Origin of the sequence: Streptosporangium sp. NPDC023825 (genome assembly GCF_040639575.1) — a bacterium.
Lineage (GTDB): Bacteria > Actinomycetota > Actinomycetes > Streptosporangiales > Streptosporangiaceae > Streptosporangium.
In genome coordinates, this window is sequence record NZ_JBFAAE010000025.1 from 1 (window position 1) to 57,671 (window position 57,671).

Annotated in this window: 46 protein-coding genes (1 of these 46 running past the window's edge); 16 read left to right on the forward strand and 30 right to left on the reverse strand. The window is 72.1% G+C overall.

Annotated elements, in window-relative coordinates; genetic code table 11:
* The 3 genes from AB0G15_RS22115 to AB0G15_RS22125 all read left to right on the forward strand — a co-directional run.
* Positions 1–1,286 (forward strand): thioesterase domain-containing protein (locus AB0G15_RS22115; RefSeq protein ID WP_362842669.1); only part of this gene is annotated, 1,286 nt, incomplete at its 5' end.
* Positions 1,267–2,838: an MFS transporter gene (locus AB0G15_RS22120; protein ID WP_362842672.1), complete on the forward strand. Its 1,572-nt coding sequence runs from the start codon at positions 1,267–1,269 to the stop codon at positions 2,836–2,838. The genes AB0G15_RS22115 and AB0G15_RS22120, both read left to right, overlap by 20 nt.
* 182 nt (positions 2,839–3,020) lie before the next feature.
* A complete protein-coding gene (locus tag AB0G15_RS22125; RefSeq protein ID WP_362842675.1) occupies positions 3,021–3,830 on the forward strand; it encodes a maleylpyruvate isomerase family mycothiol-dependent enzyme in 810 nt (269 codons plus the stop codon).
* A 70-nt stretch (positions 3,831–3,900) separates the two neighbouring features.
* Here AB0G15_RS22125 and AB0G15_RS22130 read toward each other — a convergent pair whose 3' ends face one another.
* From AB0G15_RS22130 to sigJ, 3 genes are all read right to left on the reverse strand, one after another.
* Positions 3,901–8,358 carry a molybdopterin-dependent oxidoreductase gene (locus tag AB0G15_RS22130; RefSeq protein ID WP_362842678.1) on the reverse strand — a complete coding sequence of 1,486 codons (4,458 nt, stop codon included), beginning with the start codon at positions 8,356–8,358 and terminating at the stop codon, positions 3,901–3,903.
* 251 nt (positions 8,359–8,609) lie between these two features.
* Complete coding sequence (locus AB0G15_RS22135; protein WP_362842681.1) at positions 8,610–8,834, reverse strand: hypothetical protein; 225 nt, start codon at positions 8,832–8,834, stop codon at positions 8,610–8,612.
* A gap of 30 nt (positions 8,835–8,864) precedes the next feature.
* The gene (sigJ, locus tag AB0G15_RS22140; protein ID WP_362842684.1) at positions 8,865–9,749 is read right to left on the reverse strand and encodes an RNA polymerase sigma factor SigJ; all 885 of its coding nucleotides are present in this window, start codon (positions 9,747–9,749) and stop codon (positions 8,865–8,867) included.
* Between the two features lie 143 nt (positions 9,750–9,892).
* On the opposite strand from sigJ, the gene AB0G15_RS22145 reads away from it, so the two are divergent.
* From AB0G15_RS22145 to AB0G15_RS22155, 3 genes are all read left to right on the forward strand, one after another.
* Positions 9,893–11,050, forward strand: a complete 1,158-nt coding sequence (locus AB0G15_RS22145; protein WP_362842687.1) for a serine hydrolase domain-containing protein — start codon at positions 9,893–9,895, stop codon at positions 11,048–11,050.
* A gap of 1 nt (position 11,051) precedes the next feature.
* Positions 11,052–12,497, forward strand: coding sequence for an MFS transporter (locus tag AB0G15_RS22150; protein WP_362842689.1), 1,446 nt, complete (start codon positions 11,052–11,054; stop codon positions 12,495–12,497).
* 89 nt (positions 12,498–12,586) lie between these two features.
* Complete coding sequence (locus tag AB0G15_RS22155; RefSeq protein WP_362842692.1) at positions 12,587–13,069, forward strand: carboxymuconolactone decarboxylase family protein; 483 nt, start codon at positions 12,587–12,589, stop codon at positions 13,067–13,069.
* A gap of 81 nt (positions 13,070–13,150) precedes the next feature.
* Here the strand turns inward: AB0G15_RS22155 and AB0G15_RS22160 are convergent, their stop codons facing one another.
* Positions 13,151–13,774 (reverse strand): TetR/AcrR family transcriptional regulator, encoded by a 624-nt coding sequence (locus tag AB0G15_RS22160; protein WP_362842695.1) that lies wholly within the window; start codon positions 13,772–13,774, stop codon positions 13,151–13,153.
* 117 nt (positions 13,775–13,891) lie between these two features.
* Here AB0G15_RS22160 and AB0G15_RS22165 point away from each other — a divergent pair, with 117 nt between their 5' ends.
* Complete coding sequence (locus AB0G15_RS22165) at positions 13,892–14,713, forward strand: SDR family NAD(P)-dependent oxidoreductase (protein ID WP_362842697.1); 822 nt, start codon at positions 13,892–13,894, stop codon at positions 14,711–14,713.
* A gap of 28 nt (positions 14,714–14,741) precedes the next feature.
* On the opposite strand, the gene AB0G15_RS22170 is transcribed toward AB0G15_RS22165, so the two are convergent.
* The 9 genes from AB0G15_RS22170 to gltB all read right to left on the reverse strand — a co-directional run bounded on the left by AB0G15_RS22170 (position 14,742) and on the right by gltB (position 32,902).
* Positions 14,742–15,779 carry an LLM class F420-dependent oxidoreductase gene (locus AB0G15_RS22170; protein ID WP_362842700.1) on the reverse strand — a complete coding sequence of 346 codons (1,038 nt, stop codon included), beginning with the start codon at positions 15,777–15,779 and terminating at the stop codon, positions 14,742–14,744.
* Entirely contained in the window at positions 15,758–16,582 is an 825-nt protein-coding gene (locus AB0G15_RS22175) for a thioesterase domain-containing protein (RefSeq protein WP_362842703.1), read from the reverse strand. Before AB0G15_RS22175 ends, AB0G15_RS22170 begins: the two co-directional genes overlap by 22 nt.
* Positions 16,583–16,637: 55 nt before the next feature.
* Complete coding sequence (locus AB0G15_RS22180) at positions 16,638–21,527, reverse strand: amino acid adenylation domain-containing protein (RefSeq protein WP_362842705.1); 4,890 nt, start codon at positions 21,525–21,527, stop codon at positions 16,638–16,640.
* On the reverse strand, positions 21,524–21,922 hold the full coding sequence (locus AB0G15_RS22185; protein WP_362842708.1) for an acyl carrier protein: 399 nt from the start codon (positions 21,920–21,922) through the stop codon (positions 21,524–21,526). The genes AB0G15_RS22180 and AB0G15_RS22185 overlap by 4 nt, the downstream gene beginning before the upstream one ends.
* A 193-nt stretch (positions 21,923–22,115) precedes the next feature.
* A complete protein-coding gene (gene pyk / locus AB0G15_RS22190) occupies positions 22,116–23,546 on the reverse strand; it encodes a pyruvate kinase (protein ID WP_362842710.1) in 1,431 nt (476 codons plus the stop codon).
* 291 nt (positions 23,547–23,837) lie between these two features.
* Positions 23,838–24,305 carry a hypothetical protein gene (locus tag AB0G15_RS22195; protein WP_362842713.1) on the reverse strand — a complete coding sequence of 156 codons (468 nt, stop codon included), beginning with the start codon at positions 24,303–24,305 and terminating at the stop codon, positions 23,838–23,840.
* A gap of 197 nt (positions 24,306–24,502) precedes the next feature.
* Positions 24,503–26,290 carry a S8 family serine peptidase gene (locus AB0G15_RS22200; protein WP_362842717.1) on the reverse strand — a complete coding sequence of 596 codons (1,788 nt, stop codon included), beginning with the start codon at positions 26,288–26,290 and terminating at the stop codon, positions 24,503–24,505.
* 536 nt (positions 26,291–26,826) lie between these two features.
* Positions 26,827–28,305, reverse strand: coding sequence for a glutamate synthase subunit beta (locus AB0G15_RS22205; RefSeq protein WP_362842720.1), 1,479 nt, complete (start codon positions 28,303–28,305; stop codon positions 26,827–26,829).
* A gap of 91 nt (positions 28,306–28,396) precedes the next feature.
* Complete coding sequence (gene gltB / locus AB0G15_RS22210) at positions 28,397–32,902, reverse strand: glutamate synthase large subunit (protein WP_362842723.1); 4,506 nt, start codon at positions 32,900–32,902, stop codon at positions 28,397–28,399.
* 199 nt (positions 32,903–33,101) lie between these two features.
* Here gltB and AB0G15_RS22215 point away from each other — a divergent pair, with 199 nt between their 5' ends.
* Positions 33,102–35,006, forward strand: coding sequence for a bis-aminopropyl spermidine synthase family protein (locus tag AB0G15_RS22215; protein WP_362842726.1), 1,905 nt, complete (start codon positions 33,102–33,104; stop codon positions 35,004–35,006).
* Here the strand turns inward: AB0G15_RS22215 and AB0G15_RS22220 are convergent.
* The 14 genes from AB0G15_RS22220 to ppk2 all read right to left on the reverse strand — a co-directional run bounded on the left by AB0G15_RS22220 (position 34,981) and on the right by ppk2 (position 46,824).
* Positions 34,981–35,595, reverse strand: a complete 615-nt coding sequence (locus AB0G15_RS22220) for a hypothetical protein (RefSeq protein ID WP_362842729.1) — start codon at positions 35,593–35,595, stop codon at positions 34,981–34,983. The genes AB0G15_RS22215 and AB0G15_RS22220 overlap by 26 nt on opposite strands.
* Before the next feature lie 270 nt (positions 35,596–35,865).
* Positions 35,866–36,708, reverse strand: a complete 843-nt coding sequence (locus AB0G15_RS22225) for a hypothetical protein (RefSeq protein ID WP_362842731.1) — start codon at positions 36,706–36,708, stop codon at positions 35,866–35,868.
* The gene (locus AB0G15_RS22230) at positions 36,705–37,424 is read right to left on the reverse strand and encodes a VIT1/CCC1 transporter family protein (protein WP_362842733.1); all 720 of its coding nucleotides are present in this window, start codon (positions 37,422–37,424) and stop codon (positions 36,705–36,707) included. The genes AB0G15_RS22225 and AB0G15_RS22230 overlap by 4 nt, the downstream gene beginning before the upstream one ends.
* A gap of 148 nt (positions 37,425–37,572) precedes the next feature.
* Entirely contained in the window at positions 37,573–38,919 is a 1,347-nt protein-coding gene (lgt, locus tag AB0G15_RS22235; protein ID WP_362842736.1) for a prolipoprotein diacylglyceryl transferase, read from the reverse strand.
* A 26-nt stretch (positions 38,920–38,945) separates the two neighbouring features.
* Positions 38,946–39,623 carry a thioredoxin domain-containing protein gene (locus AB0G15_RS22240; protein WP_362842738.1) on the reverse strand — a complete coding sequence of 226 codons (678 nt, stop codon included), beginning with the start codon at positions 39,621–39,623 and terminating at the stop codon, positions 38,946–38,948.
* 86 nt (positions 39,624–39,709) lie between these two features.
* Positions 39,710–40,243 carry a MauE/DoxX family redox-associated membrane protein gene (locus AB0G15_RS22245; protein ID WP_362842740.1) on the reverse strand — a complete coding sequence of 178 codons (534 nt, stop codon included), beginning with the start codon at positions 40,241–40,243 and terminating at the stop codon, positions 39,710–39,712.
* Between the two features lie 204 nt (positions 40,244–40,447).
* Entirely contained in the window at positions 40,448–41,242 is a 795-nt protein-coding gene (gene trpA, locus AB0G15_RS22250) for a tryptophan synthase subunit alpha (protein ID WP_362676232.1), read from the reverse strand.
* Positions 41,243–41,307: 65 nt separating this feature from the next.
* Positions 41,308–42,528 carry a tryptophan synthase subunit beta gene (gene trpB, locus AB0G15_RS22255; protein ID WP_362842907.1) on the reverse strand — a complete coding sequence of 407 codons (1,221 nt, stop codon included), beginning with the start codon at positions 42,526–42,528 and terminating at the stop codon, positions 41,308–41,310.
* 27 nt (positions 42,529–42,555) lie between these two features.
* Entirely contained in the window at positions 42,556–43,365 is an 810-nt protein-coding gene (gene trpC, locus AB0G15_RS22260; RefSeq protein ID WP_362842743.1) for an indole-3-glycerol phosphate synthase TrpC, read from the reverse strand.
* Between the two features lie 170 nt (positions 43,366–43,535).
* Positions 43,536–43,979, reverse strand: coding sequence for a DUF2752 domain-containing protein (locus AB0G15_RS22265; RefSeq protein WP_362842746.1), 444 nt, complete (start codon positions 43,977–43,979; stop codon positions 43,536–43,538).
* A gap of 127 nt (positions 43,980–44,106) precedes the next feature.
* Positions 44,107–44,598: a DUF4190 domain-containing protein gene (locus AB0G15_RS22270; protein ID WP_362842748.1), complete on the reverse strand. Its 492-nt coding sequence runs from the start codon at positions 44,596–44,598 to the stop codon at positions 44,107–44,109.
* 167 nt (positions 44,599–44,765) lie between these two features.
* The gene (locus tag AB0G15_RS22275; protein WP_362842751.1) at positions 44,766–45,368 is read right to left on the reverse strand and encodes a Trp biosynthesis-associated membrane protein; all 603 of its coding nucleotides are present in this window, start codon (positions 45,366–45,368) and stop codon (positions 44,766–44,768) included.
* The gene (hisI, locus tag AB0G15_RS22280) at positions 45,365–45,712 is read right to left on the reverse strand and encodes a phosphoribosyl-AMP cyclohydrolase (RefSeq protein WP_362676242.1); all 348 of its coding nucleotides are present in this window, start codon (positions 45,710–45,712) and stop codon (positions 45,365–45,367) included. The genes AB0G15_RS22275 and hisI overlap by 4 nt, the downstream gene beginning before the upstream one ends.
* A 155-nt stretch (positions 45,713–45,867) precedes the next feature.
* On the reverse strand, positions 45,868–46,824 hold the full coding sequence (ppk2, locus tag AB0G15_RS22285; RefSeq protein ID WP_362842754.1) for a polyphosphate kinase 2: 957 nt from the start codon (positions 46,822–46,824) through the stop codon (positions 45,868–45,870).
* 364 nt (positions 46,825–47,188) lie between these two features.
* Here ppk2 and AB0G15_RS22290 point away from each other — a divergent pair, with 364 nt between their 5' ends.
* From AB0G15_RS22290 to AB0G15_RS22305, 4 genes are read left to right on the forward strand one after another with little or no spacing between them, the layout of a single operon-like run.
* Positions 47,189–48,268, forward strand: coding sequence for an amino acid ABC transporter permease (locus AB0G15_RS22290; RefSeq protein ID WP_362842756.1), 1,080 nt, complete (start codon positions 47,189–47,191; stop codon positions 48,266–48,268).
* On the forward strand, positions 48,265–49,077 hold the full coding sequence (locus AB0G15_RS22295; protein ID WP_362842759.1) for an amino acid ABC transporter ATP-binding protein: 813 nt from the start codon (positions 48,265–48,267) through the stop codon (positions 49,075–49,077). The genes AB0G15_RS22290 and AB0G15_RS22295 overlap by 4 nt, the downstream gene beginning before the upstream one ends.
* Positions 49,053–49,556 carry a transporter substrate-binding domain-containing protein gene (locus AB0G15_RS22300; protein WP_362842762.1) on the forward strand — a complete coding sequence of 168 codons (504 nt, stop codon included), beginning with the start codon at positions 49,053–49,055 and terminating at the stop codon, positions 49,554–49,556. The genes AB0G15_RS22295 and AB0G15_RS22300 overlap by 25 nt, the downstream gene beginning before the upstream one ends.
* Positions 49,553–50,158 (forward strand): GNAT family N-acetyltransferase, encoded by a 606-nt coding sequence (locus tag AB0G15_RS22305; RefSeq protein ID WP_362842765.1) that lies wholly within the window; start codon positions 49,553–49,555, stop codon positions 50,156–50,158. Before AB0G15_RS22300 ends, AB0G15_RS22305 begins: the two co-directional genes overlap by 4 nt.
* Before the next feature lie 4 nt (positions 50,159–50,162).
* On the opposite strand, the gene AB0G15_RS22310 is transcribed toward AB0G15_RS22305, so the two are convergent.
* Together AB0G15_RS22310 and AB0G15_RS22315 are read right to left on the reverse strand one after the other, a co-directional pair.
* Complete coding sequence (locus AB0G15_RS22310; RefSeq protein WP_362842768.1) at positions 50,163–51,935, reverse strand: ABC transporter ATP-binding protein; 1,773 nt, start codon at positions 51,933–51,935, stop codon at positions 50,163–50,165.
* 118 nt (positions 51,936–52,053) lie between these two features.
* Entirely contained in the window at positions 52,054–53,856 is a 1,803-nt protein-coding gene (locus AB0G15_RS22315) for an ABC transporter ATP-binding protein (protein WP_362842910.1), read from the reverse strand.
* A gap of 152 nt (positions 53,857–54,008) precedes the next feature.
* Between AB0G15_RS22315 and AB0G15_RS22320 the strand changes: the two genes are divergently transcribed.
* The gene (locus AB0G15_RS22320; RefSeq protein WP_362676256.1) at positions 54,009–54,638 is read left to right on the forward strand and encodes a TIGR03085 family metal-binding protein; all 630 of its coding nucleotides are present in this window, start codon (positions 54,009–54,011) and stop codon (positions 54,636–54,638) included.
* 174 nt (positions 54,639–54,812) lie between these two features.
* On the opposite strand, the gene AB0G15_RS22325 is transcribed toward AB0G15_RS22320, so the two are convergent.
* The gene (locus tag AB0G15_RS22325; protein ID WP_362842771.1) at positions 54,813–55,106 is read right to left on the reverse strand and encodes a hypothetical protein; all 294 of its coding nucleotides are present in this window, start codon (positions 55,104–55,106) and stop codon (positions 54,813–54,815) included.
* A 674-nt stretch (positions 55,107–55,780) separates the two neighbouring features.
* Between AB0G15_RS22325 and AB0G15_RS22330 the strand changes: the two genes are divergently transcribed.
* The 3 genes from AB0G15_RS22330 to AB0G15_RS22340 form a co-directional block, all read left to right on the forward strand.
* Positions 55,781–55,942, forward strand: a complete 162-nt coding sequence (locus AB0G15_RS22330; protein ID WP_362676260.1) for a hypothetical protein — start codon at positions 55,781–55,783, stop codon at positions 55,940–55,942.
* A gap of 418 nt (positions 55,943–56,360) precedes the next feature.
* Positions 56,361–57,062, forward strand: coding sequence for a putative Ig domain-containing protein (locus tag AB0G15_RS22335; RefSeq protein WP_362842774.1), 702 nt, complete (start codon positions 56,361–56,363; stop codon positions 57,060–57,062).
* Positions 57,063–57,154: 92 nt separating this feature from the next.
* Positions 57,155–57,671 carry the beginning of a glutamine synthetase family protein gene (locus AB0G15_RS22340; RefSeq protein ID WP_362842777.1) on the forward strand. It continues 881 nt past the right edge of the window, so the window shows 517 of its 1,398 coding nt (coding positions 1–517); it begins with the start codon at positions 57,155–57,157; its stop codon lies beyond the right edge, outside the window.

The following is a 57,671-nucleotide window of genomic DNA, read 5'->3' on the forward strand; positions in this document are numbered from 1 at the left end:
CTGTTCCACGGGCCCGTCGCTACGTCCGCGACCTGCTGAAAGGGACCGACCACCCACACATCGACGGCGCCGCCGACGATGTCACCGGTGACGCCTCGGTCGACTGGCGGGCGCGGTTGCGCGTCCGGGTTCCCGAGCACATGATCCCGTCGGCGTGGGTGGTGCTGGACGCCCTGCCGACCACCCCCAACGGCAAGCTCGACCGCGCCGCCCTGCCCGCCCCCGGCCGCACGGGCGCGGACGAGTTCAGGGTGCCGCCGAGAGACCCGGTCGAGGGGCGGGTCGCGGCGATCTGGGAGGAGCTGTTCGACGTCCCCATGGTCGGGGTGTTCGACGACTTCTTCGACCTGGGCGGGCACTCGCTGCTGGCGCTCCGGCTGGCCGTGCGGGTCAGGCAGGAGTTCGGCAGGGAACTGCCCGTGGCGACCGTGCTGGCCTCGCCGACCGTGGCGGGCCTGGCGGACGTGCTGCGCCGCCCGGAGGACCTGGGCGAGCAGCGGGTGGTGACGCTCAACGCGGACGGCGACCGCGTCCCGATCGTCCTGGTGCACGCCCTGGGCGGGCAGGTCTTCCGCTACCACCCGATGGCCCGCAGGCTCGGCCCCGACCAGCCCGTCTACGCGATCGCGGCCAGCGGCCTGGCGCCCGGCGAGGACCCGCACACCACCATGGCCGACATGGTCGAGGACTACGTCGACCGGCTGCGCGCCGTCCGTCCCAGCGGGCCGTACGTGCTGGGCGGGTTCTGCATCGGCGGGAACATCGCGCTGGAGATGGCCAGGCGGCTGCGCGACCTCGGCGAGGAGGTACCGCTGCTGGTGCTGTTCTACTCCGACGCGGACGAGCCCGTGATCACCAGCTCGCTGGAGGACGACGCCTCGCTCATGACCCACGCGCTGGCGGGAGGGCCGCTGGAGACGGACACCGCGGAGTTCGCCTGCCTCGACCCCGAGGAGATGCTGATGGCGGTCATCGCCGCCGCCGGGCGGGAGCGGCGGCTGGCGCCCGACACCGCCGACGTCGAGCAGGCCCGGCGTTTCCTGCGGGTGTTCCGGGCCAACGCCCACGCGGTCGGCCGCTACCGGCACGAGCCGTACGACGGTGACGTGGCGCTGTTCGCCCCCGCCGGTGACCGGCCCGATCTGGGCTGGAGCGGCGTGGTGAAGGGGAACCTCGCGATCGAGGCGATTCCCGGCGAGCGCGTGGTCATCCTGTTCGAACCCCTGGTCGCCGAGGCGGCCGCCAAGCTGAGGAGTTGGATCGACCATGGCGTCACCGGACACTGAGAGCCCCAAGAGCGCGGGGCCGCCACAGGGCACCGGGAGCACCGGGAGCACCGCGACGGCCGGGGCGCCCGGAACGGCCGGCGGTACCCGGAGCACCGGGAACGGCGAGCCCGCCGCGGGCCCCGAGGTCCTCGACGTCCCCCAGGACGCCCCGGTCGCCGGAGTCCCGAAAACTCCCGCAGCCCCGGAAACCCCCGCAGCCTCCGGCGGTCCCGAGACCTCCGAGGGCTCGGGAGGCCCCGGAGGGCCCGGGGAGTCCGGGGATCCCGGCGCCCCCGGAGGCGAGAAGCGGCCCGAGGGGACCGGCGGCGACGACGGCCTCTGGCGCAACCAGGACTTCCTGCGGCTGTGGACCGGCCAGACCCTCTCCCAGTTCGGCTCGCAGATCTCGTACGTGGCGATCCCGCTGATCGCCGTCGTCACCCTGGGCGCGAGCGCGACCGAGATGGGCGTCCTCGGGGCGCTGATCCGGCTGCCGATGCTCGGGTTCCTGCTGTTCGGCGTCTACATCGACCGGATGCGCAAGCGGCCCGTGCTGATCTGGTCGGACCTGGGCCGGGCCGCGGTGCTCGCCCTGGTGCCGCTGCTGTACGTGATGGACAGCCTCACGCTCGGGGTGCTGTACGCGGTCGTGTTCGTCCTGAGCCTGCTGTCGGTGCTGTTCCAGGTCGCCTACCGCTCCTACTTCCCGTCGCTGGTCCCGCTGCGGCACCTGGGCGACGGCAACGGCAAGCTGCAGCTGAGCGAGTCGCTGGCGCAGACCGCCGGGCCCGGCGCGGCGGCGGCGCTGATCAAGGTGGTGGCCGCGCCACTGCTGATCATGATCGACGTGCTCTCCTACCTGTTCTCCGCGATCGCCGTCCTCCTCATCCGCAAGCGCGAGGAGGTGCCCACCCCGGACGACGAGACGGCCGTGAGCGTGCACCGGGCGATCTGGGCGGGCTTCCGGTGGGTGATGGACCAGCCGATGATCCGGCCGCTGGCCATCGCCAGCGGGCTGTACTCGTTCTTCGTCATGGGCGCGATGCAGTCGATCTACGTGTTGTTCCTGCTGCGGGGCGGCCCCGACCTGCCGGTGGAGTGGGTGGGCATCGTCATGGCGACCGGCGGCGTCGGCGCCATCCTCGGCGCGACCCTGTCGGTGCGGACCATGCGCCGCATGGGGATCGGCCCGACGCTGCTGTGGAGCACGGTCGTCGGCAACTGCGCGCTGCTGCTGGTGCCGTTCGCGTCGGGGCCGGTCTGGCTGGCCGCCGGGATGCTCGGCCTCTCCCAGTTCGTCGTCTGGGCGAGCAACCAGGTCTTCTTCGTCAGCAACATGACGCTGGTGCAGTCGATCACCCCGCCGCACCTCCAGGCCAGGGTGATCGGCACGATCTACTCCCTCGGGCTGATCCCTGCCCCGCTCGGCGCCCTGGGCGCGGGCCTGCTCGGCGAGACCCTCGGCCTGCGCCCGGCCATCCTGTTCGCGGTGATCGCCGGAGCCATCCTGCCGATCCTGCTGCTGGTCTCCTCCCCGATCCCGAAGGTGAAGGAGATTCCCGGCACCTGACCGCCCGTGCGACGGCACCCGTCCCCGGACCCCACCGGGGACGGGTGCCGGTACGGGAGAGGATGATGGTGGGCAAGGGGGCGGGCACGGCCGAGGGAATGCCCTGGGCGGCCGCCCGGCTCGATCGCGCGACCTACGGTGCCATCGTCCTTCACATCCCGCTTCCACCCGGTAGGAGAACCATGACCACACTCGCCGACAGGACCATCGCGGCTCTGCGTACCACCCACGACGAGCTGGCGGCCTTCGTCCGGGGGCTGGACGCCGCCGACCTCACCCGGCCCTCCGGCTGCTCGGAGTGGAGCGTCGCCCAGGTGCTCAGCCACCTCGGCAGCGGCGCCGAGATCGCCTTGGCGACGCTGCGCGCGGCGCAGGACGGCGAGGAGGCCCCGGGCCAGGACTTCAACCACCCGGTGTGGGACCGCTGGAACGCGAAGGAGCCCGAGGAGCAGGCCGAGGACTTCCTCGCCGCCGACGCCGACATCGTCTCGGCGTTCGAGAGCCTCGACGCCGGCGCCCGCGAGCGGCTGCAGATCAAGCTGGGATTCCTCCCCATGCCGGGCAGCGTCGCGCTGGTGGCCGGGATGCGCCTGAACGAGGCCGCCCTGCACGCCTGGGACGTCATGGTCGCCTTCGACCCCAAGGCCACCGTCGGGCGGGACGCCGCCGGGGTGCTGACCGACCTGTACGCGGGACCGCTCGATTTCCTGATCGGTTTCATCGGCAGGCCGGACGGCCTGGACCCGCGCCTGGCCACCACCCTCCGGGTCGAGACGACCGACCCCGAGAACCTCCAGGGACTCACCCTCGGGGAGACCGTCGGCTTCAGCGATGCCCCGGAGCCGGCCGACGTCACCCTGGCGCTTCCCAGCGAGGCCTGGGCGCGCCTGCTCAGCGGCAGGCTGGCCCCCGAGCACACCCCGCCGTCGGCGACCGTCACCGGCGACGGCGTCACCCTGGACGACCTCCGCCGGGTGTTCCCCGGCTTCTGACGACCGCCCGGACCGGGCCCGGCCGCACCGCTCGCGGGCAGTCTCGGCCCGGCCGCGCGAACGGCGAGGATCAGTACACGTCGCGCACGTAGCGCCTGCTGGTGGCCAGGTGCTTGACGTACACGGCGGCCTCGTCGTCGCCGAGGCCGCCGTGGACGGTGGCGATCTCGCGCAGGGTCCGGTCGACGTCCTTGGCCATCCGGCTGGCGTCACCGCAGACGTACAGGTGGGCGCCGTCCTGGAGCCAGGACCAGAGCCGGCCGCCGTGCTCGCGCATCCGGTCCTGGACGTAGACCTTGGCACGCTGGTCGCGGGAGAAGGCGAGGTCCAGCCGGGTCAGCAGCCCGCCCTGGTAGAACTCGTTGAGCTCGTCGCGGTAGTAGAAGTCGCTGGAGCGCCGCTGCTCGCCGAAGAAGAGCCAGTTGCGGCCGGAGTGGCCCAGGGCCCGGCGCTCGTCCAGGAAACCGAGGAAGGGCGCGACGCCCGTACCCGGGCCGACCATTATCATCGGGGTGGCCGGATCCGCCGGTGGGCGGAAGTGCCTGTTGCGCTGGACGAAGACGGGCACGGAGGCGTGCTCGGGACTGTCGGCGAGGAAGGACGAGCACACCCCGTTGCGCGCCGTACCGCGCGGGTTGTCGAAGCGGACGACCGAGACCGTCAGGCGCACCCGGTGGGGGTCGACCAGCGGGCTGGAGGAGATGGAGTACAGGCGCGGCCGCAGGCGCTTGAGGACGTCCGCCCACTCCTGGGCCGTGGCCCGGACGGAGAGCTCGCCGACCACGTCGACGGCCTGGCGGCCCCAGGTCCACTTGGCCAGCTCTCCCCCGTTGCCCGACCGCAGGAACCGGGTGAGATCGCGGTCGCGGGTACGTTCGGCGACGAACCTGAGCAGGCCGGAGGTGATCCTGGTGATCTCCAGGTGGTTTCGCAGGGCCTCACCGAACGGGACGGGGCCGAGGCCGGGGATCTCGACGACGTCGTCGGGGCCGAGACCGGTCACGGCCAGCCATTCGGTGACCAGGCCGGCGCTGTTGACCGGCAGCACCCCGAGCGCGTCACCGGCCTGGTAGGCCAGCTCGCCGCCGGTGTCGAAGGTGAACTGCCGCACCTCCTTGGCCGATCCCGGCAGGCTGAGCAGCCGGTTACCGGTCAGGGGGGCGCTGAACGGCGCGGCCCTGCCGGACCCCGTCCCCGGCTCGGGCTCAGGCTCAGGTTTGGGGGACGTCGTCCCGGGAGCCGGGGGCGTCCGCCCGAGGCCCGAGGACGCCGGCCCGAGGCTCGGGAGTGCCGGCTTCGCCGGCCCGGGACCCGAGAAGGCCGGCCCGGGACCAGAGGACGCCGGCCCGGAACCGGAGGACGCCGGCCCGGGACCAGAGGACGCCGGCCCGGGGCCCGGCGTCGATCCGGGGCCCGTGCGCGCCGGCTCGGGCCCCGGACCCGCCGGACCCGCCGGGGAAGGCGAGGAGGGCGGGGAAGGCTCGGCGAGGGTGGTGAGCAACTGCTCGAGCCAGCCCAGGGCCCGCGAATGGTCGTCGGGCTCGCAGTCCACGCGGGGGGCCATGCGCTGGGCGCCCAGCTCCTCGAGGCGCTGGTCGAGCCGTCGCCCGTGGCCGCAGAAGTCGTCGTAGCTGGAGTCGCCGAAGGCGAGGACGGCATAGCGCACGCCGTCGAGCCGGGGGGCGCCGGATCCGATGAGGGCCTCCCAGAATCCGACGCCGTTGTCGGGGGCCTCGCCGTCGCCGAAGGTGCTGGAGATGACGAGCAGGTCCGCGCCGCGGGGAATGCTGTCCGGGGCGCAGTCGGCCATGCTGACCAGCCGGGGGGCCCGCCCCGCGCCGGTCAGCCGGTCGACGCTGGTGGCGGCGAACTCCTCGGCGTTCCCGGTCTGGGAGGCCCACAGGACGACGATGTCACGCGCCGGCGGCACCGGGTCGCCGGTCTCGCGCCGGGGCGGCGGCGCGAGGGTGCGGGAGAACATCCCGGCCAGTACCCCGTTGATCCACAGGGCGTGGGCGGGATCGACGGGCGCGTGCTCCGGCAGGACCGGCACGACCGTGCCGGCGGACGCCGTGCCACCGGGGGCGGATGCCGCGCCGTCGGGAACGGATGCCGTGCTGTCGAGGGCGGACAGGAAACCGGCCATGTAGCGGCGCTCGTGGTCGGCGAGCGACGGCGGCGTCAGGTCGGCCACCCCGAGCAGGTCGGCCAGCGCGGCGATCCGGGCGGGCTGAGCGGCCTCCGGCGCCGTTCCGGCGTACTCCGGGACCGTGTACTGCGGCCCCGCGGGGAAGGCGATCGCCCGGGCCTGCTCGGAGATCGCGGGGAATCCCGCCGTCCCGGCGGTCTCCGGAGCGGCCGGGGACGCCTCGGAGGCGACCCTGGTGAGGGAGACCGCGCACGCCTTGAACTCGGGCTGGAAGGAGACGGGGTCGACGGCGTCGCTGGTGACCGCGTTGACGCTGAGGTACTCGCCGAACAGGTCGTTCCAGTGGAACGGCGCGAAGCAGTTGCCCGGCATGACGCGGTCGCTCAGCCGGGCGGGCAGCACGGCCCTGCCGCGCCGGGAGGCGATCTCCACCAGGTCGCCCTCGCCGATCCCGTGCTCGGCGGCGTCCCGGGGGTGGATCTCGACGAAGGGCCCGGGGTTGAGCTTGTTGAGCTTGGTGACCCTTCCCGTCTTGGTCAGGGTGTGCCACTGGTGCTGCAGCCTGCCGGTGTTGAGGACGAAAGGGTAGGCGTCGTCGGGCAGCTCGGCGGCGGGCAGGTGCGGGCGGGGGAAGAAGGCGGCCCGGCCGTTCGGGGTGGCGAAGGCGAGGCGCGGGCGGCTGCCGTCGGGCAGGGTGAGCGGTGCCTGGCTGGTGCCGTCGTTGAGGTAGCGGACGGGATTGCGGTCACCGCCGCCCGGCGGGCTCGGCCACTGGACGGGGGTCTCGCGCAGCCGCTCGTAGGTGACGCCCCGCAGGTCGTAGCCGGTCTTGGGGTTCCACGCCCGCTTGATCTCCTCGAACACCTCCTCCGCGCTGTCGTACGAGAAGGCGTGCTCGAAGCCCATCTCGCAGGCGACGCGGGCGATGATCCGCCAGTCGGGCAGCGCCTGCCCCGGCGGTTCCACGGCCTGCCGGAGCAGGGTGAGGTTCCGCTCGGAGTTGACCATCACGCCCTCGGTCTCGGCCCACATGGCGCCGGGCAGGACCACGTCGGCGTAGGCGTTGGTCTCGGTGGCGGCGAAGACGTCCTGGGTGACGACGAACTCGGCGGCCTCCAGGCCCGCGATGACGGTCCTGCGGTTGGCGACGCTGGCGACCGGGTTGGTGCAGATGATCCAGCACGCCTTGATCTCGCCCTCGGCCATGCGCGAGAACATCTCGACGGTCCCCTGCCCGACGTCGGTGCGCAGGGTGCCGGGCGGCAGGTTCCACAGCTCCTCGGTGAAGAGGCGGTCCTCCTCCACCAGCACCGAACGCTGGCCGGGCAGGCCGGGCCCCATGTAGCCCATCTCGCGCCCGCCCATGGCGTTGGGCTGGCCGGTCAGGGAGAACGGGCCGCTGCCGGGACGGCAGATCGCGCCGGTGGCCAGGTGCAGGTTGCACAGCGCGTTGGTGTTCCAGGTGCCGTGCGTGCTCTGGTTGAGCCCCATCGTCCAGCAGCTCATCCACTCCCCCGCCGCGCCGATCCACTCGGCCGCCCGGCGCAGGTCGTCCTCGGGGATGCCGGTGAGGGCGGCGACCGTCTCGGGCGGGTAGTCCCGCAGGAAGTCCGGCATCGCCTCCCAGCCGTCGGTGTGGCGCTCGACGAACTCGTGGTCGACGTGGCCGCCCTCGACCAGCAGGTGCAGCAGCCCGTTGAGCAGGGCCAGGTCGGTGCCGGGCCTGACCTGCAGGAACAGGTCGGCCTTGTCGGCGGTGGCGGTGCGGCGGGGATCGACCACGATGAGCTTGGCCCCGGCCTTGACCCGCTCCATCATCCGCAGGAACAGGATCGGGTGGCAGTCGGCCATGTTCGCGCCGATCACGAAGAACAGGTCGGCGCGGTCGAAGTCCTCGTAGGAGCCGGGCGGGCCGTCCGACCCGAGCGACAGCTTGTAGCCGCTGCCCGCGCTGGCCATGCACAGCCGGGAGTTGGACTCGATCTGGTTGGTGCCGACGAAGCCCTTGGCGAGCTTGTTGACCAGGTACTGCGCCTCCAGCGTCATCTGGCCGGACACGTAGAACGACAGCGCGTCCGGCCCGTGCTCGTCCAGGATCTGCCGCAGACGCCGGGCGGTCTCGCTGATCGCCGCGTCCACGCTCGCCGGCACGGGCTCGGCTCCCCGGTCGGGCCTGACCAGCCCGCTCTCGAGGCGGCCGGGGGCGGCGAGCATGTCCGCGGTGGTGGCTCCCTTGGTGCACAGCCGGCCGGCGTTGGCCGGGTGACTCTTGTCACCGGAGGCCTTGACGACCCGGCGCCGCCCGTCCACCTCCAGGACGATCCCGCAGCCGACGCCGCAGTACGAGCAGACCGTCTTCACTTTCTCTGACGCCGCCATAGGTCCCTTCTCCCTGAGCAGGGGCCCCTGACGTCCTCCGCCGGACAGCGGGAACGCCAAAGCCGCATCGGGCGGATCCAACGACGGAAACATAAGAAACAGGCGTTACGTAGATGTCACAGATGTTCGCGCTCGGCTGTTACATCCGCCTAACCGCCGATCTCCCCCGGCCACGCGCGGCTCTCTCGGCCATGCTCCCGGGGCACGCCCGCGCGTCGTGCCGGGCGCGGCGAGCGGGCCGTGACCGTGGTTCAGGATCCCCTGGGAGCGCCGTTCGCCGGCCCGGAACCCCCGAAGGCGAGATACCGGCGGAAGGCTTCTTGACCGTCCGGGACGAACGGTCGCCTCTCCACGGATCGTCGCAGCTCGGTGCCTGTCAGCCAGCCGTGCCAGGCGATCTCCGCGGGATCGGGGACGCCCTCGCCGGGGATCACGGCTTCGTGCACCCCGAGCCAGTACGGGCTGATCCTGATCATCCACGCGCTCGACGGGTTCGGCCACGCGGATCACTGTCCGTGGGTGAGGTCGAGCCGGGCCAGCCGGTCGGGGTCGGACAGGATGTCGATCGTGGCGATCCTGCCGTCGGCGACGGTGAAGCTCATGACGGAGAACACCCGGCCGTCGACGGTGTTGACCAGGCCGGCGAGGCCGTTGACGAGCGCCGGGTGGGTGGCGGCGCCGGTGGCCATGCGCTGGAAGGTGGCGAGCTGTCCGGCTACGGCCGCCATGCCACGGATGACCTTCATGCCGCCGGCGAGCATCCCGCCGTCGGCGCGCAGCACCACGTCGGGGTCGAGGATGGACACCAGCGCGGCGAAGTCGCCGCCGCGGGCTGCGGCGAGGAACGCGTCCACCACCCGGCGCTGATCGGCCAGGTCGGGGTCGGGATTCGGGGCTGCGCCGCGGACGCGTTGGCGGGCGCGGCTGGCGAGCTTCTTGGCCGCCACCGGGGTGCGGTCCACGATGGGCGCGATCTGCTCGAACGGCAGACCGAACATGTCATGGAGCACGAACGCCAGCCGTTCGGCCGGGGTCAGGGACTCCAGCACGACCAGCAGCGCCAGCCCCACCGAGTCGGCCAGCAGCACTTCCTGCTCCGGGTCGACGGCATCCGCGCGGCTGATCACCGGATCGGGCAGGCGGTCCTCCAGCGACTCCTCGCGCCGGGCCTTACGGGTGCGGAGCATGTCGAGGCACACCCGGCCGACCACGGTGGTCAGCCAGCCGCCCAGGTTGCCGATGTCACCGGAGTCCGAGCGCGCGAGCCGCAGCCACGCCTCCTGGACCGCGTCCTCGGCCTCGCTCAGCGAGCCGAGCATGCGGTAGGCGACCGCCTTCAGGTGCGGGCGGTGTCCCTGGAACCGGTCGGCCAGGAAGTCATGGGTCGTCACGGTCGCATTCCTCTCATCTCGGCCACGTCAGAACACTGACGCATCAAACCAGCGGAAGGTGACCGCGAACGCACCCGGTCACCTTCTCTCCGGACCGTCCGTCATGCCGGCGACCGACACTCAATCACGAAGGGTTGCCGACGATGAGCAGGACGGATGTCCACGGAACGGTCGCGGACGGCTTCGAGCAGGTGCGCGAGGCGTTCGCCGCGGAGGTGGCCGAGCAGGACGGCCAGGGCGGCTCCCAGCTCGCCGTCCGCGTGCACGGCCGGCAGGTGGTCGACCTGTGGGCAGGGGAGGAGGTGAGCGGCGGCACGCTGACCGGGGTCTACTCCTCCACGAAGGGCGCCGCGACGCTGGTGACGGCGCTGCTGGTGCAGGAGGGGGTTCTCGACCTGGACGAGCCGGTGGCCCGGCACTGGCCGGAGTTCGCCGCCGCCGGCAAGGACGCGATCACGCTGAGGGACGTGCTGACGCACCGCTCCGGCGTCATCGGCGTCGACGGAGGGCTGTCGGCGGCCGAGCTGGCCGACGACGCGGTGATCGCGCGTCGCCTGGCCGGGCAGCGGCCGTACTGGAAGCCGGGCTCGGCCTACGGCTATGGCGGGTTCGTCTCGTTCGCGCTGGTGAACGAGGTGATCCGGCGGGTGACCGGGCGGTCGCTCCAGCAGGTCTACGACGAGCGCATCCGGATTCCGTACGGGCTGGAGCTCTACCTGGGGTTGCCCGAGGCCGAGGAGGAGCGGTTCCGGCCGATCCGGTGGTGGACCGCGACACCGGAGCAGGAGGCCGCGTTCTGGTCGGACGTGCCCGGTCCGCACAGCGTTCTCGGCATCGGCTACGGGCTCAACAGCACGCCGCCGCTGGACCAGGTGGCTTTCGCCAACAGCCGCGCCGTCCGCGCCAACGGCCAGGCGTCGGCCGGCGGGGTGGGCAGCGCGCGCGGTCTGGCGGGGCTGTACGCGGCGGCCGTCTGGGGCATCGGCGGACGCCCGGCGCTGCTCGACCCGGACAGCGTCGGCGAGTTCTCCATGCTGCACTCCACCGGCGGTGACCTGGTCCGCGGCGAGCAGGGCAACTACGCGCTCGGGTTCCAGGCCAAGGGTCTGCGGTACGGGTTCCTCAGCGCGAACGCGTTCGGCCACGACGGTTCGGCGGGCTCGGAGGCCTTCGCCGACCCCCGTACCGGTATCGCCTTCGGCTACACGCGGCGCCGTTTCGGGTTCGGCTGGTCCTATCCCGAACACGACCGGCTCGCCGCCGCCGTCCACCGCGCCGCCACCGCCTCCGGCGGGAGCTGACATGACCTCTCACTCCGAAACCCGCGACAGCCGCCTGGCGCTGCTGGTGATCGCGGCCGCGCAGTTGCTGATGGTGATGGACGGCACGATCGTGACGGTGGGCCTGCCCGTCATCGGAACCGGGCTCGGCATCCCCGAGGCCGACCTGGACTGGGTGCTCACCGCCTACGCCCTGGCCTTCGGTGGCTTGCTGCCGGCCGGCGGCCGCGCCGGGGACGTGTTCGGCCGGCGCAGGCTGTTCCGCGCCGGGCTGGTCGTCTTCCTGGCCGCGTCCCTGCTGGGCGGCGTGGCCGGCAACGGGACCGTGCTGATCGCCGCCCGGGTCCTGCAGGGCGCCGGCGCCGCGATCGTCGCCCCGGCCGCGCTGTCCCTGCTCGCCGACACCTTCCCCGCCGGACCGGAACGCAACAGGGCGCTGGGCGTCTACGGCGCCATGGGCGGTCTGGGCTCGGTCGCCGGCCTGCTGCTGGGCGGCGCGCTCACCGAGTACCTGGGCTGGCGATGGATCATGTTCGTCAACGTGCCCATCGCGCTGCTGGTCCTGGCCGGGACGTTCGCGCTGGTGCCCGGCACGCGTGAGCGCGGCGGTCTCGACCTGCCCGGCGCGGCCACCGTGACCCTGGCCCTCGGTGCGCTGGTGTACGCGATCAACCGGGCCGGGTCCCACGGCGTGGGCGACGGGCTCACCCTGACCTTCGGCGCGGTCGCCGTGGCGCTGCTCGTGACGTTCGCGTTCATCCAGCGCGGCGCGCGCAGCCCGACGCTGCCCGCGGGCGTGCTCGCCGATCGCGGCAGGCTCGGCGCCAACCTGGTCATGCTGCTCATGGGCGCCGGGCAGCTGGCCACGTTCTACTTCCTCACCCTCTACATGCAGACGATCAAGCAGTACTCCCCCATGATCACCGGGCTTGCGTACCTGCCGTTCGCGATCGGCATCGGCCTCGGCTCCGGCGTGCTCGGCCCTCGGTTGCAGGCCCGCGCCTCCATCCGGATCGTCCTGGTGACCGGGATGGCGGTGGCCGCCGCGGCGATGGGCTGGTTCAGCCTGCTGGCCCCTGACCAGAACCCTCTGCTGGTGCTGCTGCCCGCGCAGCTCGCCGGCGGCATCGGCCTGGGCATCGGCTTCGTCGCCGCCACCGTCGGCGGCGTCCAGGGCGTGGCGCCACGCGACTCGGGCATCGCCTCCGGCCTGGTCAACACCAGCCAGCAGATCGGCGGCGCCCTCGGCCTGGCCGTCCTGGCCGGCGTCGCGGTCAGCGCCATCGCGAGCCGGCCACAGGGCACGCCCCTGCATGACGCGCTCACCGGTGGCTACACCGCCGGCATGCTCGGCGCGGGCGGCTTCTACCTGGCCGCGATCCTCACCGCCGTCCTCCTCCTGCGCCCCCGGCCCACGAGCCGGGACGCCGAGCCCACGCCGGAAGTCCTCGGCGGCACACCCGGATGAGATCGAATCGCCTCACCGGTCACCTTCGCCCCTCGCGATCCGTCAGAGCAGTGATCCACCGTAGAAAACCCAGAAGGGAAACCCTCACCATGACCACCACCGAGTCGCGCCTGCCCAACCCCGCGGTGCTCGTCCCCGAGCTCAAGGACATCGGCGGCGCCCTGTACAAGGCGACCGGGAACGGCACGATCCCGCAGACCACCATCGGCCTGGTCCAGCTACGCGCCGGCCAGCTCGCCGGCAGCACGTACCTGACCGTCCTGCACACCGGCAACCTCCGCAAGGCCGGCGCCACCGAGGAAAGCATCACCGCCGTGGCCTCCTGGCGGGACGCCCCCTACTTCACCGGCGCCGAACGCGTCGCCCTGGAACTCGTCGAGTCCGTGCTCACCCCGAACCCGTCCGGCGAGCGCGTCCCCGACGAGCTCTACGCCCGGGCCCGCGAGCAGTACGACGACAAGGCGCTCGCCACCCTCATCATGGCCATCGGCCAGGTCTGCTTCTTCCTCCCCCTGGCCCTCGTCGGCAAGCCGCTGCCGGGTGTGCCGCCGACGGAGCAGTGGAGGCCGTGACGCCCGGCCGCCCGGGGTGAGGACACGGGACCCCGTACCTCACCCCGGGCGGCGGTGCCGGACACAGGTGATCACCGAGAGCTACTTGGGGCCCTCAACTCCTGTCCGGGGACCGAAAGCCCTGAGGGTCGCGTCGACGAGCGAGTCGGCGTATGCGGCGGTCAGCGGACCGCTGCGGTGCAGCCACCGCTGGAAGAGGGGGGCGTAGAGCACTTCGAGGGCCAGGTCGAGGTCGGCGTCGGGGTCGAGCTGGCCGGCCTCCTGGGCGCTGCGCAGGCGCGCCTTCTTCGCCTCCTCCAGCGGCTGGGCCAGCTTCTCGCGGTACTCGGCCGCCAGGGCGGCATCGTTGGCGATCTCGGTGTTGAGGGCGCGGATCAGCCTGTCGAAGGACGGGTCGGCGAACTCCTCCACCGTGGCCCGCATGACGAGCTGGAGGTCGGCCTTGATCTCACCCGTGTCGGGCAGCGCGAGCGACTGCCCGTCCGTATCCTCGCTCAGAGCCAGGAGGGCGGCGAAGACGACCGCGCTCTTCGAGGGCCACCGCCGGTAGATCGTCTGCTTGCCGACGCCGGCACGGGCGGCGATGGCCTCGACCGTGACCTTCTCGTACGCCTCCTCTGCCACCAGGGCGCGGGTGGCCGCGAGGATCGCCTGCCGGGACCGTTCCTTGCGCCGGGAGTGGTCCGGTCCCTTCTCGTTGGACATGCGCCCAGTCTAGCCCTGCATCGAAACGAGACGATCCGTATTGATATAGGCAAGGGTAACGCCCTAGGGTTGAAAAGAATCGAGACGGATCGTTTCCTTTACTGAGAGTGAGGTCCCGTGGAGCACTCAAGAGTCTGGCTCATCACCGGCGCGTCCCGCGGCCTGGGCAGGGCCTTCGCCGAGGCCGCCCTGGCGGGCGGCGACCGGGTGGTGGCCGCCGCCCGCGACGTCGGACCCCTGGAGGAACTGGCCGGGAAACACCCCGACCACCTGGTCCCCCTTCCGTTGGACGTCGCCGACCGCCAAGGCGTGTTCGACGGGGTGAAGCGGGCGGCAGCCGCGTTCGGCAGGCTGGACGTCGTCGTCAACAACGCCGGCGGAATGCTCTACGGCATGGTGGAGGAAGCCACGGAGGAGCAGATCCGGGCCCATATGGATGTGAACTTCTTCGGCGCCGTATGGGTGGCCCAGGCGGTTCTTCCCCACCTGCGCGCCCAAGGCGGGGGACGACTCCTCCAGGTCACCTCGATGGGCAGCGGCGGCGGCATGGCCACCGTCGGCTTCTACGGGGCGGGCAAGGCCGCGCTGGACTCGGTCAGCGAGGCCCTGGCGATGGAGGTCGAAGGGTTCGGCGTCAAGGTCACCATCGTGCAGATGGGCGGCTACAACACCGGCCTGTTCACCGCCGGCACCACGACCACCGAACCCCTGGCGCAGTATCAGCCCCTGCGCACCGAGATGGAGGCGATGTGGGGCGACGCCCTCACCCCGGAGCCGGACACCGCTGCCCCGGTCATCATGCGGCTGGCCGCACTGCCGGACCCGCCCCGACGGCTGATAGTCGGCAGCCGGTCCTTCGATCACGTCCTGGAGATGGACCAGGCCCAGGCGGACCTTTATCGATCTTGGGAGCACCTCAGCCGTACCGCCCCGGGCTGACCGGCCCGATCCCGGCGTCGAAGACCTCTCAGCCGACCAGGTCCGCCACCAGCTCCAGTTGTTCCAGGCGGAGCCTGAGCGTCGGGGTGACCAGGCCGACGACGAGGGAGGTCGCGCCCGCCTCGCGGTAGGCGGCGACCCGTTCGCGGAGCTTGCCGGGCGGCCCGCACATGGTCATCGCGTCGACCAGGCCGTCCGGGAGCAGCGACATCGCCTCGCCCTGGCGCCCGCCCAGGAACGCCTCCTGGATCGCCTCCGCCTCCTTCTCGAAGCCCAGGGAGCGGGCCAGGCGGTTGTAGAAGTTGGTACGGCGCGAGCCCATGCCGCCCAGGTAGAGGGCGAGCATGGGCCGCATCATGTCGTAGGCCAGTTCCTCGTCGTCGTCGACGAGGGTGAGGATCATCGGCGCGACGTCGAAGCCGTCCAGGCTACGACCGGCCCGCGCCGCGCCCGCGCGCAGGTGGGCCGTGCGCTCGGCCAGGTGCTCGGGCGGGAAGTGGATCGCGAGCCAGCCGTCGGCCAGCTCCCCGGCGAGCGCGGTCGTCTCCGGGCCCATCGCGCCGAGATAGACGGGAAGGTGCTTCTGGACCGGGGAGACGCCCAGGGACAGCTCCTTGCCCTGCCCGCCGGGGAGCGGCAACGTCATGGTCTGGCCCGAGTAGCTCACCGGGCGGCCTTCCAGCGCCAGCCGCAGCACCGACAGGTAGTCGCGGGCGCGGGCCACCGGCCGGTCGAAGCGCTCCCCGTGCCAGCCCTCCACGACCTGCGGCCCCGACACGCCCACACCCAGCCGGGCCCGGCCGCCGGAGACCTGGTCGATGGTGGCGGCCGTCATCGCCGCCACCACGGGCTTGCGGCCCGACATCTGCAGCACCCCGGTGCCCAGCGCGATCCGCTCGGTCTGGCCCGCGATCCACGCCATCAGGCTCGCCGGGTCGGTGCCGTACGTCTCGGCGGCCCACACCGACTCGTAGCCCAGCCGCTCGGCCTCGCGGACCAGGGCGAGGTGGTCGGCGGGACCGAGCCCGGCCCCGCCCCAGTAGCTCATGCTGTAACCGAGACGCATCCGATCTCCTCTGCGATGACGGTGGCGAGCAGGCCGGGGGTCTCCTCGGCCAGCCAGTGCGAGGCGTCGAGCTCGCGCATCGACGGCCGCGCGACGCTCTGCCTGCGCCAGCCGAGCAGCCCGCCGCGCGACATGGAGCCGTCGCGGCTGCCGTACAGGACCGTGACGGGCACGGGCAGCGGCGGCCCCTGCCGGTGCCGGTACCGGGCGAGCATCCCGAAGTCGGCGCGCAGGGCGGGTTCGAGGATCGGCCTGAGCACCTCGCGCTCGGCCACCTCCGCCGGGACCCCGCCCAGCTCGATCAGCTGGTCCCAGAACAGCCACGACGGCAGGGACGGCAGCCTGCGCAGCAGGAGCGTGACGTCCGGCGCGGCGAAGGACCCCACGAGGAGCCGTTCGGGCCACCGCCCCCCGGACTCCGGCGAAGGAACCGGTCCCGCGAGGTCCGCCGGGAGCCCGGTCCCGATCGCTCCGGAGGCCGGGGCGAGTTCGACCAGGCGGCGGCAGACCAGGTAGGCGAGCAGCGCGCCGCTGCAGTAGCCGAACAGCGCGTACGGCTCGCGGGCGGTCGCCAGCAGGTCGCGGGCCAGGTCGTCGACCAGCTTGTCGAGGTCCTCGACCGGCGGCTCGGCCAGCCTGGCCTGGCGGCCGGGGAGGTTCACCGACCACACGTCGACCTCGTCGGGGAACCGCTCGGCCAGGCCGGTGAGCGAGGCGGGGCCGCTACCCGCGTTGGGGAAGGTGTACAGGCGGATCCGGCCCCCGGGCCGCTCCCCCACCGGTACGAACCACGGGGCAGTCATCTGGGTCCTTCCAGCGCAGGGACGTCGAGGGTGGGCTCCGGCCTCGGGAAGACGATCAAGAGCCCGCCCCTTCCTGGATGAACGCGGCCAGCTCGGCCGGGGTGGGGTGGTCGAAGACCGCGCGGACGTCGATCGCCCGGCCCGCGAGCTCCTCCAGCGGGGCGATCAGCCGTACGGCGAGCACCGAGTGTCCCCCGTTGAGGAAGAAGTTGTCGTGCTCGCCGAGCCCCGGGCGGCGCAGTGCCTCCCGCCAGAGCCGCAGCACCCCCTCGGCGAGTTCCGAGCTCGCCGGGGCGCGGGAGGCGGGCGAGGACTCGTCCTCGGGGACGGTCAGCCCCCGATAGTCGATCTTGCCGTTGGCGGTCGTCGGGAACTCGCCGGCCAGGACGATCCCCGAGGGGACCGCGTAGTCCGGCAGCCGCGTCCCCGCGTACCGCCACAGCTCCTCGCGCAGTGTGGCCCCGGTCTCCCCGTCGTGCAGGTCCGTGGGCTGCACGAACGCCACCAGCCGGTCGTCGTGGACGATGACGGCCGCGACCTTGACGGCGTCGTGGTGGTGCAGCACCGCCTCGATCTCTCCCAGCTCGATGCGGTGCCCGCGCAGCTTGATCTGGCGGTCGTCGCGGCCCAGCAGTTCCAGGGCCCCGTCGTGCCTGAGCCTGGCCATGTCCCCGGTCCGGTAGAAGCGCCCGTGGCGGGGGTGCTCGCCGAACCGCTCGGCGGTCAGCTCAGGCCGGTTGACGTACCCGGCGCTCACCCCGTCGCCCGCCACGCACAGCTCGCCGGGTACGCCCGGCGGGGCCTCTCGCCCGTCGGCGTCCCTGACGAAGATCCGGGTGTTGGCGAGCGGCACCCCGATCGGCACCGGGTCGGCCGGAGGAGCGAGGATCTCGGCCGCGGTGGACCAGATGGTCGTCTCGGTCGGCCCGTAGACGTTGAACAACCGGCAGCCCAGGCCCAGCAGGTCCGTGGCGAGCGCGGCCGGCATGGGCTCCCCGCCGCAGAGCACGATGCGCCCGGCCAGCTCGTCGCGCGCCTCGGGGGCGATGAGCCGCCACGCCGTCGGGGTGGCCTGCACGACGCGTACGTCCCGCGCCGCGATGAGTTCCAGGAACCTCCGCGGCTGGAGCTGGTCGTCGTCGGAGGCGACGACCAGGGTGCCGCCGGCGGTGAGCGGGAGCATCAGCTCCAGTGCCGAGATGTCGAAGGAGGTCGTGGTGGACCACAGCACCGCGTCGCCCGCGCCCGCCCCGAGCCGGTCGGCGAAGTCGAGGACGAGGTTGGCCAGGTTGCCGTGGGTGACGGCCACCCCCTTGGGCCTCCCGGTGGACCCCGAGGTGTAGATCACGTAGGCGATCGACTCCCCGGACACCGCCGCGGCGACCTCGGCCGGATCGAGCCGTCGCGCGGGCACGCCGTCGCGGTCCGCCGCACCGGCCCCGGGGGCCTGCGGCATGGAGAGCACAGGGACCTCCCCCGCCCAGGGAGCCTCGGAGTCGGCGATGACCAGGCGGGCCCCGCAGTCCTCCACCTGGTAGGCCAGGCGCAGCTCGGGCTGGCGCGGGTCCAGCGGCAGGTAGGCGGCCCCGGCCGCCCAGACGCCGAGCACCGCGGCGACCGTCTCCGCCGAACGGCTCAGGCCGAGCGCCACGATGTCGCCGGAGCCCGCGCCGCGCGAGACGAGGGTGTCCCTGACCGCGGCCGCCCAGGTGAGCAGCTCGTCGTAGGTGACCTCTCGGTCGCCGTCGCGGATCGCCGTGCCGGCACGGGTCTCGCGGGTGATCTCCGGACCGCCGTCGCGGTCTCCCGTCCCGTCGTGCTTCCCCGTCACGGTACGGCCGACGATCCGCTCCAGCAGCGTGGCCGGCCCTTCCCAGGTCCGCGCGGTGTCGTTGAGGCGGTCGAGCAGCCGCCGGTCGGCCGCGGAGAGGGAGTCCAGCTCCCGCTGCGGCCGCTGCGCGTCCTCGGCGGCCCGCCGCAGCAGCGCGGTCATCCGCGCGACGAACGCGGCGATCTCGGCCTCGTCGTGGACCTCCGTGCTGTGCCAGACCCTGAGCGTGAGCCTGCCGGGTTCCTGCACCGCGATGCACTGCAGGTCCAGGCGGCTGCGGTCGAACAGGTCCTCGACGTACTCGGGGACGGAGCCCAGGATGCTGACCTGGTCGTCGGTCCACGGCCGGTAGTTGAACATGTGCCGGAACAGCGGCACCCTCCAGTCGCCGGTGCCGTGCCCGCGCTCGACCAGCACCGCCTCCACCGAGGCGTCCGCGTGCTCGACCCCCTCGAAGAAGACGTCCTCGACCCGTCTGACCAGGGCGGCGAACCCCTCGTCCGGGTCGGCGCGCACCCGCATCGGCAGGGTGCTGACGCCGTAGCCGACGTGGCCGCGCATCGCGGCCGTCCTGGTGGTGACCGGCATCGCGGCCACCAGCTCGGGACCCGCGCCGTGGGCGCGCAGGGTGAGCATGAACGCGGCGGCCAGCACGATGTTGTCGGTGGTGCGCAGGCCGGCCCGCAGCGTGTCGAGCGCCCGCCGCGTGTCCGCGTCCACCTCCCAGGAACAGGTGTGCCCGGCGAAGGTGGGCCGGGCGGGCGACGGCCTGCTGCCGGGGAGCACCATCGCGGCCGGATCGACGTCCCCGAGCCGGTCGAGCCAGTAGTCCAGCGACTCCCGGGAGGCCTCCCCCGGCTCCAGCATGGGCGCGATGCCGGAGAGCGCGGCGGGGAGCGGCTCCTGGCTCGTCTGCGCGTCGTAGAAGCCGCCCAGCTCCTCGACGAGGAACTGCATCGAGGTGGCGTCGATGACGATGTGGTGGGCCACCAGGCAGACCACGCTCCCGCCGCCGCCGGGCAGCGCGAAGTGCCCGGCCCGGAAGAGCAGGTCGCGTCCCAGGTCGAAGGGCTCGTCCAGGAATCCCTGGAGGTCGGAGACGAGCGTCTCCTCGGTGGTCTCCCCGTTCACCAGCTTGATCTGCGCGTCCTGCGGGGCGGTGAGGTGCCGCACGGGCGCGCCGTCCACCACGGGGAACCTCAGGCGCAGTGCCGGGTGCCGCTTGAGCAGCCGGTTCACCGCGATCTGCAGCGGGAACCTGCGCAGCGGCTCGCGGGTCCTGAACGCCACCGCCAGGTTGGACACCCCGCTCGACCCGGCGAGCTGCTCCAGCACCCAGAACGAGTACGGGACCGCCCCGGGCCTGCGGAGCGGCTCGGCGGGCTCGGGCAGGCCCTCCGGGACCCGCGGCGCGCCCTCGCGTTCCCGCGACGCGGAAGCCGGCGTGAAAGCCGGTGCGGAAGTCGGTGCGGAAGTCGGTGCGGAAGGACGCGGCGAGGGACCGGGAAAGATCGACGCCGGGGCGTAGCGGTGCCCTCCCGGGACGGGCAGGCGCTGCAGGGGATGGTCGGGGTCGAGGGCGGCCCAGTCCACCGGGCAGCCGAGTGTCCACAGCCGGGCGAGCGCCGCGAGCGGTCCCCGGCGGTCGTCCCCGCAGTCGATCGTCCCCTCGTCCGAGGGCGCCTCCGCCGTCCCGACCAGGAGGGACACCGTGTCTCCCGCGCCGGTGGTCCCCGGTCCGGTTCCCGCCCGGGGCGAGGTCCCCTGTCCCGGGGCCGTCTCGCGGCGGGTCTCCGGCTCGTGGAACGTTTCATGCCCGGCCACCTGCTCGGGCGCCGCGATGTCGGCCGGTACCGGCTCGGGCACCGCCAGGTCGTCCGGCACCGGCTCGGACACCGCCATCGCGTCGTCCGCCACCGGCTCGGGCACCTGTCCCGCCACCGGCTCGGTCACCTGTCCCGGCGCCTGCTCGGGCTCCCGCTCCGGCACCGCGACGGAGGCGGCGACGCGGGCGATCGCCTCGTCCAGTTCCAGCGTTCCCGAGAAGGCGGCGGCGGCGAGCTCACCGACCCCGTCTCCCGCGCATTCCAGGGGCGTGACGCCCCAGCCGTTCAGGGTCGCCGCCAGGGAGTAGGTCACCGCGAACGTCACCGGGTCGTCGTCACGCTCCCCGGCGAGCCAGGCGTCGTAGAGATCGACGCCGTGCCGCTCGAAACCTTCCAGGCAGACGTCCATCGCCTCGCTGAACAGCCGCTCGGCCCCGTACAGCGAGGCCCCCAGCCGCCCGGCGCCTCCGGCGGGGAAGACGAACCTCACATCCACTGCCGCACTCTTGAAGAGCGGCTCATGCCTGAGCGCCGTTCTCTCGGGTGAGGCCTCGGGAGTCACGGTGACGGCCGCCGGAGTCGCGGCGAGGGCGGCGGACGCCTCGGCGGGGGTGGCGGCCACGACCGCGCCCCGGACGGGATGCTGGGTGCGGCCCAGCTGGAGGACGGCCACGGCGTCGGCGAACCGGTCGGCGCCGAGGGTGGCGAAGAACCCCGCCAGGCTTTCCCTCACGGCGTCGGCCTCCGCCGGCGTGCGTCCCGACCAGGCGACGACGCGGGGCCGGGAGTCCCCCGGGAGGTGGACCGGCGGGAAACCCTCCTTCACCCTCAGCGGTTCCCGCAGGCGCGCGGTCGAGCCGCCTCCGCGCCGACCACCGCGCCCACTGCGGGCGGGAACGGTGCGGGCGGGAACGGTCCTGGTGGAAACGATGCGGGCGGGAGCGAGGCCGGGCGGGGATTCGATCACTGCCTCGATCACGGCGCTCACGAGGTCGCCGTCGAGGAGAGCGTCGTCCAGGCGCTTGAGCACGATCGTGGTGCCCCGTTCCGCGAGAGCGTCGAGGCTCGGTCCCGAGACCGAGAGCACGAGGTCGCAGTCACCGACCGCGAGGGCCAGGCAGGCCTCCTCGGCCGGCTCGTAGCCGGCGAACACTCCCGGGGAGCGCACGGGGTCGTGTCCGGCGTTCTCCAGCGCACCCTCCTGGGTCTCCGCCAGGACGACACCGGGAGGAGGGAGCGGGGCGCGCGGGCCCATGCCGATCACGGCGATCGACGCGGTATCCGTCACCGAGGCGCCCCGCCGTCCCGGCGGATGCGGGCGCGCACGTCCCTGCGGCTGCCCCCGACGGGGCGCAGGCGCGCGGGTTCGCTCCTGACGGGTTCCTGCGCGCCCTCGACGAGGCGGCTGAGCGCCCGCACGTTCGGCCGGGTGAACATCGAGGTGACGGGGATGTCGATGCCGAGCGCCCCCGTGATGTCCGCGTGCAGCTCGACCAGTGCCATCGAGTTGAGCCCGGCCTCGAAGAAGTTCTCGTCGGGGTCGACCGTCCGGCCCAGGCGGGCCTCGATCATCTCCGCGACCGTGTCGGCGGCCGACACGCGCTGCCCCGGTGGACCCGGAGGCCGCCCCTCGGCCTCCTCGCGTTGCCGCTCCGCTCCCACCGGCCGACTGCCCTGGATCATCCGGCGCCTTTCGTTGAGTTTGTCCGGTTCATCGGGCGAGCCCCGTCCGGGCACGCCGTGCACCGATCCTCTGACACCTATTCGGACACGACAAGAGCGTATTTTTCGGCATTTTTGAATCCGCAGCCGCGTGAAAGGCCCCGGAAACGCGTACGGCCACCGCCGCAGCGGTGGCCGTACGCGATCGCGCAGATCAGCCGGGGTTGGAGACCGCCGCGCCGATGGTGTGCACGCGCAGGGCGTTGGTGGAACCCGCGGTGCCGGGAGGCGAACCGGCGACGATGACGACCTTGTCGCCCTTCTCCAGACGGGAGTTGGCGAGCAGCGAGGCCTCCACCTGGCGGACCATGTCGTCGGTGTGGTGGACGAACGGCACCTCGAAGGTCTCCACGCCCCAGGTCAGCGCGAGCTGGTTGCGGACGTGGCTGGCGGAGGTGAACGCCAGCAGCGGGATCGGAGAGCGGTAGCGGGCCAGGCGGCGGGCCGTCTCACCGGACATGGTGAACGCCACCAGCGCCTTGGCGCCGACGATGGCGCCGACCTCGGCCGCGGCGCGGGCGATGGCGCCGCCGGTGGTCTCCGGCAGCCGGTCGAGGCTGTGGGTGGCCTGCAGGGAGCTCTTCTCCGCGGTCGTGGCGATGCGGCTCATCGTCTCGACGACCTCGACGGGGTAGTTGCCGACCGACGTCTCCCCGGAGAGCATGACCGCGTCGGCGCCGTCCATGACGGCGTAGGCGACGTCGGAGGCCTCGGCGCGGGTGGGCCGCGGGGAGGTGATCATCGACTCCAGCATCTGGGTGGCGACGATGACCGGGCGGGCCTTCTCGCGGCAGAGCTCGATGGCGCGCTTCTGCACGATGGGCACCTCCTCCAGCGGCAGCTCGACCCCGAGGTCACCGCGGGCGACCATGATGCCGTCGAAGGCCTCGATGATCTCCGGAAGCCGCTCCACGGCCTGCGGCTTCTCGATCTTGGCGAGCAGCGGGAGGCGGATGCCCTCCTGCTCCATGATGTTGCGCACCACGTCGGCGTCGGAGGGACGCCTGACGAAGGAGAGGGCGACCAGGTCGAAGCCGGTGCGCAGGGCCCAGCGAAGGTCGGTCTCGTCCTTGTCGGTCAGGACGGGGGCGCTGACGTTGACGCCGGGCAGGTTGAGGCCCTTGTTGTCGGAGATCATGCCACCGATGATCACGCGGGTGGTGACGCGCTGGCCGTCGACCCGGGTCACCTCCAGCCGGACGCGGCCGTCGTCGACCAGGATGTTGTCCCCGGGACTGACGTCCTTGGGAAGTCCCAGATAGGACGTGGAGACCTGGTCACGGTCGCCGGGAACCTCCTCAGTGGTGATCGTGAAGACATCACCGAAGCCGAGGCGGACGGGGCCCTCACCGAACTTGCCGACCCGGATCTTGGGGCCTTGGAGGTCAGCCAGCAGACCCACGCCACGCCCGAGCTCGGCGGCGGCCTCCCTCACCCTGTCGTAAACCTCCTTGTGCAGCTCATGGCTGCCATGGCTGAGGTTGAAACGGGCCACGTCCATCCCGGCCGCGATCAGTTCGCGGAGGCGTTCGGGAGAGGAGGTGGCAGGGCCGAGAGTGCAGACGATTTTCGCGCGACGAGTCACGGATCCCACCCTAATTGGTACAGACCACTTGGTCGTGACGTTGGTCATAGCGCCGATGAAAAATTCGGTGACACAAAGCTACCCTGGATGAACGGCAGGTTGCGAATCGCCCCATATGCCCATATGAGAGGGCGTATGTCATAAGATGCCCGACCACTCGGAGGCGCGCGTCACACGTGGGGAGAGACGCGTCACAGACCGGGAGCGACGCGCCCCTCACATCTCGTCTCGTCTCAGGCCATGAGAGACGCATCTCATTTCAGGCCATGGGAGACACGGCCCCGTGTCTCGTCACAGGCGTGCAGAGGAACGCCCCCGCGTGACCACAACGGTCCTGGATCGGTCGCGGACGACCTCCTCCACGACCAGCCCGGCGCCGATGCCCAGCAGCCAGACGTCCTTGGCGATGGCGACGCCATGCTGGGTGGGGCGCAGGCTCCCCTCCTCCCGCAGGCCCGGGGTCCTGAGGTAGAGGCCGACCAGCCCTCCGGCGAAGGCGGTCAGCGCGGCGCCCGCCAGCAGCGGCGGCACCACCGGGACCAGCAGGGCCGTGCCGAGGGTGATCTCCGCCGCGGAGAGCAGCCTCACGAACCTCACCGGATCGACGTCCTTCAGGAACGGGTAGGTCCCGGCCGCCATCCCGTGCAATCCCTGGGCGGCCTCCTCCCCAGCGGACCGCTTGGTCAGCCCCGAATTCAGAATGATCAAACCGGCGGCGACCCGGGGCGGAAGCTGGTGCGGACGCGTCAGGAACCTCATTGATCCTCACAGGGGCGAGAGCGACGGGATGGAACCGCAACCGTCCTCCTTCCCCGGCCGCCCCCCTCCCCCTCCTGCCTGTTGTCTCTTTTGACCGATCCATGAACGTGGCCGGTTCCCGGAGGAAAGCCCGGCGCCGCCGGCCGGACGCGCTCCGGTCGGCGGCGGCAGCCGTATCGGCGTCGTCGGCGGCGGCGCTAGGGAGTGGAGGCGGTGGCCTTGGCGGCGTTGGCGGCGCTGATGACGCCTCGGCCGTAGAAGCCGTTGCGCGACTTGGGGCCCTCGCACTTGTGCACCTCGTCCACCACGAGGTCGATCTTGTAGGCGTACTCGCGCGGCGAGGGGCAGGCCTTCTCGGTGGCGGTGGAGTACAGCAGGCGCTGGACGTCCGCGGCGGGCAGCGCGAGACCGCCCTTGCCCGGCTTGCCGAAGCGGCTGATCAGGATGGCGGCGACGCCGGTGGCGTGCGGAGCGGCCATGGAGGTGCCGACGAGGTACTGGTAGTAGGCGCAGGTGCCGCCCTCGCACTCCCGGATGATCGACGGGGACTTCGGCGTCCCGTCGGCGGCGATCTGCCCCTTGGCCTTGAGCGCGTTCTCCGGCGCGGCGGCCAGGATGCCCCTGGTGGTGTCGTACTTGCCGCCGCCGTCGAACTCGTCCCCGCCGGGGGCCGCCAGGTCGGCCTGCTCGACGCCGTAGTCGGAGTAGTAGGCCTTGCGCCCGCTCTGGCCCACCGAGGTGACCGAGATGACGCCCCTGGACTCGGCCGGGACGTTGAGGCAGGAGTTGTCGACCTTGCGGGTGCGCTCGGTGTCCTTGGGGTAGTCGGGGCTGGTCGCGTCCTTGCTGGGCCTGCCGAGGTCGGTGGCGCCGTTGCCGATGGCGCTGATGAGGGTGACGCCGCGCTTGCGGGCGTAGTCGAGGGCGCGCTGCATGCCGGTGATGATGCCGCGCTGCTCCAGCTGCTCGGCCTTGGAGTCGGCGGGGTTGGCCTTGCAGTTGAACAGCCACGGGTCGACGTAGAAGCTCATGTTGACCACGTCGATGCCGGCGTCGGCGGCGTAGGTGAGCGCCTCGATGCTGGGCTTGAGGAAGAACAGGCCGGAGTCCTGGCCCGCGCGCAGGTTCACCAGGGACACCTGGGGGGCGACCCCGGCGATGCCCACGCCGTTGAGCGGCGAGGCGATGGTGCTGGCCACGTGGGTGCCGTGGCCGTCGTCGTCCCAGTCGACCGGGTCCTTGCAGCTCTTGAACTCGCAGGGCCCGTCGAGGGTCTTGCCGTTGGGGTCCTTGGGCCGGTCGGTCACGAAGTTGCGGCTCAGGGCGCGGTTGAAGTTGGGGGCGATGTCGGGGTGCTTGCCGTCGACGCCGGTGTCGATGACGCCGACCAGCACCCGCTTGTCACCGGGCTCGATGGCGTAGGAGCCGTCCACGGTGGCGCCGATCATCTTCATGTCCCACTGCCGCCCGGCCAGTGGCTCGGGCGTGCCGGTGGAGTGCGTGGAGGCGCTGGGGGTGCCCGCCCGCCCGAGGGCGTCCGCGGAGGGGAAGGCGAACGGGGTCCTGACCTGGGAGGCGGTCTCGGTGCCGGGAACCCCGGCCGCGGGGGCGGTGGTCGCGGTGCCCGGCGTCCTGGCCGCGGAGGCGGCGGTCACGGGGGCGATCGCGGTGGCGGAGCCGATCCTGCGGTCGGAGGAGACCCCCTCGACGGCGTCGCTGCCGGCCAGGCTCTCCACGAAGCGGGGGCCGGGACCGTCGGCGAGGACGTAGCCGATCCTGGTGTCGGTCGACAGGGCGGTGCCGCCGCTCGCGGTGATCGCCTCGATCGCCCGGTCGCGGGCTCCGTCCGCGTAGAAGACCAGGTACTCGCGGGTCTGACCCGCCGCGCCTGTCGTGGCCCCGCCGCCCAGGGCTCCCGCCGTGAGGGTCGCCGCCAGGGCGAGCACCGTCGCCGTGCCCGTCAGGCTTCTGATCCCGCGATTCATCGATCCTCCGCACCTGGCCTGATCAAGAAGAATTATTTTTCAGGCATATGTACGCCAAAGCAATCTGAACCTACGCTCTGCGCATTTTTACCTGAAGCAGCCGGTAAGACACCTGCCACGCCGGACGGTTCCCGGACGCGGCGGGCGACACCGCCCCCGGTTGGACCGTGACGTGCCTGCACCCGCCGCGTTCCCGCCGGACCGCCCCCGGTCTGACCGGGTCGGCCACGACATCCACGAACCGGCCATGACATGCATGAACCGGTCCGGGGATGCATCAACCAACCATGACACACCCGGACCGGCCATGACATGTCAGCAGGCGGCCGTCCAAGACCGACGACCACTCGGACGTGGGCCACGGCCGGCCGCCTGGGCGGTCCGCCGGCGGCCGAGAACGCCCCGGCGTCGGGGATGGAGCGGCTCGACGAGTCGCGGTGAGCCCCGCGCCGGTCGGCCGGGGCGGGATGTCGAGGTACCGATGCGCTCCACCGTGCGGAGGGCCGGCCCGCCCGGCGGACCGGCCCCCCGTGCGTTCAGACCAGTGGCCGCGCCGTCGGCGGGATCGCCACCGGCAGGGCCGTCTGGCCCGTGAGGTAGCGGTCGGCGGCCGAGGCGGCCGAGCGGCCCTCGGCGATCGCCCACACGATCAGCGACTGGCCGCGGCCCATGTCCCCGGCGACGAAGACGCCGTCGACCGAGGACATGTAGCCCCTGTCCCTGGCGACGTTGCCCCTGGCGTCGAAGAACTCGCCTCCGGCGACCTCGGCGAGCTCCTCCAGCAGGCCCTTCTTCTCCGGGCCCACGAAGCCCATCGACAGCGTGACCAGCTCGGCCGGGATCTCCCGCTCGGAGCCGGGAACCGGCTTGAACCCGGCCGCGGGACCCTCCACCTCGACCAGGCGCAGCGCCCGGACGTTGCCGTCGGCGTCGCCGACGAACTCGGTGGTGGAGACCGCGTAGACCCGGTCGCCGCCGCCGTCGGCCAGCTCCTCGTGGGCGCTCTCCATCTTGAACAGGATGGGGAACGTGGGCCACGGCTGGCTGCCGGGGCGGGCCGCCGGGGGCTGGGGCATGATCTCCAGCTGGGTGACCGAGGCGGCCCCCTGGCGGATGGCGGTGCCGATGCAGTCGGCGCCGGTGTCGCCGCCGCCGATCACGACGACGTGCTTGCCCTCGGCGCTGATCGGCGAGACCGGGAAGTCGCCCTCCTGGACTTTGTTTGAGGGCGGCAGGTACTCCATCGCCTGGTAGATGCCCGCCAGGTCGCGTCCGGCGACGGGCAGGTCCCGCCACTGGGTCGCGCCGCCGGCCAGGACGATCGCGTCGAACTCCTCGCGCAATTGCGCCGCCGTGATGTCCACGCCGACGTTGACGCCGGTACGGAACTCGGTGCCCTCGGCCCGCATCTGGTCGAGACGGCGGTCGATGTGCCGCTTCTCCATCTTGAACTCGGGGATGCCGTAGCGGAGCAGGCCGCCGATCCTGTCGGCCCGCTCGAACACGACCACGTCGTGCCCGGCCCTGGTGAGCTGCTGCGCGGCGGCCAGGCCCGCGGGGCCCGAGCCGACGACCGCGACCCGCTTGCCGGTCCTCGACGCGGGGATCTGGGGGGTGACCCAGCCCTCGTCGAAGGCGCGGTCGATGATCTCGACCTCGACCCGCTTGATCGCGACCGGGTCGGAGTTGATGCCGAGCACGCACGCCGCCTCGCACGGAGCCGGGCAGAGCCTGCCGGTGAACTCCGGGAAGTTGTTGGTGGCGTGCAGGCGCTCGATGGCCTCCTGCCAGTCGTCCCGGTAGACCAGGTCGTTCCACTCGGGGATCAGGTTGCCCAGCGGGCAGCCGTTGTGACAGAACGGGATGCCGCAGTCCATGCACCGCGCGGCCTGCTTGGTCAGCGCGGGCTTGGGGAAGTCCTCGTAGACCTCCCGCCAGTCGCGGATGCGCACGTCCACCGGGCGGCGCGCCGGCAGCTCGCGTCCGTGAGCGAGGAAACCCTTGGGGTCAGCCATCGGTCGTACCTCCCTTATCCGTGAAAAGCCTGGAGAGCCCGGGAAACATGGGCGACATGAACGGTCTTCGACGTGGAAACGGACATCGGCCTCACCCCTGGACCGCGGCGGTCATGACGGCCTCGTCGATGTCGCGGCCCTCCAGCCGGGCGGACTCGGCGGCCCGCAGGACCCGCTTGTAGTCCGTCGGCATGATCTTGCCGAACCGGGACGGGTCCCAGTCGGCGAGGATCGCCTTGGCCACCGTGGAGCCGGTCTCGGTCAGGTGGGCCTCGACGAGCTCGCGCAGCGCCTCGGACTCGGCCTCGTCCAGCTCCTCGATCTCGACCATCTCCCGGTTGACCCGCTCGGCGTCGAGGTCGAGCAGGTAGGCGACGCCGCCGGACATGCCCGCCGCGAAGTTGCGGCCGGTCGGGCCGAGCACGACCACCTTGCCGCCGGTCATGTACTCGCAGCCGTGGTCGCCGACGCCCTCGACCACCGCGGTGGCGCCGGAGTTGCGGACGCAGAACCGCTCCCCCACGACGCCGCGGATGAAGGCCTCACCGGAGGTCGCGCCGTACAGGCCGACGTTCCCGGCGATGATGTGCCCGTCGAGCGGGGCCGCGTCGTGCGGCTGGACCGTGATCCGGCCGCCGGACAGGCCCTTGCCCACGTAGTCGTTGGCGTCGCCGGTCAGCCGCAGGGTGATCCCCCTGGGCACGAAGGCGCCGAAGGAGTTGCCCGCCGAACCGGTGAAGCGCACGTCGATGGTGTTGTCGGGCAGCCCGGCCCCGCCGTACCGCTTGGTCACCTCGTGGCCGAGCATGGTGCCGACCGTGCGGTTGACGTTGCGGATGGGCAGGTCGAGCGTGACCCGGGAGCCGCCCTTGAGCGCGCCCTCGGCGAGCTGGATCAGCGTGTTGTCCAGCGCCTTGGCCAGCCCGTGGTCCTGCTCCACGGTACGGCGCAGCGAGGCGCCCGCGGGCAGGTCGGGCTGGTGCAGGATCGGCGCCAGGTCCAGTCCCGAGGCCTTCCAGTGGTTCTCGGCCGGGGTGGTGTCCAGCAGCTCGGCGTGGCCGACGGCCTCCTCGATGCTGCGGAAGCCCAGCGCGGCGAGATACTCGCGGATCTCCTCGGCGACGAACTCGAAGAAGTTGACCACGAACTCGGGCTTGCCGGTGAACCGCTTGCGCAGCTCCGGGTTCTGGGTGGCGACGCCGACCGGGCAGGTGTCCAGGTGGCAGACGCGCATCATCACGCAGCCGGAGACGACCAGCGGGGCCGTGGCGAAGCCGTACTCCTCGGCGCCGAGCAGCGCGGCGATGACCACGTCGCGGCCGGTCTTGAGCTGGCCGTCCACCTGCACGACGATCCGGTCGCGCAGGCCGTTGAGCAGCAGCGTCTGCTGGGTCTCGGCCAGGCCGAGCTCCCAGGGGGCGCCCGCGTGCTTGAGCGAGGTCAGCGGGGACGCGCCGGTGCCGCCGTCGTGGCCGGAGATGAGCACGACGTCCGCGTGGGCCTTGGACACGCCCGCCGCGACCGTGCCGACCCCGACCTCGGCCACGAGCTTGACGTGCACCCGGGCGGCCGGGTTCGCGTTCTTCAGGTCGTGGATGAGCTGGGCGAGGTCCTCGATCGAGTAGATGTCGTGGTGCGGCGGCGGCGAGATGAGGCCGACGCCCGGGGTGGAGTGCCGGGTCTTGGCGATCCACGGGTAGACCTTGTGGCCGGGCAGCTGGCCGCCCTCGCCGGGCTTGGCGCCCTGGGCCATCTTGATCTGCACGTCGTCGGCGTTGACCAGGTACTCCGAGGTCACGCCGAACCGGCCGGAGGCCACCTGCTTGATCGCCGAGCGGCGGGCCGGGTCGTGCAGCCGCTCGGGGTCCTCGCCGCCCTCACCGGTGTTGGACTTGCCGCCCAGCTGGTTCATCGCGATGGCGAGCGTCTCGTGCGCCTCCATCGAGATGGAGCCGTACGACATCGCGCCGGTCGAGAAGCGCTTGACGATCTCGCTGACCGGCTCGACCTCCTCGATCGGCACCGGCTCGCGGACGCCCTCGCGCAGCTTGAACATGCCGCGCAGCGTCATCAGCTTCTCCGCCTGGGAGTCCACCAGGCCGGTGTACTCCTTGAAGATCTCGTAGCGGCGCGAGCGGGTGGCGTGCTGCAGCTTGAAGACGGTCTCGGGGTTGAACAGGTGCGGCTCGCCCTCGCGGCGCCACTGGTACTCGCCGCCGACCTCCAGGCGGCGGTGGGCGTTCTCCGCCCGGGGGTAGGCGCGCAGGTGACGCTGCGCCGCCTCCTCGGCCAGGACGTCGAAGCCGACGCCGCCCAGGCGGGACGTGGTCCCGGTGAAGCAGGCGTCGACGACCTCCTGGCTCAGGCCGAGCGCCTCGAAGATCTGCGCGCCGGTGTAGGAGGCGACCGTGGACACGCCCATCTTGGACATGACCTTCAGCACGCCCTTGCCGTACGCCTTGATGAGGTTGCGCACGGCCTTGTGCCGGTCGACCTTCAGGACGCCGGAGTCGACCATGTCCTCGACGGTCTCGATGGCGAGGTACGGGTTGACCGCGCCCGCCCCGTAGCCGACCAGGAGCGCCATGTGGTGCGCCTCGCGCGCCTCGCCGGTCTCGATGACCAGACCGATCTTGGTGCGGGTCTTCTCGGCGATCAGGTGGTGGTGGACGGCGCCGGTGAGCAGCAGCGAGGGGATCGGCGCCAGGGCGGCGGAGGAGCCGCGGTCGGACAGCACGATGATCCGCGCCCCGCCCTCGATCACCGAGGAGACCTCGGCGCGGATCTCCTCGATGCGGCGCAGCAGCGCCTCACCGCCGCCCGCGACCTCGTACAGGCCGGAGACCACGTGCGGGTGGAAGCCCGGCAGCGCGCCCTCGTCGTTGATGTGGATGATCTTCGCGAGCTCGTCGTTGTCGAGCACCGGGTAGGGCAGCACGAGCTGGCGGCAGGAGGCCGGGCCCGGGTCGAGCAGGTTGCCCTCGGGGCCGATGGTGCTGGCCAGGGAGGTGACGAGCTCCTCGCGGATCGCGTCCAGCGGCGGGTTCGTGACCTGCGCGAACAGCTGGCTGAAGTAGTCGAACAGCAACCGGGGCTTCTCGCTGAGCACCGCGACCGGGGTGTCGGTGCCCATCGAGCCGATCGGCTCGATGCCCGCCCTGGCCATCGGCGCCAGGATGATCCGCAGCTCCTCCTCGGTGTAGCCGAAGGTCTGCTGCCGCTTGATCAGCGCCTCGTGCGAGGGGATCTCGTGCGAGCGGGCGGGCAGCTCCTCGAAGCGGACCAGACCGGCGTGCAGCCAGTCCGCGTACGGCAGCTCGGCCGCCAGCTCGGCCTTGATCTCGTCATCTTCGATGATCTTGCCGAGCGCGGTGTCGATCAGGAACATCTTGCCGGGCTGCAGGCGGCCCTTGCGGACCACGTCCTCGGGGGCGATGTCCAGCACGCCCGCCTCGGAGGCCAGCACGACCAGGCCGTCCGCGGTCACCCAGAACCGCCCGGGCCGCAGGCCGTTGCGGTCGAGCACCGCGCCGACGAGGGTGCCGTCGGAGAAGGTGATCGAGGCCGGGCCGTCCCAGGCCTCCATCATCGTGGAGTGGAACTCGTAGAACGCCCGCCGCGCGGGGTCCATCTCGGTGTGGCTCTCCCACGCCTCGGGGATCATCATCAGCACCGCGTGCGGCAGGCTGCGTCCCGCGAGGTGGATGAGCTCCAGCGTCTCGTCGAAGGAGGCGGTGTCGGAACCGGCCGGGTCGCAGATCGGGAAGAGCCTCGACAGGTCGCCCGGCAGGTTCGCCGTCTTCAGCATCGCCTCGCGGGCGCGCATCCAGTTGCGGTTGCCCCTGACCGTGTTGATCTCGCCGTTGTGGGCGACGTAGCGGTACGGGTGCGCCAGCGGCCACGAGGGGAAGGTGTTGGTGGAGAAACGCGAGTGGACCAGCGCGATCGCGGTCTCGTAGCGCTCGTCGCTCAGGTCGGGGAAGAACTGCTCGACCTGCAGCGGGGTGAGCATGCCCTTGTAGACGATGGTCCGGGAGCTCAGCGAGGGGAAGTAGACGTTCGCCTCGTGCTCGGCCCGCTTGCGCAGGCAGAAGGCCAGCCGGTCCAGCTCCAGGCCGCTCTCGCCGTCCGGGGAGGCCACGAACAGCTGGCCGAAGAACGGCATCACCGCGCGGGCGCTCGGCCCGGGAAGGGCGGGGGTGGTCGGAACGTCGCGCCAGCCGAGGACCGTCAGGCCCTCCTCGGCGGCGATCTCCTCGATCAGCCGCACGGCGGTCTCGCGGGCCCGCGCCTCGGCGGGCAGGAAGGCCATACCGGCGGCGTAGGCACCGGCCGCAGGCAGGGGGAAGTCCGCCACCACGCGGAAGAAGGTGTCGGGGATCTGCGTCAGGATCCCGGCCCCGTCGCCGGTGTCCGGTTCGCTACCCTGGGCTCCCCGATGGTCGAGATTGCACAGCGCGGTCAATGCCTTCGCGACGATGTCGTGGCTCCGGCGACCGGCAACGTCCGCGACCATGGCGACACCGCAGGCGTCGTGCTCGTGCGAGGGGTGGTACAGGCCCTGGGGCTCGGGAAAGCCGAGGTGGGCAGCAGGCATTGAATCCCTCCCGTCGTCTTGCTTCTTTCGAACAAGCAAGGGACGACGTTGGCCCTGCTGCGTGGTGGGTAGAGATTACCGTACCCTGCCGGATACCTACCTACCCGGTGAGATCGCGCCGAATTAGTGCCGGTTCGCCCGGTTCGTTTAACACGTAACGGTGGCGCAACATTCCAGGTCCGGGCTCTATGGTGGCCCAATGGAACCGAGCGACCCTGCCGGCCCGGGTGGCCCCACCGATCTGACAGACACCAGCACTCCGGACATCCCGGGCGTGTCGAGGCGGTCCGGCGCACCGGGCTCCCCTGGCGCACCGAGCTCCCCCGGCGCTCCGGACTTCCCCGGCGAGACCGGTGACCCGGCCGGAGCCGGGACCGGGATCGAGGCGCTCGTCGCGCGGGCGGGCGTCGACGGCAGGCGGCTGCGGAACGCGCTCGCCGCCCTGGGCGACGGCCGCTGGTGGACGCTCGCCGACCTGGTCAGGGAGACCGCGACGTCGCGGCGGACCGTCGAGGCGCTGCTGCGCGAGGTGGACGGGGAGCTGGAGCGGTCCGGCGACCGCTTCAGGCTCCCGGCCCCGCCGGCCTGGCTGAGCCCCGCCCTGCCGGGTCCTGCCGGGCCGGGTCCTGCCGGGCCGGGTCCTGCCGGGCCGGGTCCTGCCCCGGTGAACCGGGACCGGCCGGGTCCGGCCCGGCGGGAGAGCGCCTTCCCCCCTGCCGGGCCGGGAGGGAGCGTCCCGGGACCGGCGGATCCCGTGGCCCACCTGCTTCCCGGCCACGCGGACCTGGTCGCGCGCATGGACGAGCTGATCGCCAAGGCCCCCCGGGGCCGCCACACGCTGGACCACGTCGCCGCGACCGGCGAGACCGTGGTCAGGCGGGCGCTGCTGCTGGACGCCCGGTTCTGGCTGGACGGCGCCAGGCTGCTGTGCGTGGGCGACCACGACCTGACCTCGCTGGCCACCGCGATGCTGCACCCGGGCGTCGAGGTGACCGTCGTCGACGTCGACGAGCGCATCCTCGCCTACATCGCCGGGCACGCCGACCGGCTCGGCCTGACCGTGCGGACCCGGTGGGCCGACCTGCGCCTGGGACTGCCCGCCTCCGCGCAGTCCTGGGCCGATCTGGCGATCACCGACCCTCCCTACACCCCCGAGGGCGTCGGGCTGTTCGTCGCCCGCTGCGCGGAGGGGCTGCGTGACCGCGAGCAGGGCCGGATCATGCTGGCGTACGGCGCCAGCGAGCGCACCCCCGCGCTCGCCCTCAAGGTGCAGCAGGCCCTGTCGCAGCTCAACCTCGTCAACGAGGCGATCTATCCCGACTTCAACCGCTACCTCGGCGCCGAGGCCATCGGTTCGGCCGCCGACCTGTACGTCCTGCGTCCCACGACGAGAACCTGGCCCGCCGCCGCGGCCAGGACCGAGGCGTCCGGCACCGCCATCTACACGCAGGGCCCGCAGTCCGTGGAGTCGGCGCCCCCCTCCGCCGCCCCCTCAGCGGCCCTGGCCGCGGACTCCGGCGACGGGTTCGTCCCGGAGGTGCTGGTGGGCGAATGGCCCCGTGACGTGCTGCCCAGGGCGCCCAGAGCGCGCCTGGCGACCTGGCTGGCCAAGCCCTACGCCAGCGACCCGGCCAGGGTGGCGATCTCCGTGCCCGCCGGCCTGGAGGCCGCGCTGCCCCGGCTGCTGCTCGCCACCCGCGCCGCGGAGGTCCGGGTCACGCTGGCCGCGGCCCCGAAGGACCTCCCCGCCGACCTGCTCGCCCCCGTCTACGAACTCACCGCCGAGGGCGCGTCCGTGCGCGCCGTACGGGTGGCGCCGCCCGCCGGGAATACCGGGAACACCGGGAACGGTGAGACCGGCGACGACGCGGCCAGGATCCTGCGCCGCGTCCTGGACAACGCGCACGGCAAGCTCGCCAACACCTGGCGCGAGGCCCTGATCAGGGTCAGGGGTGACCTGACGAAGAGGCAGGCCAGGGCGGTCGTCGCCGCCGTGGCCCCGTGGGCGGGCGACGTCACCGTCCTCGAACTGCCCGCCCACCGGCTGCTGGAGCTGCGGGCCGCGGTGGAGAGCTCCCTCAGCTCACCAGCCGGCGCTGGATGACCAGGCCGAGGCCGTCCACCGCGACCTGCGGGTAGGTGAGATCCACCTTGCTCCCCGGCACGACGGGGGCGACCCAGCTCACCGTGACGTAGTGTCCGAGGCCACGGACCTGGGCCCAGCTGCGCGAGCCGTCGAAGCCGTCGGGAGTGTCGGGGGCGGGCCGGACGAATCCGCCGGTCTTGAGCGCCGCCACGAGCCTGTCGGCGGCGGCGGAGTCGGCGAGATTGAAGATCAGGAACTGGCCGGAGACCGCCCCGTCCTCGGTCTCGTAGCGGGCCCGCAGCACCTGTGTGCATCCGCCGACCGCGTCCTCGGCGCTCCCCCAGACCGCTTCGGCGCAGTCGGCGAGGGTCTCGGTGTTCCTGAGCGCGAGCCTGGTCGTGCCCGCCGACACCGAGGGGCCGGGGAACATCTCGGCGACGGTGAGCGGCCGGGGATCGAGGACACGGGTCGCGATGGGCGCGTAGTGGGCCGTACCGGACTCCGCGCGCAGGACCGCGGCGCGCGGGGCGGGCTCGTTGCCCAGCCACAGGAAGGCTCCCACCCCGGCGACCCCGGCCAGCACGACAATGATGATCCACTTGCGCATGAGGAAAAAGCTTACTTCGAGATCTCCCCCGTCCTCGAAGAACCGGGATTCCCGAACGGAATCAGAGTCTCACGGTCGGTGACCCCGCCCGGCGGCCGGCGGGCTCCCCCGCGCCGCCGCCCCGGTCTCCGGGGCGGCCGGACACCGTCGGATGGGCCTGGCACCGCGGGAGGGGCCGGGCACCGCGGGAGGGGCCGGTTCGGCAGCACAAGATGGGCCGGTTCGGCGGCACCGGCCGGAAAATCCGGGGAACGACCCGTCGTGCGGGAACTACTGGGCCGGGGCGGGCGCCGGGGAGGCGGCGACGATGCGACGGAAGATCGCCTTCTCTGTCGCGCGGACCGTCAGGGACAGCGAGACGAAGTCGTCCCTCGGGCCCGGCTCCGCTCCGTCGGCCCTGCCGATCCAGACCAGGCCCGCGTAGTGCCCCATGGCGTGACCGCTGGCCTCGGTGTGGCCACCGGCGGGGAAGGCGACCCTGGGCGTCTGGAGCGGCCGGACCCAGCCGCCCCGGTGCAGGGTGGTCAGCGTGTTCGCCAGCGCGTCGGCGGCGGCGGTGTCGCGCAGGTTGAACATGGTGTACTGGGCGACGTAACGGCCGTCGGCGCTGGCGTACAGGCCCCTCGCCACCTGGGTGCACCCTCCCTGGGTGAGCAGGTCGGCGAACCCCTGGCCCCAGGTCGCCGCCACGCAGTCGGTCTCCAGCTTGGGGCTGCCCGCCAGTCTCAGCGTGGTCCTGCCCTCCTTGAGGGTCTTGGCGAAGAGGTCCTTGACCGTCAGCGGCTTGGGGTCGGCCCTGCTCTCCGCGATCGGCGCGAACACCTTGGAGGAGGGCCATCCCCGATAGACGTCCGGCCGGGGTTCGGTGCCGATGACCGAGGCGGTGGCCCGCTCGGGCTCGAAGTCGCTGCCGATCGCGGAGATCGCCAGGGTGAGGGCGAGCGCGGCGACCAGCACTCCCGCCAGCGATCCGAACACCACCACCAGCCGCTGCTGGGTCCGGGTCAGCCCCCATTCCTCCAGCAGGGGGACGCTCCAGGTCTGCGCCTTGCCGGAGGTACGGCGACGCTTGCGCCCGGGGGCCGGGGTGGGGGTCGGAGGTGGGGGGGTCACAGTGCGGTTCCTCCCAGGAAGGTGCCCAGGGCGAAGGTCAGGCCGGCGGCGACCGCGCCGACGACGAGCTGGCGCAGCCCGCTGTACCACCAGCTGCGCGCGGTGACCCGGGAGACCAGCGCGCCCGCGCCGAACAGCGCCAGGCAGGAGATCACCGCCGAGGCCACCAGACTGGTGACACCGAACAGGTACGGCAGGAGGGGCAGGAGCGCGCCCACGCCGAACGACAGGAAGGAGGAGACCGCGGCGATCCTGGGCGAGGGCAGGTCACGGAGGGTGACGCCGAGCTCGGCCTCGGTGTGCACCTCCAGGGCCCTTTCGGGGTCCATCGAGATCTGCCTGGCCACCTCGGCCGCCACCGCGGGGTCGACGCCCCGCTCCTCGTAGAGCTTGGCGAGCTCCTCCAGCTCGGCCTCGGGGTGGCGTTCCAGCTCGCGCCGCTCGACGTCGATCTCGGCCAGGGCGAGTTCCCGCTGGCTGGCCACCGAGACGTACTCGCCGCCGGCCATGGAGAACGCGCCCGCGGCCAGTCCGGCGATGCCGGCCAGCAGGATGACCCCGGTGCCGGCATCGCCGCCGGCGACACCGGCGATCAGGGCGAAGTTGGAGACGAGGCCGTCCATCGCGCCGAACACCGACGGCCGCAGCCAGCCGCCGTTGACGTCGCGATGCCGGTGGTGCATCTCGGCGCGCCCCCCGGAGGCGTCCGGGCTCACTCCGATCCCTCGGAGGACGGCCCCGGGGACTCAGCGCCCGGGGGAGGCGGCGAGCCGCCGGTCTCGGCCCCGGAGGGGGAGTACGCCGGCGTGCCGGACGATCCGGCGGCGCGTCCGGGGCCCCGGGGCCCCGACCGTGAAAGGAACGTCAACGTCGTTCTTTCTCGCCTTCGGGAACACCCTTCGTCGCGGCCTCCCCGCGGAGATCGCCTCTCTCCGCGTCGGAGGCGGCCCCGCCCGGGACGGTGCTGTCCGGGGTGGTGCTGTCCGAGGGGGCGCTGCCCGGAGTGGCGCTGCCCGGGGCGGCGGCCGGAACCGCTCTGCCCGGCTCGTCGCCGGCCGGGTCGTTCCCGTCCCGGTCGCTCTCCACCGGCTCGGCCTGGTCAGCCGGGTGGGCGGGATCGGCCGAGCCTCCGGCCGTGCCCGGGTCCGCGGTCGCGAGCGTCGCCGAGGCGGGTCGCGCCCCGGTGCCCCGTCCGCTCTCGCCGTCGTTCTCGGCCGGGTCGGCCTGGTCGGACGGGTGGGCCGGGTCGACGGGATCCCCCACGCCGTCTCCCACGTCCGACGCGGCCAGGGTGCCGGCCGGTGCGGCGGCGTCCTCGCCCTTCGCCGGATCCGCGCCCTCGTCCTCGCCCGGAGCGACGGCCCCGCCCTTGAGGCCGTCGGGCTCGGTCACCGGGATGACCCGCTCCTCGCCGGTCTTGTTCCTGGCGTACCAGAAGTAGGCCATCGCCCCGATGAACAGGATGATCGAGGTCCACTGGTTGAGCCGCAGGCCGAGGATGTGGTGGGCGGTGTCGACCCGCAGGCCCTCGATCCAGAAGCGGCCCACGGTGTAACCGGCGACGTAGAGCGCGAACAGGCGGCCGTGCCGGAGCACGAACTTGCGGCCGAGCCAGATGAGGACCAGCGCCAGGCCCAGGTCCCAGATCGACTCGTACAGGAACGTGGGGTGGTAGGTGTCCTCACCGGGCACCGTGCCGGGCCGGTCGGGGTCGATCTCCAGGCCCCACGGCAGGTCGGTGGGCCTGCCGAACAGCTCCTGGTTGAAGTAGTTGCCCCAGCGGCCGATGGCCTGGGCCACCACGATCCCGGGGGCCACGGTGTCGGCCACCGCGGTCAGGGAGATGCCCCGGCCGCGGCAGCCCAGCCAGACGCCCACGCCGCCGAGCGCGACGGCGCCCCAGATGCCCAGGCCGCCGTTCCAGATGAACAGCGCCTCGATCGGCTCGTTGGGCGCGTCCGGCCCGAAGTAGAGCTGCCAGTCGGTGATGACGTGGTAGAGGCGGCCACCGACCAGGCCGAACGGCACGGCCCAGACGGCGAGGTCCACGATCGTTCCGGGAACACCGCCGCGGGCGCGCCAGCGGCGTTCGCCGATGGCGACCGCGACGACGACGCCGAGCACGATGCACAGTGCGTAGGCCCGGATGGGGACCACGCCGAAAAGGTGCCAGACCCCCTGGGAGGGGCTGGGAATCGAGGCGAGGGGCATGTCAGGTGACGTTACCGTGTCGCGCGCTACTTGGCGGCATCAAGAACGGCCTGGCGTAGCTCGGCCGGCTTGAAAGCCACCGCGGTGTCCACCTCGGTGCCGTTGAGCTTCAGCGTCGGGGTGCCCGTGAGCTTCTGGCTCTTCAGGACCTCGGCGCTGTAGGCGAGGTGCGCGGACGCCTTCTCCTGGCTGGTCACGCACTTCTCGAAGCCGGTGTCGGTCACCCCGGCGTCCTTGCCCCAGGCGATCAGGTCGGGGATCGTGAAGCCCTCCGCGCTCTCCGACGGCTGCTCCTCGAACAACCTGTCGTGGAACCTGCTCCAGGGCGCGCCTCCGGGGATGCAGCGGGAGGCCGCCCCGGCGCGCAGGGAGTTGCCCCGGGTGATGCCCTTGTTGGTCTGCTCCGAGAAGATCGTGATCGGGTGGTAGACCACCTTGGCCTTGCCCTCGGCCGCCAGGTTCTTGATCGTGGCGCCGCTGGTCCTCTCCAGCGCCTCGCAGGCGGGGCACTGGAAGTCCTCGAAGACGTCCAGGACCGGCTTCTCCACGCCCGCCTTGGCCATGACCACCGAGCCGTCCGCGGCGACGGTGACCGGCGCGAGCGCGGCGCCCACCTCCTCGGACCTGCTGCTCTGGGCGGCGAACCACCAGCCTGCCCCGACGGCGGCGATCGCGACGACGGCGGCCGTTCCGATGGTCGCCATACGCTTGCGCCTTTCCTTCACCATCTGCTCTTCGCGCTGTGCCTTGATCCGATCACGCGCCGACTGCTCCCGCGCGGCCTTGCCCATCAGTCAGTCCCCTTTTCCTGGTGCTCCTCCTCGTCGTCGCCGTCAGGGTCGTCGTACGGCTCCCGTCCCGGGGTGAGTCCCAGGGCGGAGTCCAGCGCGAAGCGGCCCGGAGGAAACCAGGCGACGAGCACACCGAGCCCGAAGAGACCGAAATCACGCAGGATGTCGATGAGGTAGTCGGGCTCCACCCCGGCCGCCAGCTGACCGCCGCCGCCGAAGCAGCCGCAGTCGATGCGCAGCCCGCGCGCCCACGCCGAGGCGATCCCGATGACGAACGCCAGCATGAGCAGTGCCGAGATGACACCCGCCGCCCGGGTGAGCAGCCCGACGACCAGCAACACCCCCACGACGATCTCCAGGATCGGCAGGCCGTAGCCGACCGCCGTGGCGAGCGATTCAGGGAGCAGTTCATATGCCTCGACCGCCTGAACCGAGAGCACCGGGGTGCCGATCTTGCCCCAACCCGCGACGATCAGCACGCCCGCCAGCACCAGCCGTGAGACGGTCGCTACCCAGGGTAGCGCCGAAATCACGATACGCGACCTATTGGGCGCGGGGTTATCAGAGGTCACGTGCACCATTCTCCTATTCCAGCCCCGGGCGCGGACGTCTCCGGCGAACGCAAGGTATCCGAAGGAAACCTCATCACGGGCTGGATAAGCGTCGAATAAGCCTGCCTGGCAGGCGGTGACCGGGGTGCGATCCCTCCGCCGGAGGGATCGCACCCGGGCGGGTCCTCAGCCCCGGACGCCCGCCGCCAGCTCGGCGCCCAGCTCGCGGACCGCCGCCAGACCCGAGGTCTCGTCGGGAGCGTCCAGGACGCGGCGGATGAACGCCGACCCCACGATGACGCCGTCAGCGTAGCCGGCGACCTCGGCGGCCTGCCGCCCGGTGCCGACGCCCAGGCCGACGCACACCGGCAGGGAGGTGTGCGGGCGGGTGCGCTCGACCAGGCCCTGCGCGGCCTCGCCGACCGATTCGCGGGCACCGGTGACGCCCATCAGCGACGCCGCGTAGACGAAGCCGGTGCAGCTGTCGACGACGGCCTTGATGCGGGCCTCGGTGGAGCTCGGGGCGACCAGGAAGACCGTGTCGATCCCGGCCGCGGCGCTGGCCTCGCGCCAGGGACCGGCCTCCTCGGGGGTCAGGTCGGGCGTGATGGTGCCCACCCCGCCCGCGTTCGCCAGGTCCCTGGCGAAGCGGTCGGCGCCGTAGCGGTCGATCGGGTTCCAGTACGTCATGACCAGGGTGGCGGCACCGGTGGCGGCCACGCCCTCGACCGTGCGCAGCACGTCGGCGATGCGGGTGCCGTTGGTCAGCGCCCGGTGGACGGCGTCCTGGATCGTCGGGCCGTCCATGAGGGGGTCCGAGTAGGGCAGGCCGATCTCGATCACGTCGCAGCCCGCCTCCACCATGGCGGTGGCGACGGCGATCGCACCGTCCTTGCTGGGGAACCCGGCGGGCAGGTATCCGATGAGGGCGGCGCGATCGTCCGCCTTAGCCTTGGCGAACACCGTCTGGAGAGTCGTCATCGTTGCTTCCGTTGCGGTCCGTCCCCTCCGGGCCGCCGGAGAGAAGCAAGTCGGTCGTCAGAGGGTCAGAGGTTGAAGTACTTCATCGCGGTGCCCATGTCCTTGTCGCCCCGGCCCGAGAGGTTGACCAGGATCGTCGCCTCGGGACCCATCTCGCGACCGAGCTTGAGGGCTCCGGCGAGCGCGTGCGAGGACTCGATCGCGGGGATGATGCCCTCGGTGCGGGCGAGCAGCGCGAAGGCGTCCATCGCCTCGGCGTCGGTGATGCCGTGGTAGGTGGCGCGGCCGCTGTCCTTGAGCCAGGCGTGCTCGGGGCCGACGCCGGGGTAGTCGAGCCCGGCCGAGATCGAGTGCGACTCGATCGTCTGGCCCTCGTCGTCCTGCAGCACGTAGGTGCGCGAGCCGTGCAGCACGCCGACGGAGCCCTGGGTGAGGGTGAGGGCGTGCTCGCCGCTCTCCAGGCCCCGGCCGCCCGCCTCGTAGCCGTGCAGTTGGACGTCCTTGTCGTCGAGGAAGGCGTGGAAGACGCCGATGGCGTTCGATCCCCCGCCGACGGCGGCGGCGACCGCGTCGGGCAGCCTGCCGGTGAGCTCCAGCATCTGGCGGCGGGCCTCGACGCCGATGATGCGGGCGAAGTCGCGGACGATCTCCGGGAACGGGTGCGGGCCCGCGATGGTGCCGAAGAGGTAGTGGGTGCGGTCGACGTTGGCGACCCAGTCGCGGAACGCCTCGTTGATGGCGTCCTTGAGGGTCTGGCTGCCGTTGGTGACCGGGACGACGGTGGCGCCGAGCAGCTTCATGCGGGCGACGTTGAGCGCCTGGCGCTCGCAGTCGACGGCCCCCATGTAGATGACGCACTCCAGGCCCATCAGGGCGGCGGCGGTCGCGGTGGCGACGCCGTGCTGGCCGGCGCCGGTCTCGGCGATCACCCGCGTCTTGCCCAGGCGCTTGGTCAGCAGGGCCTGGCCGAGCACGTTGTTGATCTTGTGGGCGCCGGTGTGGGTCAGGTCCTCGCGCTTGAGGATGATCCGGGCGCCGCCCGCCTGCTCGGCGAAGCGGGGGATCTCGGTCAGCGTGGTCGGCCGCCCGGCGTAGGTGCGCAGCAGGTGGTCGAACTCCCGCACGAACGCCTCGTCGTTCTTCGCCTTGTCGTACTCCGCCGCGACCTCGTCCAGCGCCGGGATGAGCGCCTCGGGCACGTAGCGCCCGCCGAAGACGCCGAACTTGCCGTTGATGTCGGGGTCGTTGCCGTGGGCGGCGTTGCCCGCGAGGTCGGCGGTGGTGATGACGGTTCCGTCGTGCGTTGTCACTGCTTACTGCCCCTCGGGTCGGGATGCTGGGTGGGCACCGGCGGTGACCAGGTCGACCACGGCGGCCCGCGGGTCCTTGCCGGTCACCAGGCTCTCGCCGACCAGGACGGCGTCGGCTCCCGCCCTGGCGTAGGCGAGCAGGTCGTGGGGGCCGCGCACGCCCGACTCGGCGATCTTGATGACGCCGTCGGGGATCTTGGGAGCCAGCTTGGCGAAGACCTCGCGGTCGACCTCGAGGGTCTTGAGGTTCCGCGCGTTGACACCGATGATCTTCGCTCCGGCGGCGAGCGCCCGGTCGAGCTCCTCCTCGGTGTGCACCTCGACCAGCGGGGTCAGCCCGATCGACTCGGCCCGCTCGATCAGCGAGACCAGCGCGTTCTGGTCGAGCGCCGCGACGATCAGCAGCGCCAGGTCGGCGCCGTAGGCACGGGCCTCCCAGAGCTGGTACGAGGTGACGATGAAGTCCTTGCGCAGCACCGGGATGTCGACGACGGCGCGCACGGCGGCCAGGTCGTCGAGGCTGCCGCCGAAGCGGCGCCGCTCGGTGAGCACGCTGATGACGTGGGCGCCGCCCGACTCGTAGTCGCCCGCCAGCGCGGCGGGGTCGGCGATCGCGGCCAGGGCGCCCTTGGACGGGCTGGAGCGCTTGACCTCGGCGATGACCGCCACCTGGTCGCCGCCCAGCGCCGCGTACGCGTCACGGGGGGCGGGTGCCCGTCCGGCCCGTTCCTTGAGCTCGGCCAGCGTCACCTTCTCCTGCCGTTCGGCCAGATCGGCGCGGACTCCTTCGAGGATCTCCTCGAGCACGCTCACTTGCCCTCCTCGCGAAGCTCCGGGGCCAGGTTCGCGAACGCTGCCGTATCCGTGGTTCGCTCGCTCCGCTCGCTCACGAGTAAGGCCCCTCCCGAATCGACTGCCCTTGTTCCGCCGATGCTATCGGCCCTGCCGGGGTCGCTCCGCCACGGGGTGAGACCTATCGGTGACTATGGGGCCAGGAATTCCCCAAAAGGAAGATTTCGCACTATCCAAAACACGACCATCAAAGCGAGCAATGACCACACATATGCCGGGTGCACGGATCTCCCGGCGGGCGCGCCCCTGGACGTACCGCCCGACCAGGCACGCAGCGTCCACCGGCCCCAGAGCACGACCAGCACCGGAATCATGAGCGTGACGAACGGGTTGAGCCCCAGAGCCGCCACGGGATCCCCGTGGACGAGCGCGTACACCGTTCGCAGGCCGCCGCAGCCGGGGCAGTAGAGGCCGGTGAGCATGAGGAACGGGCAGGTCGGGTAGTGGCCCGGCTCTCCGGGGTCCACCGCCCCGACGAACGCCACCGCCGCGCCCGCCGCCAGCGCGACGCCGAGCGGCGCCAGCAGGGCCGTCGCGCGCGCCCCGCGCGGACCCTCGGTCTTCCCCGTCACCATGCCGTCATCACGGCCCGTCAGCACCCTTCACCGGTGGCCGTCCCCCACCCGTCACCCTACTCACGCCGCCGGCGCGCCGCCGGGCGCGAGCCCCCGCGGAAACCGGGACCGGTAGCGGGCCCCCGCGTCAGTAGCTCACCCCGCTGCCGATGAGGGCGCCGGCCCCGATCAGCCAGAACAGCAACACCACGCCGAGCCAGCACAGGATGCCGAAATAGGACAGGACCAGGCCCGCGACGGCCATGCCCCGGCCCTCCTCGCCCGTCCGGTTGATCTGTCCCAGCGAGATGTGGCCGAGCACCGCACCCACGATCGAGGGGAGCCCGCAGCTGAACAACCCCACGATGCCCATGATCAGCGCGGCGATGGCCATGCCGTTGTTGCCCTTGGGCGGCTTGCCGTACCCCCCGTAGGGGTCGTAGCCGCCACCAGGCTGGCCGTAGGGGTCGTAGCCGCCACCAGGCTGGCCGTAGGGGTCGTAGCCGCCACCAGGCTGGCCGTACCCTCCGTACCCTCCGGCGCCGTGACCGCCGGACGAGTCGTAGCCACCCGGGGGGCCGTAACCACCGCCGCCCCCTGGGGTCTGGCCATAGCCATCCGAGTGATTGCCATAGCTCATGAATGACCCCCAATTATCCGAGTTGCGGGCAAAATCCTAGCGAAAATGCTCCCGGAAGGAGAGAATCCGTTCGCGCTTGTGAGCGCGTTGTGAGCAAGTCGTAGCCGAAAGCGCAGACCGAGGCTCAGTGCTCGCAGGAGGGACCGAGGCTCAGTGCTCGCCGGAGGTCAGCGCTCGCGGGGGTCCGGGTCGGCCGTGGGGTCGACGCCCTCGTCGAGGGCGTCCCACAGTTCCCGCTCGCCGGGGGCGCTCTCGGCGGGAGCAGGACGGTTCGCGGCGCCGCCGGGACCGGCCCCCTGCCGGTCGTAGCGGCCGGACATGCCCGGCCAGCGCCCGCCGCGCAGGATCACCGCCACTCCTCCGGCCAGCAGCAGGAGCCCCCCGGCGGAGGCGAGGATCGGCCAGACGACGGCCGACGCGACCTGCGGGGCGGCGCCCGCGGACATCGGTGCCCGCTCGGCGGAGATCCGCAGCGCGGCATTCGCGCCGCTCCCCCACCAGGAACCGGCGATCATCCCTGCCCCGCCGAGCGCCATCACCGCTCCGACGAGCCCGCGCCACACGCCTCCCGTGGCGAGGACGGCGACCACCGCGGCGAGCGCCGCCCAGGCGGCCGGGCCGAGCGCGGGGACCAGTTCGGCGGCGGAGACCGCCACCTCGCGGGTGTCGTACGTCACGGTGAACCAGTCGCGCCCGGCGGCGAGGAGCACGAGCGCGGCGCCCGCCACGCACACGGCCAGCCAGGTCCACAGCTCCCGCCTGCCCGTCACGCCCGGGTCACCGCCAGCTCGTCGGCGTCGAAGCAGGTCCGGTCGCCGGTGTGGCAGGCGGCGCCCACCTGGTCGACCTTGAGCAGGACGGTGTCGCCGTCGCAGTCGAGCGCGGCGGACTTGACGTGCTGGACGTGACCGGAGGTGTCGCCCTTCACCCAGTAGGCTCCGCGGCTGCGCGACCAGTAGGTGGCCCTTCCCGTGGTGAGCGTGCGGTGCAGCGCCTCGTCGTCCATCCAGGCGAGCATGAGCACCTCGCCGGTGTCGTACTGCTGGACGACGACGGGAACCAGCCCGTCGGCGGTGCGCTTCAGCCGGGCCGCGATGGCGAGGTCAAGGGACATGCGGCAATTGTGCCGCAACCGGGAGGAGGGGTCGTGTCCGGCCCGGCCGGGCCGGACGTCCGCCGCCGCAGGCCGGGCCGGAGACGGCGGGCGGCGGGAGCAGAAGCCGGACGGGGACGGCGGGGACAGAAGCCGGACGGGGACGGCGGGGCGGCTCAGCGGCTGCGGTCGTCGTCGAGCACGTCGGCGGCGTGGACGACGATCTTGGGGTCGGGGACGCCGACGACCTCGTGGTCCTTGTTCTCGTACTCGAACAGGCTCAGGACGTGCCGCATGGCCTCGATCCGGGCCCGCTTCTTGTCATTGCTCTTGATCACCGTCCACGGGGCCTCCTCCGTGTCGGTGTTGACGAACATGTCCTCCTTGGCGGCGGTGTAGTCCTCCCACTTGTCGAGCGACTCCAGGTCCATCGGCGACAGCTTCCACTGCCGCACCGGGTCGACCTGGCGGATCACGAACCGGGTGCGCTGCTCGGACCGCGAGACCGAGAACCAGAACTTCACCAGGTGGATGCCGTCGCGGACGAGCATCCGCTCGAACTCGGGGGCCTGCTCCAGGAACTCCAGGTATTCCTCGGGAGTGCAGAAGCGCATCACCCGCTCGACCCCGGCGCGGTTGTACCAGGAGCGGTCGAAGAAGACCATCTCGCCGGCGGCGGGCAGGTGGGAGACGTAGCGCTGGAAGTACCACTGGGTGCTCTCGCGCTCGCTCGGCTTCTCCAGCGCCACCACGTTCGCGCCCCGGGGGTTGAGGTGCTCCATGAACCGCTTGATCGTGCCGCCCTTGCCCGCGGCGTCGCGCCCCTCGAAGAGGACGACCATGCGTCCCCCGGTGTCCTTGATCCAGTACTGGAGCTTGAGCAGCTCGATCTGGAGCAGCCGCTTGAGCCGCTCGTACTCCGCCCGCCCCATCCGCTCGTTGTAGGGATACTTCTCCCGCCAGGTGTCGACCGGGCTGCCGTCCTTGCGGACCAGGACGGGGTCGTCGTCGTCATCGTCGTTGACCCGCAGATCGGTCAGCTCGTCGAGCAGATCGCTGCGGTCTATCGCCGCGTGGACGTCCACGACGGGGAACTGGCCGTCCGACGGCTCCCCGCCAACCAACTCTGCCATCGGTCCCTTCCCTCGGGCGGGCGTGGGGCCCGCCTCCGCCCTGCCCCTACCACGCTCTGAGCAGGCTAATCCTTCCCGGGCGTCCCTTTCTTCGCGGGCGATCCGCCCCTTTCGCGCCGTACGATCCGCTCCGACAAAAAACCTACTAAACCAGTAGGTCTTGACGGAATCGTGAGCGTGTGTTGGAGTGATGCCGTGCGCCCAGAGTTCCCGCCGGCGGCGGGCGAGGACGTCGCCCCGTGCCGCGCCCGATCCGTGCCCTGTCGCCGCTGACCCGCGTCGCCGCCGACCGTCCGGCGCTCCGCCCGCGGAGCGCGCCCCGCACCGCCCCCGTCCGGTACGACCAGCCAGAAAGGCCTCAACCATGCCCGTCGAATTCCCAGGCGCCGACGGCGGTGACACGCACGATCCCGCGGCCCTCGCGTCCCCCGCGAAGGCACCGCCCCCGGTGACGGGCGGCCGGGGGCGCGCGCACCACGGGTACACGTGGAGCCGGGCCCGGCTCGTCTCCGTGTCCGCCCCCGGCGGGTCCGGCGGGTCCGCCGGGCCCCGCGTGATCCTGGCCGCCACTCCCCCCTCGGGCGAAACCCCCGGCGACACGGAAGGCGCGGAGGCCGGCGGGCCCCCGCCGAGGGTGGTCACCACCCGTCACCCGGGGCGGTGGGTGGCGGCCCTGGGCGTCGCGGTGCTGCTGGCCATGGCGGTCAGCGCGCTGGTCACCAACCCGGCCTGGGAGTGGGAGGTGGTCGGGGAGTACCTGTTCGCGCCCTCCGTGCTGCGGGCGGTCGTGTTCACGCTGGAGCTGACCGCGCTGGGAATCGTCTTCGGCTTCCTGCTCGGCACGATCCTGGCGCTCATGCGGCTGTCGGGGAATCCACTGCTCAACTCGGCCGCCTGGGGCTACATCGCCCTGTTCCGGTCGGTACCGCTGATCCTGCAGCTGCTGTTCTGGTACAACCTGGCCCTGCTGTATCCGAGGATCTCCTTCGGCGTGCCGTTCGGCCCGGCGTTCTTCGACATCGGGACGATGGACCTGATCGGACCGGTCACCGCCGCCGCGCTGGGCCTGGCCCTGCACCAGGCCGCCTACGCCGCGGAGATCGTCCGGGCCGGGCTGCTCTCGGTGGACCACGGCCAGCGGGAGGCGGCCGCGGCGCTGGGCATCCCCAAGGCCAGGCAGCTGTTCCGGATCGTCCTGCCGCAGGCCATGCGGTCGATCGTGCCGACCGCCGGCAACGAGATCATCGGCCTGGTCAAGGGCACCTCGGTCGTCTACATCATGGCCCTGCCCGAGCTCTTCTACCAGGTTCAGGTGATCTACAACCGCAACGGCAGGGTCATCGCCCTGCTGCTGGTGGCGACCATCTGGTATCTCGTGATGACCTCCGTGATGTCCGTCGCGCAGCACTACGTCGAGCGGCACTACGGAAAGGGCCTGGCATGAGCGCCGCGATGGTCGAGCTGCGGGGCGTGCACAAGAGCTTCGGGTCGCTGGAGGTGCTGCGCGGGGTGGACCTGCGGGTCGCCGCGGGCGAGGTAACGGTGATCCTGGGCCCGTCGGGGTCGGGGAAGTCCACGCTTCTCCGTACCGTCAACCACCTGGAGAAGGTGGACAGCGGTTCGGTCAGCGTCGACGGCGAGCTGGTCGGCTACCGCAGGTCCGGCGACAGGCTGTACGAGCTGCCCGAGCGCGAGATCCTCCGGCAGCGGACCAGGATCGGATTCGTCTTCCAGAACTTCAACCTCTTCCCGCACCTGACCGTGCACCAGAACGTCACCGAGGCGCCCCGGTCGGCCCAGCGCAGGCCGAAGGCGGAGGTGGACGCGCTGGCGGCCCGGCTGCTGGAGCGGGTCGGGCTCTCCGACAAGGCGCACTCCTATCCCCGCAAGCTCTCCGGCGGGCAGCAGCAGCGGGTGGCCATCGCCCGCGCCCTGGCCCTGGAGCCCAAGGTCATCCTCTTCGACGAGCCGACGTCCGCGCTGGATCCGGAACTCGTCGGCGAGGTGCTCGACGTGGTCAAGGGCCTCGCCGGGAGCGGCACCACCATGATCGTCGTCACCCACGAGATCGGCTTCGCCCGCGAGGTCGCCGACACCGTGGTCTTCATGGACGAGGGCCGGATCGTCGAGCGGGGCACCCCCGCCGAGGTGCTGGACGCCCCCCGGCACGAGCGCACCCGCCTCTTCCTCAGCAGCGCAAGGACGTCTACGACTTCGCCACCTACCGGGTGGACCAGCTCGCCTGGCAGGTGAGCAGGGGGAGCCCGATCACCAAGATCGAGAAGGCCGCCGACATCGCCGGGCTGAACGTCTCCGTCGGATCCGGCACCAACCAGGAGAAGATCCTGCTGGAGTGGGACGCGCAGAACCAGAAGGCCGGGCTCGAGGCCGCGAACATCCAGTACTACCAGAAGTACGGCGACGTCCTGCTGGCGCTGAAGTCCGGCCGCGTCCAGGCCTACCTGGGCCCGAACCCTCCCATCGCCTACCAGGTCGCGGTGGGCGGTGACAGCAGGATCGTCGGGACGCTCTCGGGCGGAGGGTCGGTCGAGGGCCTGATCGCGGTCATGACCCTGAAGGGCAACGGCCTGGTCCAGCCGGTCAACGAGGCGATCAACACGCTCATCGAGAACGGCAAGTACGCCGAGGTGCTCAAGCGCTGGGGCCTGGACAACGAGGCACTGCCCACGTCGAGGATCAACCCGCCCGGCCTGCCGAGGCAGCCCAAGTGACGATCGACTCCGCGAGGCCCGCCGCACCCGCCGCCCCGGGCACCGAACGTCCCCCGCCCCCGCCCACGAAGCACGCGGCACCGGCACCGGCACCGGCACCGGGCGGGTGTTCCCCGCGGGCTCCGGCCGTCTCCCTCCAGGTGCGGCACGTGGCCGTTCCCGGCCCCGAGGTCGAACCGCTCCTGGAGGGCCTGCACGCCGAGTACACCAGCCGGTACGGTCCCAACGACGAGATCAACCGCTATCCCGGCGAGCGGTTCACCCCGGAGCACGGGGGCGCGTTCCTCGTCCTCGTCGAGCACGGGCGGACCGTCGCCGGGGGCGCGTTCTTCCGGCACGACGGGGAGACCGCCGAGCTCAAGCGGATCTGGACCCATCCGGACCACCGCCGGCGCGGCCTGGGCGTCGCCGTCGTACGGGAGCTGGAGCGGGAGGCCGCGCGGCAGGGTTACCGCAGGATCTACCTGACCACGGGCCCCCGGCAGCCCGAGGCGGCCGGGCTCTACCTCGCGACCGGATACACCCCGCTCTACGACCTGGGGGCCGACCCCGAGACGGTCGGCCCCCACCCCTTCGAGAAGATCATCCGAGGTTCGGCGTGAACCGCTAGGAGCGGGCGGCCGAGACCCAGGAGGCGTGCAGGTCCGCGTAGACGCCGGGCCGGCGTACCAGCTCGGCGTGCGGGCCGCGCTGCACGATCCGGCCCTTGTCGAAGACGAACACCTCGTCCGCCGCCTCGGCGGTGGAGAGCCGGTGGGCGATGGAGACGGCGGTGCGCCCCCGCGTGACGCCCTCCAGGGCGCGGGCCAGCCGCACCTCCGTCGCCGGGTCCACCGCGGAGGTGGCCTCGTCCAGCAGCAGCAGGTCGGGGTCGGCCAGGTAGGCGCGGGCGAGCGCGACGAGCTGGCGCTCGCCCGCCGACAGCGACTCGCCGCGCTGGCCGACCCTGGTCGACAGGTCGGCGGGCAGCCCCTCCAGCCAGTCGGTGAGCCCCAGCTCGGTCATGGCGAGCCGGATCTCCGCCTCGGTCGCCGAGGGACGGCCGAAGGCGATGTTCTCCGCCAGGGTGCCGTTGAACAGGAAGCCGTCCTGCGGCACCATGACGATGCGGCTGCGCAGCGAGGAGAACCGGACGGTCCTCAGGTCGTGGCCGTCGACCGTGATCCGCCCCGAGACGGGGTCCATCAGGCGGGTGAGCAGCTTGGCGAAGGTCGTCTTGCCGGAACCGGTCTCCCCCACCACGGCGATCCGCGAGCGCGGCGGGATGTCCGCCGAGACCCCGTGCAGCACCGGGACCCCGCCGGGGTAGGAGAACTCCACGTCCTCGAAGGAGACCGAGATGGGACCGCGCGGCAGCTCGACGCCCTCGGGGCCCGGGTCGGCGACGTCGGCGGGGGTGTCGAGCACGCCGAGGATGCGCCGCCACCCGGCGACGGCGTTCTGCGCCTCGTTGAGCACCTCGGTGGCGATCTGCATCGGCGAGACGAACAGCGTGATGAGGAACAGGAAGGCGACCAGGCGTCCCTCGGTGATGTCCTGCGCCAGCCCGAGCCGCACCCCGACCAGCACCACGGCCGCCAGGGTCACGGCGGCGACGATCTCGGTCAGCGGGAACACGGTCGCGACGATCCGCTGGGTGCGGGCCTGCGCCGCCATGTTGGCGTCGATCGCGACGTCGAGCCGCTCGGCCGTACGGGCCTCGGAGCCGTGGGCCCTGATCACGGCCGCGCCCACGACCGACTCGCTGACGGCCGAGAGCATGTCGCCGGTGCGCTCGCGGACCCGCGTGTAGGCGCCCGACAGCCACCGCTGGAAGCGCGGCAGGACGACCATGAGCGGCAGGAAGCACAGCCACACCAGCAGGGCGAGCTGCCAGGAGTAGACGAACATCAGCCCGGTGGCGACCAGGAGCTGGCCCAGGGCGATGATGATCATCAGCCCGCCCCACTGCATGAAGACGCTGATCTGGTCGACGTCGCCGGTGACCCGGGAGACGAGGGCGCCGCGCCGCTCAGAGTTCTGGGTGAGCACCGACAGGTCGTGCACGTGCCGGAAGCCGCGCACCCTGAGCGTGGCGAGCGAGGACTCGGTGGCCCGGTAGAGGCGTACGTTCATCAGGTACGCGCACAGCGCGGTGAACACCACGGCGGCGGCGCACAGCAGCACGGCGGTGCGGACGTAGGCCACGTCCGGGGCGCCCTTCGCGAGCCCCGTGTCGATGGTCTGCTGGACGGCGATCGGCACGATGATCTTGCCGATCGTGGCCACCACGGCCAGCGCGAGCGTGCCGGCCAGCCCCTTGCGGAACTCCGGCGTGAGCGACAGGCCGTGCCTGACGGTGGCCAGCCCGGAGCGCTCGACCCCCTGGAACGAGCTCACCGGCACCGTCCTCCCAGCCCCGGTCCCAGCCCTGGTGCCAGCCTCGGCCCCAGTGGACCGCGGCCCCGCTCGTCCCGCGTCGTCCCGGCGGGGTGCTCCCCCGGCCGGTGGTGCTTCCTCACGCGCTGACCTCTTCCTCTTGCTCGGCGTCGAGCGCCTCGCGCTCGGCGCCCTGGCGTTCGTAGGCGGTGACCAGGTTGCGGTAGCCCTCGCAGCGGGCGAGCAGCTCCGCGTGGCCGCCCCGGTCGACGACCCGGCCGTGGTCGAGGTAGACGACCTCGTCGGCCAGGGCGATGGTGGCCATCCGGTAGGCGATGACGACCACGGTGGAGACCTGGGCCGCGTCCCGCAGCCCGTACAGGATCCTCGCCTCGACCTGCGGGTCGACGCTGGAGGTGGCGTCGTCCAGGACGAGCAGCCGCGGGCGGCGCACCAGCGCGCGGGCCAGGGCGATCCGCTGGCGCTGGCCGCCCGACAGGGTGGTGCCGCGCTCGCCGACCCGGGTGTCCAGCCCCGAGGGCAGGGCGCTGACGAATCCCTCGGCCTGCGCCAGGCGCAGCGCCGCCCAGACGTCCTCGTCCCCGACCGGCCGGCCGAGGGTGACGTTGCCGCGTACGGTGTCGTCGAACAGGAACGTCTGCTGCGGCACCAGCGCCACCGCGTCGCTGACCCCGTTCCTGGCCACGTCGCGCAGGTCCGTGCCGTCCACCAGCACGACGCCCTCCGCCGGGTCGACCAGGCGGACGAGGGCCTGGGCGAGCGTCGACTTGCCCGAGCCGGTGGGTCCGACCAGGGCGACGGTACGGCCGGGCCCGACCTCCAGGCTCACCTCGCGCAGGACGGGGAACTCACCGTCGCCGTAGGCGTAACCGAGGTCGCGGACCTCCAGCCTGGCGGGTTCGGTGCCTGGCAGCTCGACGGCGCCGTGCTCCATGGAGCCGGTGGCCTCGAGCACGGCCTGGATCCGCTCGTAGCCGACGACGGACCGAGGCAGCTCGGCGAGCACCCAGCCGAGCGCGCGGATCGGGAAGGCCAGCAGGGTGAACAGGTAGGCGACCTGGACGAGCACGCCGGAGCCGATCGCGCCGCTCTCCAGCCGCATCACGCCGATCAGCAGCACGGCGAGCACGCCCAGGGTGGGCAGCGCCTCCAGCATCGGGTCGAACAGGCCGCGGACCCGGCCCACGGCGATGTTGGCGTCGCGCAGCTCGCCTGCCTTGGCCTGGAACCTGGCGGTCTCCTCGTCCTCGCGGCCCAGGGTCTTGACGACCAGGGCTCCGTCGAAGCTCTCGTGGGCGATCTCGCTGACCTCGGCCCGCAGCTGCTGGGCGCGGGTGGCCAGCGGGTTGAGTTTGCGCTGGTAGACCAGGTTGAGCACGGCGATCGCGGGAAAGACGAGGAACCCGACGAGAGCGAGGATCGGATCGGTGATCACCATCGCGACGGCGGCGGTCACCAGCATCACGACCACGCCGACGGCCATCGGCAGCGGGGCGAGCGGCGCCCAGGCGGCCTCCACGTCGGACCCGGCGTTCGACAGCAGCTGCCCGGTCGGGTGCCTGTGGTGCCAGGCGAGCGGAAGCTTCAGATACTGGCGGGTGACGTCACGGCGGGAGCGGGCCTGCATCCGATACTGCATGACCCCGGCGAAATACCGGCGCCCTGCCACGCCCAGCGCCTTGAGCAGGGAGACCCCAAGGATGAGGAGCGCACCGAGGGTGAGGGTGCCCGTCGTGATCCGCCCGTCCCTGAAGGCCGGGAGCACGACGTGGTCGGTGGCCCAGCCCAGGGCCCACGCCGCGGCGACGGTCATCACGCCGTACAGGGCGCTGGACAGCACCGCGGCGGAGAAGATCGACTTCTCCGCCCGGATGGCGACCCCGAGGACCCCGAGTCCCCTGCGCATGACTGCGGTGGTCATCTTGCTCGCCACGCGGGGGGTGTCCTTTCGACGGGGAACGTTGCTACCTAAGTCCCTATCACTGTGGATCATCCGGTTATTCCCGAACCACCTTCGGTTAGTGTCACGTTCACACCTCCGGTTGCTCGTACAACGGCTCGTTAGGATCTGAAATGAACTACGCCCGCGCCGAACGATCCGCGCTCAGCGACCTGTTCGCCCAGCTCGGCCCGGACGCTCCCACACTCTGCGAGGGCTGGACCACCTTCGACCTCGCCGCCCACCTCGTCGTCCGCGAGAGCCGCCCCGACGCCGCCGGAGGCATCCTCCTCAAGCCACTGGCCGGATACACCGCCAGGGTGCAGGAGTCCACGAAGACCAGGAAGGGGTACGCGGGCCTCGTCGAGCTCGTGCGTTCCGGGCCTTCGGGGGTCTATCGCCTGCCCGGCCTGGACCAGGCGGTCAACACGACGGAGCTCTTCATCCACCACGAGGACGTGCGGCGGGCGCAGCGGGTCTGGGAGCCTCGGGAGCTGCCCGCCGAGCTGGAGGAGAGGTTCTGGAAGCAGGTCCACAGCGGCGCCCGGCTGTTCCTGCGCCGCTCTCCCGTCCGGGTGGTCCTGCACCGCATCGGCGGGGGTGTCGCGATCGGCGGCCGCAAGGAGGGGCCTCAGGTCGAGGTGACGGGCACGGCCGGGGAACTGCTGCTGTTCTGCTTCGGCCGCCAGTCCCACGCCAAGGTCGACGTGAGCGGCGACGACGAGGCCGTGGCCAGGCTGATGGACGCGTCTCTGGGCGTCTGAGCGGAACCGCTCCCCGGGGAGCGGGAAGAGGTCGTGGGCGACGACCCGGACCACCCGGTCCGGGCGTCGACGGTTCGCGACCGCAGTGGCCGGCTGACGGCCGGCTGGCGGCCGACGGCCTGTCACCGGACGACCGGCGATCAGCCGCCGATCGGCGGCGGGGAACCGGGCGGGCTAGCGGACGCCGTCGCCCCGGTCCCGGCTTCCGGCCTTCGCCAGACCTCGGGCGATCATGTAACCGACCGTGAGGAGGGTGATGTACTTGATGGCGTGCTCCGCCCCGAAAGGGTCACCGTAACCACGCGAGTCACCGCCGACCACGAAGGCTGTGATCACGATCGCGACCAGGATGACGATGTAGGCGATGAACTCGGTGGTCTGGAACGCCGGCTTGGTCTCACCGGCCAACCCGCGAGAGCCGACGCTCCGCGACCGATCACCTGGCTGGCCTCCGACGGGTGATGTCATCGTTCTCACTCCTTGCTTCTGAATAATTACCTATAGTTACTATACATCGACCAATTCCCCTCTTTTTGTAGCCACAAACGCCGCACCAGCCGCCTACGCGCCGTCCGTCCCGCGCGGGAGCGGGAAGAATCCCCTGCCGCCCGCCTTCCTCCCCCGGCCCCCCGGTCTCCCCCGGCGTCACCGGAACGAGGCCGCGACGGCCGTCTCCCCCGGCGGCCCGCCGGTCCTGCCCGCCGGGAGGTACGTCACGAGCTCCGGCGGCGACCCGGCCGGAGGCGGCGCTCCCCGGCCCGCCCGGCCGCAGGCCGAATACTTCCCGACATCTGCCGGAACACCGGACTCACATTTCCTGACATCTGCTGGTAAAACCGAACTCCCGGCGCGGACGACCGGCCGCCTGATCGGCGGTGACCAGCAAAAACAATCCCCGTGATCGGCGTACGCCCAGCGCCGGGCTAGCCCTACCGGTATACCTGGCAATGAAGATTGGACAGGAGCGTCTCGCGACCGCACGATGGCGGGTGTGACCTATGCCAAACTCGCGACCGGACCGCGGCTTGCCCCCGCGAGACGGGTATGATCATCAAAATCCGGGAGCCACCCGGGCCGCAGATGCCAAAGATCGATAAAATTCGGGTATATACGGCTGGGATTGGAACTGCCAGGAGGCCCCCATGCAGGTCAAGAAGATCCTCACCTACCTCGCGGTAGCTTTCGTGGTCTTCTATCTGTTCACCAAACCCGCCGAAGCGGCGAATGCGGTCAACGGAGTCTTCGACGGGATCATAAGGGGAGCAGACCAGTTGGCTCTGTTCTTCACCCGAGTGCTCACCTAATCGCCCGGCGGGGTCCCCCGCCCGAACCGCGTCACCCGCGTTCCCGGCTGACCCACAGGGGAGCGCGCGCCCCGTTCCGAACGCCATGCCGTCGGCCCCGCCGACCCCGGAAACGTATCGCGGCGATCACCGGAAGCCGCCGCGGCACCCCCGTACCCGCGAACCAGCCACGAGGTCACACCCGCGCCCCCGCCGCCCGAAGTCGCGCGGCCCCGCCGTACAGAGTGGTACGGAACCGTACAGAGTGGTACGGAACCAGGGCGGTACGGACGACACCCGGGTGACATGACACGGAGACCACCCGTACGGCGAACGTCCTGACCCGATCATGGATGACCGCGGAAGACATCACGGCACTCCCTTGATGATCTTTCCGGCACCCTGGGGGAAGTCCGTTTCTCGTACGGGGGGATCGTTCATGCGTGGTAAGCGGGGTTCGCCCGGAATCGGGGCCGTCGTCGCAGGAGCCGCCGTCGTCGCAGGAGCCGTCGTGTGCGGCGTGCTGGCGACCCCACAGGTCGCCCTCGCGATCCCGGTACCGGACCCGCCTCCGGCTCCGTCCCCCGTCCAGACCCCGGCACCGGCCCAGACCCCGGCACCGGCACCGGCACCGGCCCAGACCCCGGCACCGGCACCGGCACCGGCCCAGACCCCGGCACCGGCACCGGCACCGGCCCAGGCGCCGGTCCCGGCACCCGTGCGGGCCTCCGTCCGGACATCGATCGGCGGCGGGACCGGGCGGCCTCTCGCGGGAGGCTCCTCGTCCCTCTCGGCCCACCCATCCCTCGGCCACTTCGGCGCACCCGTCGACCGGCCGCTGCGGGGAAGGATCACGCTGGCCGGCCCGACCGGCAAGACGATCGCCTTCAGGCTGGTCAACCCCGCCCTCCTGCCCGCCGGGATCACACTCGACGCCGACGGCCTGCTCGGCGGCGCCTCCCGGGTACCCGGCACCTGGACGGTCCCGATCGAGGCGTGCGCCGCCTCCGGCGGCTGCGCCACCGGCACGGTGACGATCACCGTCACCTGCGAGTGCGCCCGTCCGCTCCCCCCGGCTCCCTCCCTCGCCGGTGCGCCCTGCTCCGACGGCGACTCCGACGGCGCCGTGACCACCGAATAGCCGCGGGCGAATTCCCGCGACCGCCCCGGCTCGCCCCGGGGCGAGCGTCCCGGGTGCTTCCCCTCCCCCGGAGGACGTGTTACGCAGGAGGCATGGGAGATCAGCAGGCCATGACCGGCCCTCACACGCTCGACACCGCCGCGGCGCGTCGCGTCGTCGAACGCGCCGACACCGAGGGCGCCGAGCTGGTCCGCTTCCTGTACGCCGACCACGGCGGCGTGATCAGGGGCAAGGCGACCTCCCGCTCCCGGCTGGCGGAGCGGCTCCACACCGGCATCGGGCACACCGTGGCGATGATGGCGATGAACATGCTCGACGAACTCCAGGACGTCGAGAGCCTCGGCCCGGTGGGAGAGGTCCGCCTCGTCCCTGATCCGGCCACGTTCGTCCACCTGCCCTACGCTCCCGGCGCCGCGGCCATGCTGGCGGACCTGCGCCAGGTCGACGGCTCCGCCTGGCCCGTCTGCCCGCGCACCTTCCTGCGCGAGGCCGTCGCCGCCCTGGCCGCCGAGGGTCACGCCCTCGTCGCCGCCTACGAGCCCGAGTTCACCCTGGGCCGCCGCGAACCCGACCCCGCGGGCGGCCTGGACCGGCTGGTCCCCGCCGACG

What these genes read in the sequence shown, in the direction of transcription:
- AB0G15_RS22220 (WP_362842729.1), bottom strand. Translation starts at nt 35,595, where the DNA reads ATGCGCAAGTGGATCATCATTGTCGTGCTGGCCGGGGTCGCCGGGGTG.
- AB0G15_RS22215 (WP_362842726.1), top strand. Translation starts at nt 33,102, where the DNA reads ATGGAACCGAGCGACCCTGCCGGCCCGGGTGGCCCCACCGATCTGACA.
- trpA (WP_362676232.1), bottom strand. Translation starts at nt 41,242, where the DNA reads ATGACGACTCTCCAGACGGTGTTCGCCAAGGCTAAGGCGGACGATCGC.
- AB0G15_RS22200 (WP_362842717.1), bottom strand. Translation starts at nt 26,290, where the DNA reads ATGAATCGCGGGATCAGAAGCCTGACGGGCACGGCGACGGTGCTCGCC.
- AB0G15_RS22195 (WP_362842713.1), bottom strand. Translation starts at nt 24,305, where the DNA reads ATGAGGTTCCTGACGCGTCCGCACCAGCTTCCGCCCCGGGTCGCCGCC.
- AB0G15_RS22265 (WP_362842746.1), bottom strand. Translation starts at nt 43,979, where the DNA reads ATGGTGACGGGGAAGACCGAGGGTCCGCGCGGGGCGCGCGCGACGGCC.
- AB0G15_RS22270 (WP_362842748.1), bottom strand. Translation starts at nt 44,598, where the DNA reads ATGAGCTATGGCAATCACTCGGATGGCTATGGCCAGACCCCAGGGGGC.
- AB0G15_RS22120 (WP_362842672.1), top strand. Translation starts at nt 1,267, where the DNA reads ATGGCGTCACCGGACACTGAGAGCCCCAAGAGCGCGGGGCCGCCACAG.
- AB0G15_RS22320 (WP_362676256.1), top strand. Translation starts at nt 54,009, where the DNA reads ATGAACTACGCCCGCGCCGAACGATCCGCGCTCAGCGACCTGTTCGCC.
- AB0G15_RS22185 (WP_362842708.1), bottom strand. Translation starts at nt 21,922, where the DNA reads ATGATCCAGGGCAGTCGGCCGGTGGGAGCGGAGCGGCAACGCGAGGAG.
- AB0G15_RS22330 (WP_362676260.1), top strand. Translation starts at nt 55,781, where the DNA reads ATGCAGGTCAAGAAGATCCTCACCTACCTCGCGGTAGCTTTCGTGGTC.
- ppk2 (WP_362842754.1), bottom strand. Translation starts at nt 46,824, where the DNA reads ATGGCAGAGTTGGTTGGCGGGGAGCCGTCGGACGGCCAGTTCCCCGTC.
- hisI (WP_362676242.1), bottom strand. Translation starts at nt 45,712, where the DNA reads ATGTCCCTTGACCTCGCCATCGCGGCCCGGCTGAAGCGCACCGCCGAC.
- AB0G15_RS22130 (WP_362842678.1), bottom strand. Translation starts at nt 8,358, where the DNA reads ATGGCGGCGTCAGAGAAAGTGAAGACGGTCTGCTCGTACTGCGGCGTC.
- AB0G15_RS22150 (WP_362842689.1), top strand. Translation starts at nt 11,052, where the DNA reads ATGACCTCTCACTCCGAAACCCGCGACAGCCGCCTGGCGCTGCTGGTG.
- AB0G15_RS22205 (WP_362842720.1), bottom strand. Translation starts at nt 28,305, where the DNA reads ATGGCTGACCCCAAGGGTTTCCTCGCTCACGGACGCGAGCTGCCGGCG.
- AB0G15_RS22325 (WP_362842771.1), bottom strand. Translation starts at nt 55,106, where the DNA reads ATGACATCACCCGTCGGAGGCCAGCCAGGTGATCGGTCGCGGAGCGTC.
- AB0G15_RS22290 (WP_362842756.1), top strand. Translation starts at nt 47,189, where the DNA reads ATGCCCGTCGAATTCCCAGGCGCCGACGGCGGTGACACGCACGATCCC.
- AB0G15_RS22155 (WP_362842692.1), top strand. Translation starts at nt 12,587, where the DNA reads ATGACCACCACCGAGTCGCGCCTGCCCAACCCCGCGGTGCTCGTCCCC.
- AB0G15_RS22125 (WP_362842675.1), top strand. Translation starts at nt 3,021, where the DNA reads ATGACCACACTCGCCGACAGGACCATCGCGGCTCTGCGTACCACCCAC.
- AB0G15_RS22135 (WP_362842681.1), bottom strand. Translation starts at nt 8,834, where the DNA reads ATGATCAGGATCAGCCCGTACTGGCTCGGGGTGCACGAAGCCGTGATC.
- AB0G15_RS22240 (WP_362842738.1), bottom strand. Translation starts at nt 39,623, where the DNA reads ATGGCGACCATCGGAACGGCCGCCGTCGTCGCGATCGCCGCCGTCGGG.
- AB0G15_RS22145 (WP_362842687.1), top strand. Translation starts at nt 9,893, where the DNA reads ATGAGCAGGACGGATGTCCACGGAACGGTCGCGGACGGCTTCGAGCAG.
- AB0G15_RS22295 (WP_362842759.1), top strand. Translation starts at nt 48,265, where the DNA reads ATGAGCGCCGCGATGGTCGAGCTGCGGGGCGTGCACAAGAGCTTCGGG.
- gltB (WP_362842723.1), bottom strand. Translation starts at nt 32,902, where the DNA reads ATGCCTGCTGCCCACCTCGGCTTTCCCGAGCCCCAGGGCCTGTACCAC.
- AB0G15_RS22175 (WP_362842703.1), bottom strand. Translation starts at nt 16,582, where the DNA reads ATGACTGCCCCGTGGTTCGTACCGGTGGGGGAGCGGCCCGGGGGCCGG.
- AB0G15_RS22335 (WP_362842774.1), top strand. Translation starts at nt 56,361, where the DNA reads ATGCGTGGTAAGCGGGGTTCGCCCGGAATCGGGGCCGTCGTCGCAGGA.
- AB0G15_RS22170 (WP_362842700.1), bottom strand. Translation starts at nt 15,779, where the DNA reads ATGCGTCTCGGTTACAGCATGAGCTACTGGGGCGGGGCCGGGCTCGGT.
- AB0G15_RS22160 (WP_362842695.1), bottom strand. Translation starts at nt 13,774, where the DNA reads ATGTCCAACGAGAAGGGACCGGACCACTCCCGGCGCAAGGAACGGTCC.
- lgt (WP_362842736.1), bottom strand. Translation starts at nt 38,919, where the DNA reads ATGCCCCTCGCCTCGATTCCCAGCCCCTCCCAGGGGGTCTGGCACCTT.
- AB0G15_RS22315 (WP_362842910.1), bottom strand. Translation starts at nt 53,856, where the DNA reads ATGACCACCGCAGTCATGCGCAGGGGACTCGGGGTCCTCGGGGTCGCC.